This is a genomic window from Actinomycetospora flava (assembly GCF_037400335.1).
Taxonomy (GTDB): Bacteria; Actinomycetota; Actinomycetes; order Mycobacteriales; family Pseudonocardiaceae; genus Actinomycetospora; species Actinomycetospora flava.
In genome coordinates, this window is record NZ_JBBEGM010000017.1 from 56,240 (window position 1) to 112,881 (window position 56,642).

A 56,642-nucleotide genomic window follows, 5' to 3' on the forward strand; every position below is an offset into this window, starting at 1 on the left:
CGCGCCGCGCCGCGCGGCGCCGGCGGGCGGCTGGCGCCGTCGCCGACTTCGACGGTGACCGGCTGAGCCTGGCCCGCCGTCTTGGTCGGACCACCCGCGCCGAGCTGGCGAGGCGCGTCGAGCTCACCCCGCGGCCATCTCCCAGTTCGAACGTAGCCAGTCCCGCCCGACCGCGCCTGTGGCCGCCCAGCTTGGGCTGGCCCTCGGAGTGTCGGGAGAGTTCTTCCGCCGAAACCACCCGGTGCCGACGCTTCCCGGGCATGCCGCGCACTTCCGGTCCCTGCGTTCGACCCCGGCGCTCTCGAGGGATCAGGCTCTTGCGTTCGGTGAGCTCGCGCTCGCGGTTACGGAGGTCCTTGAGACCTACGTCGAGCTCCCGGCCGTCGACCTGCCCTCGGTGGCCCTGCTCGACGACCCCGATCCCTCCGACGTGGCCGCGGCCGCCAGAGATACACGCGAAGCCCTCGGAGTCGAGGCGGGCCCGGTCGCGCACGTCGCTCGGCTGCTCGAGGCCCGGGGGGTGCTGGTGCTCCGCCTACCCGAGGACTACGTCGACCCTCACGTCGACGCCTTTTCCACTCATGCCGGGTACAGGCCGCTGGTGCTGTTGTCGCCAGTAAAGAACGACCTGGTCCGCAGCCGCTTCGACGCCGCCCACGAGCTGGGGCACTTGGTCATGCACCACGACGTTGAGCCCGGCTCCAAGATCGTGGAAGGTCAGGCTCAGGGATTCGCCGCCGAGTTCATGATGCCAGCTGAGCAAGTCGCCCCCGACCTGCCGGCGCGCTATGACCTCGAACGCCTCATCGAGGCCAAGCGCAAGTGGGGCACGAGCGTGCGCGCCCTGGTCTACCGGGCCCACGCCCTCGGGATCATGTCGCCGACGGCCTATCGCCGCGCCAACCAAGACCTCGCCCAGCGAGGGAACCCCGAGGTCGCTCCGCTCGGCCCACCCGAGGCTCCGACCCTGCTTGGGGCCGCCGCCGACCTCCTCGAGCGCAACGGAGTCGGCCTGGACTCCGTTGCAGAGGAAAACAACGTCCCAATCGAGCAGCTACGAGCCGTCATCACAGCCGGCTCCGACACCCGCCCCTCCCTCGTGCCACACCACCAATGATCGATCGAGGATCGAGGCCCGCGCCGCGGGAGACCTGCCCACATCAGTCGGTCCCGCCCGGACCCGGATATCGCCCGTCGGGTTTCCCTCTCGACGGCGTGGCGGCGGCGGGCCGACGCCCCACCGGTAGCGCCCGGGACGATCTTGTCGGCGAGATCGAGTTGATCTCGATCCACGATCTGATCCACGAACTGTTTCCCTCTATCGCGTGTGATGCCCAGTGGATCACTTGTGGCGCCCTCTGTTCACCAGCAAACCGGGCATGCTCGCGGTAGGCACGCAGCTATGGATTCAGATGCCTTCCCACCTGCGGCGTCGAGAGCGCCGATTCGGCGGGGCGAAACACCGTGGTACTGCCCGCCTGGCGGACAGGGTGAGGGCCTCGGCGTGCCCACCCCGGTCGACTTCTCGGGTGGGAGCGAGCGAGGCGTACACCAGCACGTTGGACAGGTAGGAGTTGGCTGCCTGATTCAGGTCGCCGCCGAAGGTGATCAACCGCAACCCGGCCGGCTGTGTCGCTGTTAGACCGCTGAGGTCAGGAAGCGGCCAGCGGCCACCGACTCTTCTTCAGGCGTAGCGAAGAGTTTCTCCCACCTGGGCGAAACTCCGAGCCCGTAGGGCGAGAGGCTGCCCCAAGCCGAGGCGCGGGAGCTGCCTACTTGTGAGCGGCGTCGTATGCCTCGACGACGTTGTTCGGAAGGCGGCCACGGTCGCTGACCGCCCAGCCCTCGGTCTGCGCCCAGTCCCGGATCGCCTTCAGCGCTTCTCGGCTGCGGCCCACGACGCCCTTACTCGAGCTCCTCGAGGAGCTGGAGCGGGAGCGCCCACCACCCGTCGAGCGTCGCCCACCGGTGCGACGGGCGGCTGCGACGTAAGGAGCAAAGACGTCGCGCAGCTGCTCCGCGTTCTTATCGTTTAGATCGATCTCGTAGGTAACGCCGTCAAGAGCGTACTCAACGGTCTCATTTGCCTCGGTGCCGTCGAGGTCGTCGACCAGGGAGACAACCGTCCTCTGTGCCATGGTCCTGGATTGTCCGGGCGGCGGTCAGGAAGTCAACTGGAAACGACCATTAACTCGTTCGTGAAGCAATGGACCTTACCGGGACGAGGTCGGGACTCGGTTGTGGTGAGCTCAATAGTTGCAGGTCTCGGCGACGGCGCCACCGGCTTCGGTGATCGCCTCGTCGGTGGAGAGACCGTCTGACTCGTACCGGCGTACCCCCTCGACGGCGTTGGTCAAGGCCGAGGGCGGCACCTCGGGCGGAAGGGCGGCTCGCGCCTCTGGGAAGGTCAGCTCGCCCCGAGCAAATTGCCCGAACACGTCGAAGGCCCGACGCGAGCAGTCCGCGGCGCGGGCGTCCGCAGAGGAATCGTTACGAGTTGGCTCCGGAACAGGGTAGGTGGTCGTCGACGTGGTGGGCGCCCGCGGCCGGAGCTTTCCGGGTAGCGCGGAGCCCGGCGTGGTGATCGCGTTCCAGTCGGCCTGAGTCAGCTCCGCGCGCGCTGGCCGGCGCGGCGGGCCGCCGGCCGGAATCGTGCAACTGAAGGAGACGCGGAAGGAGATGCCGGCGCGGGGCTGGTAGATGAACTGGGCGCGGAAGGGGAAAGGCCCGTAGTACTGCTGCACCCAGTTCCCCTCGCGGCCGCCCGGCTCCCCCCGCCGCAACGACAGAGGTTCGAGGTCGCACACGAGGCCGATGAGGGCGCGTTCGATGCACTCGAGCTCTGCGCTCGTGCTCAACAGCGGCTCCGCGGACGCCGGCGGTGGGCACCCCAGAGGGGTCTCGGTCGACGCAGTGCCACCACTGACGTCTAGCCCGCCACCGCCAGCCGTGCCGACCGCAATTGCTACGACGAGCAGCACCGCGGCTCCGGCTCCGAGGACCGCCCACTGCCCGACTCGGCGACGCGACGGTGTCCGCGGGGGCGCAACGGGACGAAGCCGGTCGGTAGGCGCGTCGCGGAAGCCCGTCTCGTATGTAGGCGCTTCGGAGCGTGCGGAGGACGGGTCGTGACGCCCCGTTACGCCGCTTCCAGGGTCACCGGCCATGTCTGATCAACGCGGTTCGAGGACCCTTGATGGCGCTAACCGAAGCTCCTCAGGGGTGCTAAATCATCTTCCCCAGGCGCGGGGAGAGGTTAGCGTCCTGGCTGGCTGGCTGGGGTGGAAGTGGCAGTGGTCGGCGACGATGGCGGTTGTGATCGTCGCTGTGGAGGGTCCGAGCGCGGCGGGCAAGACGAGCTGGTGCGCGCAGCAGAGCTGGCCGGTAGTCGCGGAGTATGCGCCGACCGGTGAGGAACCCGACGGGTCAAATCCGGAGGTTCAGGTTCGCTTCTGGACAGCAGTGAATTCACGGCGCTGGCGTCAGGCTCTGGAGTTGGAGCACTCGAGCGCGGTGGTGCTGTGCGACAGCGACCCGGTCAAGTTGCACTACTCCTGGTGTCTTGCGCGGGTCGGCGCCGACTCGTGGTCCCGCTTCGACAGCGAGTCGCAGCTCGTCCGAGCGGCCGTGACTCGCGGGGAACTCGGGTTCGCCGACCTGGTCGTGGTCTCGCTGCCTGAGTTGGACGTTCTGCGTGCTCGGCGGGAGGGCGACCCGACTCGGCGGCGGCGGTCGTTCGATCTTCACGCGACTCTGGCTGGGCCGTTGCGCGAGTGGTATCGGGCCGTGGAAGAAGCTGGCGCGGCTCGTGTGCGGTGGGAGTTCCCGCGGTGGGTCGAGCCCGCGGCCGCGGCGTGGACTGGCGTCGTCCGGGACCGCTGTGACTCTGCGGCGTTCGAGCGGCTGCTCCAGCACCTGCCCGCTGTCGAGGGTTGACCCGCGGGCAGGTGCCAGGAGCTTGGGCTCAGGCGCGTCGCAGTGGGACCACCGCCGGGTCAGGGACAGGAGGTCGGGCCGCCTCGGGAGTGGTGAGCAGCGCGACCACGCTGACGTCGTGGCCGCAGTGCGGGCAGGCCCGGACCGCGACCGGCGTAGGGGTCGGGCGCTGCTGGTGAGCGTCGTGATGGCCTGGCTCGGCGTGACGGCGGATGTGGCCGGTCTTGCGGCAGCGGTCCGAGCAGTAGCGGTGTCGCGGACCGGCAGGGCTGAAGGTGGTCCAGCAGATCGGGCAGCTGCGCTCGGCCCGCCAGGTGCTCTCAGCTGGCATGGCTGTCTCCCTGCCCGGTGACGGAGCCTGCGCGGTAGCCGGCGGCGGCGCGCAGGGTGTCGGCGGTGTGTTGGTGGGCGCGTAGCCGGTAGGAGGGTCCGTCGATGCCGACGACGGTGGCGCGGTGCAGCAGCCGGTCGAGCATGGCCGCGGCGACGGTGGCGTCGCCGAACGCGCCGGCCCAGTCGGCAATGCCGACGTTGGTGGTCAGGATCGTGCTCGACTTGAGGTAGCGCTGGTTGATGACCTGGAACAGCGCCGAGGCGCCGTCGCCGGGCAGCGGCAGGTAGCCAAGCTCGTCGATCACCAGTAGCCGCGGTCCGGCGAAGAAGCGCATGCAGGTGTTCCACCGGCCTTCCAGGGCGGCCTTGTGGCACTTCGCGGCGAGGTCGGCGGCGGTGGTGAAGTAGACCCGTGCGCCGGCCTCGGCCGCCCCGCGGGCCAGCGCGACGGCGAGCATGGTCTTGCCGACCCCGGGCGGGCCGACGAACAGCACGTTGGCAGCGTCGTCGAGGAAGCGCAGGGTGGCGAGGTCGCCGACGAGTTTCTCGTCGACGCCGGGTTGGGCGGCGAAGTCGAAGTCCGAGATCGTCCAGGGCGCGGGCAAGCAGGCGAACCGCAGCCGGGAGGCCAGCCGGCGGGCTTCGGTGGCCTCGACCTCGATCTCGAGGAGCCGCTCGAGGGCTGCGGTCAGCGAGAGCCGCTCGGTGCGCGCGGCGTCCAGAACGATGTTCAGGTGCTCGGCGGCGTCGTTGAGCTTGAGGTAACCCAGGTGCGCGCGCAGGTTCTGGTAGCGGCGAGCTTCGCTGGTGGTCACCGGTCCTCACCTCCGACCCCGGTGGAGGCGCGCTGGGGCCCGGTCGCCCGGGCCGCTGCGGGGACCAGCGCCGCGTAGGTCGACAGATCGACGACCACGCGCTCGGCTGAGCTCGCCGCCGAGTTCGTCCCCGAGCCCGTCGTCGTCGCGGGTGCACCGCGCAGCCGCGCGGCCTCGTCCCGCGCGGCCTGGCCAGCGGGCCGTCGAGTCTTGGTTCGACACCGCGGAGAGTCGGTGAACGCCTGCAGCACCTTGGCCTCCAGGGCGCGGACGTGGCCCTCGTCCCGGACCACGGCCCCGCAGCCGTTGGGCGCCCGCTCGTGGACCGCGACGGTCGCACCGGACGCGGTAGCGATCCTGATCTGGCCGGCGCCGAGGCGATGACGGACCACGACCTGCGCGCCGGGCATCCCCGGCGGCACCGAATAGCGGTTGCCGCGGAACGCCACCAACGCCTGCGCCGACACGGTGCGCGCGACCGCCAGCTCGGCGGGATAGGCCAGCGCTGGGGCCGCCCGCAGCCCCTCACCGGCGGCGAGCTCGCCGACGGTGCTCTTCTGGCCGTTCCGGCGACGGGCCCGGCCGTCGAGACGGATGCAGAGGGCGTCCAAGCCTCGTTGGGCGTCGGCGACCGTCGCCTCGTCGGCCAGGGTGCGCCACCAGCGCTGCGCGGCAGAGTGGTTGGCCTTCTCCACCACGCCCTTGCGGTTGCCGTGCCGAGCCGGGCAGAGATCAACCGCGACGCCGTAGTGCTTGGCGACCTGGGCGAACGTCGCCGACACGCCCCCACTGGTGCGTGAGTAGACCGTGGCCATGCGGTCGAAGCGCCAGCAACGCGTCAGCCCGCCGAGCTTGCGCGTGACCCGGTCGAGGGCCTCCACCAGGTGCGCGAAGTCCTCGGACTCGGCCAGTACCGCGCGCCACTGCCCGGAGTGCGCCAGCGAACCGACCAGCAGATGCGCCTCTCGTCCGAGCCCCCAACTCCTCGGCGGGTTCGGCAGCTCGACCCAGTCCCACTGGGTCTCCTCGCCGGGCGGGTGGGTGATCAGCGTGGTGTCCCGGCCCTTCGAGGCCGAGCAGGGCTCGCAGTGCGGGCGCAACCGATGGGTCCGCAACGCACGGGTCAGCAACGGGTACGACCCGCTGAACCCCAACCCGACCAGCTCGTCGTGCAGCGTCGAGGCCCACGAGTGTGGATCCTCGGCCAGCCGCAGCCGGCAGTACTCGACGAAGGGCTCAGTCAGCGTCGGCTCCTGCCGGACCCGCTGCTCGGGCACCCTTCGGCCCTCGAGATAGGCGCGGACGGTCTTGCGGTCATGGCCCAAATGCCGGGCGATCGCCGAGATCGTCCAGCCCTTGCTCGCGCAAGGCGTGCGCTTCCACATCAGCCTCCCAGGACAGCACCCGGGCCTCCCACCAGTGCGCCGGTGATCAGTCACCGGCAGCCCAGCGGCAGACCCTCGCCCGATCCCGACACCACGCCGAGACCACCGAACTACCTGGGGAAGTTGATGTAGCAGGAGTGGGGAACTTCGGTTAGCGCCGTCACCCTCGGATGCGTCGTTGAGTCAGACCGAGAAGGTCAGCCGATAACCCCCAGGACCGTCAGGGTTCCTCGTGGTCCCCGCGGCTTTCGGGGCCCCGGCGCACCGCCGACTTGCGCGACGGTGTGGTGATGTGTCCGTGGGTGATCAACGTGCAATCGTGCGGTTCGGCGATTGAGTCGCGGCTGGATGGGGTGCGCCCTGCCCCGTTCGGTGGCCCATGGGGGTTGGCGTGGTGTTCGATTTCGCGACGTAGCTGGGCGAGTGTCCGGGTGAGCAGGCGCGATACGTGCATTTGGGAGATGAAGAGCTCGGCGCCGATCTCGCTCTGGGTCTTCTCCTGCACGAACCGCAGTACGAGCAGGTGGCGTTCCCGGTGGGGCAGCGCTGACACCAACTCCCGGATCAGGGCGCGGATCTCGACGTGTTCGAGGTCGGCGTCGATCGTCCCGAGGATGTCGATCAGGGCGGTGTCGTGTCGGCGAGTGCCTTGTCGAGTGATCCGGACTGGAATGAGCTGCGGGCGGCGATCGCTTCGAGGACCTGTTCGCGGGAGAGTTCGAGGTGGGTGGCGAGTTCGCTCGCGGTGGGGGCGCGGCCGAGGTCCTGGGCCAGGGCCGTGGTGGCGGCGTTGACGGCGAGGAAGCGGTCCTTGATCGAGCGTGGAGTCTTCACCGACCATGCCGAGTCCCGAAAGTGGCGCCGGACCTCGCCCATGATCGTGGGGGACGGCGTAGGCCACGAAGTCTCGGCCTTGGGTGGGCTGGTAGCGGTCCAGGGCGTGCAAGAGCCCGATGGTCGCGACCTGTTCGAGGTCGTCGAGGGGCTCCCCGCGCCCGGCGTAGCGCCGCGCGATGTTCTCGGCCACCGGAAGGAAAGCGACGGCCAGTTCGCCGCGTAGTTCCTGTCGGCGTTCGTCGTCGGGGGGTAGGGCCCCGTACTGGTCCAGCAACGAGTCGAGATGGGCGTACTCCTGGCTGCGTTCAGCCACCCGCGGTCTCCCAGGCTCGCGCCGCGGGAACCGTCCAGACTCAAGGTCTGAGGACTCTCAGGCGCGCTCGTGTGTTATGCGGGAACCGCCCGGGCTGTGACCTCAACCAGGACCACAGCCCATCCAACCCTGCTCGTCAACGGTTCAAGAACCGGGGCCACCGGCAGCCTCGAGGCCGTGCTCGGCGCCGTAGGAGAGCACCCAGTGGCCAGGGCCAGCTGCTGCTCGACCCCGTCGCCGACCCCGTAACCCGCCCAAGGCCGACGCCGAGCGTGGCGCGGTCCCGATGACGACGTGGTCGGGCTTGAAGGCGCCGGGCGGCTCCTCGGCGCCCACGTCGGCGCTCGGGTGTTGCCGTGGCGAGGTCACCCGCGATCCTCGCGTCCGCCAACGTGGCTCGCAAGCTTTCGATCGACTTCCTCCGTGACGCCCTGACTGCGGGCTGATGGCGCGCTCGTCCTTGTGGTGGCGGCCTCATGGGGCGGTGGACGGTGGGGTGGCCCAGCACAGTCGCACAGCGTTGCCGCGTTCTGTGGTCTCGATACTGCTGCGATCGGAGAGCTCGCTCATGAGCGCGGTCCCGTGCCCGCCATAGCCGGGATCGCGGACGTCCTGCCACAAGTCGGTATCGGGCACGAGCACGGCGATCCCGCCTCGCGCACGTGCGAGCCCGGCGACGACGGTGACGTGGCACTCGGTGACGTGGCACTCGGTGTCGGGGCAGGCGTGCTCGACGGCGTTGGTGACCGCCTCATCAACGATGAGTACCAGCGACTCGGCGAGGTCAGCGTCGAGGCATCTTGCAACCTCAGGGGAGGCTCTGTTGCTTTGTGGACTGAAGCCGCGCGGAGTGGCGGAAGCGCTCGAGCGGGCGCACGCCGTTGTCGACGCGCCCGAGCCGCGAAGGACCGCAGCGCGGAGATACTGCTGCACCGCCAGCTCACGCGGACGAGGCGCGAATTGGTCGAGATCGACCCGTCGACCGAGGCCGTCCTGCGAGACCGGCTCACCATGTAGCCGTGCGTTGGAGGCCGAGGCCTATTGGCTCGCCTGGTCCGCGTTCCGTCGTGAGGTAGACACTCCACGCATAGCTTGTACGGTCGGTAGCGGGTCGACCAGGCGGCCCGTCCGCTGGCCGCGAGCCTAAGACGGCTCGGTCGGTTCCTTCCACGTGCTGAGGGAGGACGACAGCATGTATGACCCGGATGGCGAGCAGCTGGTCAAGTCTCTGCGTAGCGCGGCCGAGCAGCTCACGGAGAACCGCAGCATCCGTGACCTCGAGACGACGGTTACCAAGCTGATGCATGCCGCGGTGGCCACCATTCCCGGCGTGGCCGGGGGCGGTATCTCGCGCACCGAGCAGGGCACAGTCCGCTCTACCCACGCCACCGATGGGCGCATCTACGAGCTCGACCAGCTTCAGTCCGAGCTCGGGCAGGGCCCGTGCATCACCGCCGCCGACGACCCGCCCGTGGCCGGGGTCGTCGTCGCCAACGACCTGGCCGGCGCCGACGCGGACCGCTGGCCGGTGTTCGCCCCACGGTGCGTGCAGGCCGGATACCGATCGTTGATGTCGGTACAGCTGTCCCTGCACGGCAAGCGGCGCTCGGCGCTGAACCTCTACAGCCACGAGGTCGACGTGTTCGACGCCTCCGCCGAGCTCACCGGTGGCCTGTTCGGTATCCAGGCGGCGACGCTGCTGCACGGCGCCGACCACGCCGCCGACCTCGGCAAGGCGCTCGAGAGCCGCGACACGATCGGGCAGGCCAAGGGCATCCTCATGGAGCGGTTCACCGTCGACGACGACGAGGCATTCCAGATGCTGATCAGCTCCTCGCAGGACACCAACATGAAACTCGTCGACGTCGCCCACTGGCTCGTCGAGGAAGCGCGCGCCCGTCGGCTTGAAGCTGGACCCAGGACTGACAGGAGGCAGTAGACGCGGCCGCGGCCTGAGCACGTCGACTAGCGGTCGTGCCCATGACCGTGGTCGGCAGCATGGTGGATCGGCGATTGCGCTCGGCGGGCAGGACCACTGGTGAGTTAGGTACTCCCTCGAGGGCCTCCAGTGAGCGCCTCATCGAGGTCATCGAGGATCTCGAAGACCTCCCCGAGGCGCAGAAGCGCAACCACCCGGGCTGCCACCCCCGTGGGGTCGATCACGAGCCGGGCGGCGCGCAGTGTCGGCGCGCGCTGGGCCTGGTCGAGGAGGGCGGAGACCACCGACGCTTCGAGGTAGGTCGCGCGGCTCAGGTCGGCGACGAGCACCGAGGGCGCCACGAACGTCGCAGGACTCGCGTCGCAGGCGCTGCGTAGCGCGTGCTCGGCGGTCTTGCGGACCTCGTCCCGTGTTGCGAGGTCCAGGTCGCCGACGCCGCGCAAGACAAGAACGTTGTCGTCGGCAGCCTGGATGAGTTCCGCCCGGAAGCCACGCTCCCCGCCGACAGGCCCCGGACCCGGAGAAGTCCCCTCGAGGTCTCGCAGCGCCCTGTCGATCACGTCCTCCTCGACGGTTCCCCGCGGGTGGACCCGGAGCCACCCGCGAGCGGGCGTGGGGGACATGCTCGCGTCGGGGTGGCCCCGGGCAGCGGGGCGAGCCACGCGGCTGGACCCACCTGCCGAAACGGCCGCGCGGTGCGCGGTTGGTCCGGCACCTCGCTGCGGAGCGCGTCCACATGGTCGAGGCCGCTGTCGCGAACCGTACGCACGATCTCGGATTGTGGATAGTCGGTCGGCGGCGCAGGGTGATGAGCCCGGTGTGGCTGGCGCGGCGCGCGACTCGCGAGCCGGCGCCCCGCAAGCCGGCGACCGCGAGCGGGGGTGCGTCGGCTCGATAGAACTGCGCCCTGCGGCCGGGCAGCTGTGTGGTCGGTCGGCGGCGCGGACCTCTTGCTGCTCGACCAGCACGGGAGGACCAGCACGGGACCCGGTGCGGCACCCGGACCAACTCTCCGTGGCTTACGGCGCCAATTCGGTGCCGGACGTGACGTTGGCACGCGAGCGGGTACGACCGCTGTGGGTCCACCAACGCTGCAGCAGGGCACGCGCCACGTGACTGGCTGCGGTGGGTCACTGATGAAATGGGGGGACAAGTTTGATGACGATTGACGACCATGAGATGCGTGTGGCGCCGGGCCCGCGATCGGCGATCGAGCCGATGGTCGAGGTCTCGCATTCAGATCTCGAGGTTGGTGCGAGCGAACACGATGACTTGCGATCGCTGGGCGCACGAGCACACATCAGGGTGCGACCGGTCGCTGCCGCGCACGGCGTGATCGTCACCATCACCGGCGTCGTGGCGGACGAAGATGCGGTCGAGCTGCGCCGGCGCCTCCACGCCGAGCTTGATCGGCGGCCGACCGTCGCTGTGGTGAATTTGTCTGGTGTCCTCACGTGTGGCGTCATCGGGGTCAAGGTGCTGTCGACGATCCGGGACCGCGCGGTCAGGGAGGGGATAGCGCTACATCTGGTTCACCTGGGCGCCCCCCTCGCTCGTCGGTGGCTCAACGCGGCCAACCTGATCTGAGGTCCCACCGGCGGGCGAGGGCACGACGGCATGATCGGTCGGTCAAGAAGTTGGCGTCTTCCTTGTACCCGCCGTACGGGCGGAGGCGAGACAGGGCTCGACCGCGGCGCGCACCTCGCCTTCACGCTGACGCACGACGCGATGCTGCAGGTGCTGACCGCAGCGTGTCGAGCTCGACGTGGACGAACGCCTCGGTCTGTCGACGCCATTCTCGTTCTGCGGCCGCCGGGGGGTGGCACATCCTCGGCGAGGAGGGGCGATGGCCGAGGACGGCCGGGAGCTCGCGGCAGCTGTGGGGCTACTCGGGCTGTGGACGGCACAGTTCGGGGGGCAGCCGTCGAGACCAGGTGCGGTCGAGCATCGCCGGCCTGGACAGCCAGGGGTGGCCCGCGGTGTGGCTCATCGAAGCCCTCGGCCGGGAGGCTCTGGGCGCAGGCGGTGCTGGTGCTCGACGCCCGCGCACGCATGGTCGTAGCCACGGGGATCGCCAACGTGCGGGCCTGCGCCGCGATGTCCCTCGCTGCGGCACGAAGCATGTTGGCCGGGCGCACCCGAAAAATTTGGTCCTCGGGCTCGGCGCGAGCCATGGACCGGTCGCGGTGGACGTTGCCCATCAGGCGCCAGCAACCCCGCCCGTATAGCGCGGAGCGCCGGGGCTCGACGACCGCGCGATGGGGACGCCTCGGTGGGTGTCACGGCTCGACGAGCCCGGCTCGGATGGCGAATCTGGTGAGTTCGAGCCGGTCGCGCATGCCGAGTTTCTGCAGGATGTTGGCCCGGTGTCGATCGACGGTCTTGATGCTGATGAACAAGGTCTCGGCGATGTTGCGGGAGGAGTGGCCTTCGGCGACGAGCTTGACGATCTCTTCTTCGCGGGCGGTGAGGATGGCGCCTGCCACGGCTCCGTCGTCCTGGTGGCGTTGGAGGTAGTCCCGGATGAGGGCGGTGATGGCGCCCGCGTAGAGGAATGGCTCGTCGCACATCGCGGCGCGGCACGCCGCGACGAGGTCGCGGTCGGCGACCGACTTGAGGACATATCCCGACGCTCCGGCTCTGAGCGCCTCGAAGAAGTACTGCTCGTTGTCGTACATCGACAGCATCAGAATGCGCACCGCAAGTGATCGACGCGACATCTCCCGGGCCGCCTGCAACCCCGTCATCCGAGGCATCGCGATGTCGAAGATCGCCAGGTCGACGTCACCGGCCATGCACCGCTCGACGGCCTCGGCGCCATCTCCGGCCTCGGCCACCACGACGAGGTCCGGCTCCCCGTCGAGGATGAGGCGCAGGCCGCGCCGGACCAGGGCATGGTCGTCGGCCAGCAGGATGCGCGTCCTGTCCGGTGGCCGGTGAGCCGTCATCGTGCGTCCGTACCGGTCGGCAAGAACAGCCGGATCTCCGTGCCCTCGGTCGCGGCCGAGCCGACGGTGAGCGTGGCGTTGACGAGGATGGCGCGCTCGCGCATTCCGCGTATGCCGGCTCCCTCCAGAGTCCCGCGCAGCCCCTGTCCGTCGTCGGCGATCCGCAGCACGACCCCACCCCCTTGGTTGTTCAGCGAGAGCTCCACGCGCCCGGCGTTGGCGTGCCGCGCGATGTTGGTCAGTCCCTCCTGGGCGACCCGGTAGAGCACCAGTTCGGCCTCCCTGGTCAAGGCCGGCAACCCCTGGTCCAGCCGTCGGGTCACCGAGAGGCCGGTGGCCTCGGTGAAGTCGGTGGCCAGGGCGTTCATGGCGCTGACCAGGCCCAAGTCGTCGAGAACTCCTGGGCGGAGGCGTCGGGCTACGTGCCGGACCTCGTCCAGGCTGGCGCGAATCAGCTCCTGCACAGTCCGGAGCTCGTCGCGCAGGTCGCCCGGGGCGCGGTCCACCGTGCGCTTCAGGCCCAGCAGTACTGCGGTGAGGCTCTGGCCGATCTCGTCGTGGAGTTCTTGCGCGATCCGTTGGCGCTCGCCCTCCTGGGCGGCGAGTGCTTGCGCACTGCTCTCACCGCGCTCGGCCTCGAGGCGATCGAGCATCTCGTTGAACGTATGGAGGAGATGACCGACGTCGCCGTTGGGGCTGACCTCGAGGCGTTCTCCTGGGCGCAGGAGGTCCACGCGCTCCATCAGTGCGGTGAGCCCGTCCAGAGGTCGCAAGGTGACGCGGAGCATCAACGCGTTCACGCCGAGCATGAGGCCCGCCCCCACGGTGAGGACACTGGCTTCAGTGATGGCGACCGGTGTCGAGACGGTGGCCGGTGACAGAGCGAGCACGACCACGCCAGCCGCGAACACCAGCGCGTTCATCAGCAACAGACGCCGGAACAGCGCCCCAGCCGGCGTTCTCCTGCCAGAGAGGTGATCACGGCGGGCGGACGGCGAGGCGGAGCCGACGATCGCGGCGGGCATGACCACAGCGTTGTTTGAGCGCACTGGGCTGTCCATGGAGCCTGGGCCCCAACTTTTCACGGGAGCCGTGTCGAGGCCGGGCCTGCAGATCGCGGAGGCCGAGAAATGGGTGCTGGACCCGATAGTTGCCGCGCTCAAGGCGGTGGAAGGTGCCATCGAGCCGTGATCTGAAGTCCGAGTGGTGCGACTGCGCGCGCGGCGCCGCTGCCAGGACCTGCTGGCTCGGGCTGCAGGTCGAACGTGAGCAGGCGAGAGAGGGCCGACACATGGCCGCGTGGGTTGTATGGCTGATTGTCTCGGCGGCGCTCGGTGTTGCCGAAGCCTTGACGCTGACTGCCGCGGCCGGGCTGCTCGGCGGGTCGGCGTTGGTTGCGGCCGGAGCGGCGGCCATCGGACTACCGCTGGTCGCGCAGCTGCTGGTATTCGCGATGGCTGCCGTTCTCGGCCTGGTGCTCCTGAGGCCCGTCGCTGCCCGACACCTGCTCGGCGCGCAAACCGAACGGTTCGGGGTCGACGCGCTGCTCGGCCGTCCGGCCCTCGTCATCGACGAGGTGACCGGTCACGGCGGAACGGTACGGATCAGCGGCGAGACGTGGACGGCTCGCGCCGTCGACGAGAGCGTCCCCATCCCCGCGGGAGCGACCGTCGACGTCGTTCGCATCGACGGCGTCACCGCCATCGTCTATCGATCGGAGTGATCGTGGAGTTCTCGCCCGCCCTCGTCGCCGCGCTGGCGGTCGCCTTCGTGGTGGTCGTCTCGGTCGTGCGTGCGGTGCGGATCGTGCCGCAGGCCCGGGCACGCAACGTCGAGCGCCTCGGTCGCTATCACCGCACCCTGCGACCCGGCCTGAACTTCGTCATCCCGTTCGTCGACCGCGTCTATCCCGCACTCGACCTTCGCGAGCAAGTGGTGTCCTTCGCGCCACAGCCGGTGATCACCGAGGACAACCTGGTCGTCGAGATCGACACGGTGCTCTACTTCCAGGTCACCGATCCGCGTTCGGCCGCCTACGAGATCGCCAGCTACCTCCAGGCGGTCGAGCAGCTCACCGTCACCACGCTGCGCAACGTCGTCGGCTCGATGGATCTGGAGCGCACACTCACCTCCCGCGACAACATCAACAGCCAGTTGCGCCACGTCCTCGACGAGGCGACCGGCAAGTGGGGCCTGCGGGTGAACCGCGTGGAGATCAAGGCCATCGACCCTCCCACGAGCATCAAGGACGCGATGGAGAAGCAGATGCGCGCCGAGCGGGACAAGCGCGCCGCGATCCTCTCCGCTGAGGGCAGCCGGCAAGCCCAGGTCCTGACGGCCGAGGGCGACAAGCAGGGGGCCATCTTGCGGGCCGAGGGCGAGCGCACTGCACTGATCCTCAAGGCCGAGGGGCGGGCGCGTGAGATCGACGAGGTGTTTCAGGCCGTTCACCGCAACGACCCGGATCCCAAGTTGCTCGCTTACCAGTACCTGCAGGTACTCCCGCAGCTGGCCGGTGGTGAGGGCAACACGTTCTGGGTGATCCCCGGCGAGGTCACCTCAGCGCTCCACCATGTCTCGCGCGCCTTCACCGACTCCCTTCCCCCGGTGGCCGGCCGAGCCCGTGACGGTGAGTCCACCGAGGATCTGGCAGCCCGTGCCACCGAAGCCGCCACCGAAGCGGTGGCGGACGCCGTTCTCGCGGCACAGGTGGCCACCGACACCGCCGCGGGAAGGGCCGCGGGAAGGGGGAGCGACGCCGCGGCCGAGACCATCGACCCCAGTGAATTCATCGCAGACCGGCTGCCCTCGACGTAGCGCCGCAGCCCGGGCTGCCCCGCGCGAGAACGGGAGGCCGGCATGCCCTACACCCCACCCCCCGACCCTGGGTCGCGAGGCGGGCGACCCCTGTCTGACCGGGAGAGGGATGTCCTCGCCCACCTCGAAGCCTCCCTGGATGCCGACGACCCGGGTCTGAGCGCCCGCATGAGCTGGGGGGGCCCGCAGCTGTTTCGGGGTGTGTCGCCGCAGGTCCTCAACCGCACCGTCCAGGCGAGCGTCGTGCTGATCATCGCCTTGGTGGCGCTCCCCACAGAGTGGCGGGCCGGCCTCGTCGTGCTGCTGGTCATGCTGGTGCCGGTCGCTGTCGGGATGTGGGCCGTTCGCGCCGGCGAGAGACCCGTGCCCCCTCCGAGCGAGAACAGGCCGCCACCATGATCCTCGAGGGTCTCTTCTGGTCGATGGTTTGGCCCGGCACCGTATGGCTATGTGCCCCAGGCCTTCAGGCGAAGTAGCGCAGCGCGATGTAGATCCAAGCCATGGTGGTACTCAGGACGGTCACGACGATGCCGTACTTCGTGAACTGCCAGAAGGTAATCCGGTGTCCGGTCCGTGCGGCCACCCCGATCGCGACGACGTTCGCGCTGGCAGCGACCGCGGTCCCGTTCCCGCCGAAGTCGGCTCCGAGCGCGAAGGCCCACCACAGGGCCTGTCCTGTTTCCGGGTCGGGGACGTCGGCGACCAGTTCCTCCACGATCGGCGCCATGGTCGCCGCATAGGGGATATTGTCGAAGAACGCGCCGAGTACCGCCGAGCCGAAGATCAGCGCACTCGCAGCAGCCAGATAGTTGTCCCCCACCACCCGGATCGACCACGCGCCGATCGTGTCGATCACTCCGGTGTTACCCAGACCGGCTACCATCACGAACAGTCCCATGAAGAAGACCAGAGTCGGCCACTCGACCTCGTCCATTGATTCTTTGAGGTCGGCGCGAGCGACGAACAACATCAGGCCAGCACCGAGCAGGGCCACGATCGACGGCTCCAGGTGCAGCACGGAGTGCAGTGCGAAGCCAGCGATGACCAGCACGAGAACGCACAGGCAGCGCGCCAGTAGCCCCCGATCCGTGATGGCTCGCTGTTCGTTGAGTGTCATCACTTCGGCAGCTCGATCCGGATTGAAGACGAACTCCTTACGGAACAGGAACCGGGCGAACAGGACGAACGCTATGAAGGTGGCGGCGGAGATCGGCGCCATGTGGACGAGGAAGTCGTTGAACGTGAGCCCGGCGCGGCTGCCGATGATGATGTTCGGAGGGTCGCCGATCAGTGTGGCCGCGCCGCCGATGTTCGATGCGAGGACCTCGGCGATGATGTAGGGCTGGGCAGGCACCCGCAGCCGATCGCACACCACGACAGTGACGGGGACGACCAACATGATGATCGTGACGTTGTCCAGGAACGGCGAGGCGACGGCAGTGATCGCCATCAGCATCACCATGAGCCGGTAGGGCCTGCCCTGGGCGCGCTTCGCCGCCCAGATCGCCAGATAGTCGAACACGCCGGTCTGCTTGATGACACCGACGATCACCATCATGCCGAACAGCAGGAAGATGACGTTCCAGTCGATCCCGTCCCGCTCGGAGAAGAACACCTGCGCGCCCGGAGCCAGCCCGAGCGCGGTCATCACTGCGGCCGCGACCAGAACCGTCTTGACCTTGTCCACCTTCTCGGTGGCGATGAAGAAGAACGCCACCGAGAAGATGCCCAGCGCGAGCAGCGCGCTCATCTCTGCGCCCCGACACTGGTGACCGGCGCGGCACAGCTCAGCCAGAAGGATCGGCGCGCGCCAGCGCGGCGAGCAAGCCTTCGAGGGTGACGCCGCCCATGAGGCGCCCCCGGCCGTCGACCACAGCAAGCAACGGGCTGCGCAGTCGCGCCATGAGCGCCGCCGCCTCGAGCAACGTCGCGTCGAGACCGACCGTCGCCATCCGGTCTCGGCGCTCGGGCAAGCACTCGCTCACGGTCCGTTCGCCGAGCTCCTGCCAGAACAGGTCCGCATGCACCTCGTCGATGGTCCGCGCCAGCGCCGGGTCCTCCTGATGCGCCCGCGGAACCGTCAGCCGCAAGACCTGAGTACCCGGCAAGACGGCGCTCGGTCTCCCTTGTCCGTCGACCACGATCAGACCCGGTAACCGGGCACCGGCCATCAGTCGCACCGCGGTCGAGACGCGGTCGGCGCCGGTCACCGTCGGCACCGCCTCGAGGATCTCGCTGGCTCTCACGAGCGCGCTCCTTCCCACACCCCGCGTGGCTCACCGGAAGTCGGGCGACCCGCCAGCGGAATGCCCACCAACGACAAGCAACACCCCCCATGGTCACCCCCGGGCATGGCAGATCGTCGAAGCAGAGCGCAAGCCTTCGACACTGCATGCCTGCCGAACGACGCTCTATCGGGTCCACCACTGAGATCTGGCTAGGAGAGACATGTAGGAGCAGTGGCGGAACAGGTGCGAGCTGCCCGTCGGAGAGCGCTCATGGCGGGAACCGGCCGCCGCGATCATTCCCGGCCCGGGTCGTAGACAAGCGCCAAGATCCATGCGCGGGGAATTTGTTTCTCAACAATCTCGCCACCTAACGGCTCAGGACGAGATGCTCACGTCCGGGGCGTACGTAGCGTCGGCGCCCGCTCGTCCGCGCCGGCGACGAGCTCGAGGCGCATTCGGGCGCCGCCGACGTCTACCCCATCCGCTGGCCGTGCCCGGCGAACCCGCAGTCTGTGACCACCCGCTCGGGGATCACCGAGGTCCGCAGCCGCGGTTCGTTGTGCAGCCGGGAATCCATTACCTCGACAAACGGTCCGCCAACCGCGGCCGCGTCCCGGCCCGCGACGGACGTCCGCGGGCGCATTTCGGGACAGGTACTCGAGGTCGCTGCCGCGGGTGTCGGCGGCGAGGGCTCGAGAGGCGAGCGACACAGGGGGTGAGTGAGCTCCTCTTGCCGGTCTTTGCCGCGAGCCAGGCCTGCGGCCCTACCGCCGTCGGCGCAGCAGCACCTCGACCGGCACCATCAAGGTCTTGGTGATCTCGCTGGAGAGCCGCAGCCACCAGCGCAGTGGGCCCGGGACGACCAAGAAGTCGCCGGAGGCCGCCGAGCGCAGAACCCGGCCTACGCCGCCGCCGTCGAGCGCCTGGTTGTCATGCCCGGTGGTGTTGACCTCCAGGATGGAGACACCACCGCCCTGCTCCGCGGAGTCGACCTCCCCGACGTGCTCGACGAGACGGCGCACGCCATTGTTGTCGGTGAGCACCTCGGCGGTGAACCGCTCGACGCCCTCCTCAGCAGCACGACGCGCCAGGTCGTGGGCCAGCGCGGTGCCCAAGCCTCGCTGCTGCCAGTCATCGGCCACGGTGATGGCCATCTCGGCGACGGTACGGTCGTCCTCGTCCCGAATCCATCGGGCTTCGCCGACCACCTTGCCGCCGTCGCCGACTACCGCGACGAGCGCCTCGTGATCGCGGTGGTCGACGTCGGCCAGTCGCCGCAGTGCCCTGTCCGACACGGTGGGCTTGCCGCCCAGGAAGCGCTGGTAGCGGGAGGTGTTGCTCAGCTCCTCGAACATGGCGCCCAGCTCGTGCTGGTCCTCGGGGCGCAGCGTGCGCACGAGCACCTTGTCACCGGAGCGGAGCCGGACGCCATGGTGCACCGTCGGCGCCTCGAGACCTTCGGAGGACATGCCCCCGAGGAAACCGGAATCTTGCCGGCATGCCAACCGCCGCACTCAGCTCGGTTGCCCGTCCACCATGCGAGTAATAGGCCGACCTGGGGCGTCGTCGGGGCATGCGCTACAGGCGCACCGCCCGCTCGCGCAACTCGTCGGAGTACTTCTTCGGTGCAGCCATCGGAGACTCCCCTCACAGCCCACGGCCATGATCGCCGGTCTCCGAGCTAGCGGGGAACCTCACTCGGGTAACGAGTATCCGGGATGGCGAGCGCTGCACGAGCGGTACCGGCGACGCACCGTACGACTGTTCGCCCGCGTCGCGAGCGCGCCCGGGTGGTCCCCGGCCGACGCCGGGGCTTTCGGAACCCGGGTTCACCCGGAGCTTCGACCGCGAGCGGAGGGGTGTGCCGGCGTAGAGCTTGGGGCACCTTCTCAGTCGCCACCGCCGAGCTACGGGAGGGAAGGATCGGTGCCTGCTGTGACCGCAACCCGTCCGTTGGCCACCTGCACGGAGGCGACCTCGTCGAACGTGGGCCGTCTGCGCCATGCACTGCATCGATGGCTCGGTGAAGCGCTCGGCGACGATCCCGACGTCGTGGACGATCTGACCCTGGCCGCCAGTGAAGCTCTGGAGAACGCCGCCGATCACGCCTTCGTCGAGAGCGCCGCGGTCGGGACCATGTGGCTGCGGGCTGTCGACGACGGGGACCGCATCACCATCGTGGTCACCGACGACGGTTGCTGGCAGCCGCCGGCGGCGGCCGATGCGGGTCACCGCGGGCGGGGGATCGACCTGATGAACCGGCTGGTCGACATCAGCAGGGTCCAGCCGGGTGCCGGTGGGACCTCGGTGACCCTTGTACACCACCGCGTACCTGCTCCTCGCCACCGTCGCGACTGACCGCTTGACCGAACGCTCGACCGAGGCCGTCAGCGGCCGGAGCCGCCCTAGCTGTCCGGTCAGTACACCTAGCACCCGAGGTCTCGGTCTGCCGCTTGGTCTGTCGCGGAGCGGAGCCGGTGGCCGGGCGGGACGCCTGGGGTGCTGGTGGGGGTCCAGTCGAGCATGAGCAGGGTGGCGACGTCCTGGAGTCGCCCGTTCTGGTGGGCGAGAATGGCGGCGGCGAGTCGGCGCAGCGCCTCAGGAGCAGAGAGGCGGGACTGTTCGGTGCGTTCGACGAGGTCGATCTGGCGCTGTTCGCCGAAGAACTCTCCGCGGTCGTCGCGGGCCTCGACGATGCCGTCGGTGTAGATCAGCAGCCGGTCGCCGGGCTCGAGCTGTTCGTGGGCTGCCGGCGAGCGCAGGGCGGGGGAGGGGACTGCGGAGGGCACGACCCCGAGAGGCGGGCGCAGGGGCGCGTCGAGGGGGCGGATCATGCGGCCGTTGCGCAACAGCAACGGCGGCGGGTGCCCGGCCACGAGGTAGTCCACCACGCCGGTGGTGGTGTCGAGGCGGACCAGCGCGGCGGTGACGAACCGGCTTGGTCCTCCGTGGCGGATGAGGTGGTCGTCGGCTGTGTCGGCCAGCACGGTCAGGTCGCTCACGCCCTGGCGGCGGGCGTTGCGGATGATGTTGACTGCCAGCGAGGTCGTCACGCCGGCATGCAGGTCGTGGCCTACGCCATCGAACACCCCGAGGTAGACGTTGTCGTGGTCCACGGCGTAGTCGTAGGCGTCGCCGGCCACTCGATCGTGGGGTTCGAGTAGCGCGGCGAGGGCCACGTCGGCGGTGGCGACCGTCCGCGGGGGAACCAGGTGCCAGAGCAGCTCGGAGGCCACCGCGAGCCCGGTGTGGGCCCGCAGTCGCCGGAGGTGGTCGGAGTAGACCAGCTTGCTCATCACGATGTGGCCCACCAGCCCGGCCACGGTTTCGGCGCGAACGCGCAGCACGGCGTCGACGCGCACGTCGGGATCGAGGGCCAGGCGCAGAACACCGACACGTTCGGTGCCGTCGAGGATGGGCACCCACAGCATCCGACCGTCGCCGAGCCCGGCCACGGTCTCACCGTGCTGGAACGCCCGCCCGGCCAGGGTGCCTTCGACCGCCACCAGCCCGACCTGCTCCGTAGCTGGTCTCGGTGCCGCCGAGGTGAGGGTCTGCTGTCCGAGGTCGACCAGCAGAATCTCGGCGCGGAGTCCGAGGGGGCGCAAGACCTCATCGAGCATCGAGGACAGGTCCTCACCGGCGACCAGATGCGAGCGGTGCACCAGCTCAGCGACCACCCGCGCGAACAGCACATCGGTCACCTCACGGGTGCTGTCGAGCGAGACCTCGCCGGTCGGGCCCGGTGGCAGGCCAGCAGCGGCCGCGTGGGTGGCACGCTCAGGGCGCGGCGGCTCGGATCGGGAGTCGCAGGGCTGGCCCCCGCTGCTGTTCACCGGTCGAGCCTAGAGTCGAGGAGGCCGCCGCCAGACGCCGGCAACGTCCTCGTCGGGCTCGCCACCTCCGCGATCTCGCGCCCTCTGTCATGCCGCCCCTCCCGAACCCGGTAGGGCAGGCTGCTACGGACTTCGGCGGGAACAGCCGTCCGCCGCGTCGCTCGGGCTTCGATGATCGGCTCAGCCCCCGGCGGTGCTGTCAGCCCCCGGGCGGTCGCCTACCGGGCGGCCTCGCTCGCCGAACCCCCCAAAGCTGTCAGCATGGAACTGCCGGCCCCGCAGGTCGTCCATCCCCCCGGACGACCTTCGGGGTCGGCCCTGCCGCGAGCTCAGCCTTGAGCAAGCCCGGGGCCGGAGTCACTCGTTCGCGGTGCTGGTGCCAGAGGACCGTGTCGGGGGCACCTCTCCACTCGTTGCTCATCGTGACTGGTTCAGTCGCCCTCGGTGACAGCGATGCGGCGAGCCGGTCATCGGTGCAGTGACGCGTGGCCCAGACCCACGCCGCGGTCGCGAGGTGCCCCGGAGTCGCCGATGAGCCGGCAGGCACCGGTGGCCGCCGTGCGTGGCGACCCGACCCACGCGTGCCGCGTTTCCGGAAGGTTCGGCGCCGGGTCCGGATCGGTGATCGTTCCGACGCCCGTCGCGCGCCGGGCGGAGCCGACGACGGATGGGGTCGTGGAACGTCAGGTGTGACCGGCGCCCTCAGCACAGGGTGCCGGTCCGATCGGTGGGCGACGCCCCTCCTTGGCGGGCGGTGAAGGGAACGGTGCGGAGATGAGCTGGCGGTCGAGAGCGAAATGCCGTGACGAGGACCCGGAGTTGTTCTTCCCGGTCGGTCATCACCGTCCTGCCCGGGTGCGGCTCGCCGCGGCGAAGTCGGTGTGCGGGCAGTGCCCGGTCAGCGCCGACTGCTTGGAGTGGGCGCTGGCCAACGGCGAGGTCGACGGAGTATGGGGCGGCACCAGCGAGGATGAGCGTCGCGACCTCGGGCGCCGCGCCGAGCGGGCCGCGCAGTCGTGACGTCGGCAGGCCGCTGGGCGAGCACCCCGGAGGGCCCACCGCTGTCCGCCTCGCCCCGCGCGCGGAACCACTCCCGTCGGGCCCGCCCCAGCGCCGCCGAGCGTGGGCGGGCTCGTCTCACCGAGACACTCGATGCGCCGGCCGGGCGCGGCCCCGCCGACCTGCACATCGTGCGGGACCCATCGACTGGCGCTCATCACGAGTCGCAGGACCGGAACGAGAAGAAGCCCGGGCGGCCGCCCCGAACGGCCTACCCGGGCTCGGCGAGTGCCACGGCGCTCCCCAGCTCCGCGTTCTCGCATCAACTTCTGCACAAGAAGTGGCCCGTCAGCGTGGTGGAGAAACGTCGAGAAGACGCCATGCCGACGATGTCAACGAGTCGGATCAACGAGCAGCGTCCGATCGTCGACCCTCGGTGATTGAACGGTCGGCCGCAGCGGAATCTCGCCGGCCGGCCCGCACGCTGCGTCATCGAACGCTGCGTCCGTGCCCCTCGAGGGATCGGGTCACAACAGGCTAGCTTGCTGACACCGTGATCCCGACCGTGGAGGGGGCCGCGGGGCGTTCCTCGGTCCGCGACCGGCTCGCTGACATCGGGGACGTCGCCGCCTCGGGGCCTGATGAAGCGGGACCATGCCGGACGCTTGGTCAAAGGATGGGCATGCGACGCCGCGATTCCTCTCGACCAGGCCACGTCGCGACGACTGCGTGTCTCCCGGCGATCTCGACATAGGTGGGCCAGGACGTCGGACGCGAGTACGTCATCGAGCTCGACGACCGTGTACCGGATCGAGAGGGGCGCAGACCTGGTGCATGCGGGCCTGGAAGACACGGTGTCGGGGCGCTGGGCACCGGCGACGACCGCGGCTCGGTTGGTGCGCAGCCGGTCGGGGGTTGCGGTGCCCGCGGTGGCGATGGCGTCGTGCATGTTGTCGAGCAGTTCGGCGAGGAACATCTATTGGGCCACGGTGGCCATGAGGTTCTCGACGGTCTGCTCGTGGACGTCTGTCAGTCCGGCGGCGGTGAGGTGGGCCACGAGGGCGGGGTCCGATGGTCGGGTCGCCGCCGTGGAAGCGGACCGTCGCGCAGTAGAGGTCGATCAGGTCGTCCAACGCCGGCACGGGCGGCTCGGAGCGCAGGGTCGGGGTGAAGATGTCCTCGACCGCGGCGATCCCGCCGGGACGCACCGCCGCGGCCATCGCCCGAACCACGCCCATCGGGTCCACCAAGTGGCTGAGCACCAGCCGGGCGAACCCCAGGTCGGCGCCGGTGTCGGGGAGGCCGTCGCGTCCGGCGTCGGCGTGGAGGAAGGACGTCGGAACGCCGGCGGCGTCCGCTGCTCGGCGCGCGATGTCCAGGGCGCCGTTGTCGAGGTCGACACCGGTGACCCGGCCCGTGGCCCCGACAGCGCGGGCCATCTCGATGGTGGTCTGTCCTTCGCCGCATCCGACATCGAGGCAGGAGGCGCCCCTGCGTAGCCCTGCTCGCTGGAGGAAACGCAGGGTGGAGGAGGCCATGACCGTCGCCTGCCGGGCGAGCCGATCGGAGTCAGTCCCCGCCGGCGATCGTGTACGTCGCTCGCTGCACTCAGCCCTCCTCCTGCCTGGCGGCCGTGCAAGGAGTCCCACGCTCGCCTCGACCTCGAGTGGTCTCCGAGCAACCAGGACTCATCGGGGCGACGTGGCCTCGGGGGCGCCGTGCGCGCGCGCGTCGTGGTCGGCCTTCGCGGCGGCCTGCGTCTTGTGGGTGAAGGCGATGGCGGCCCAGATCAGGAGCCCCGGGACGACCCAGTTGAACACGAGGTCGGTCGGGCGGAACCCGGCACCGGCCCCGGGTGCGTCGAACGTCCCCGCGACGGTGTGGCTCACCGCCATCCCAACGATCACCGCGCCCCACACCGCGCTGATTCGGCGGTTGATCGACCGGAAGCGCTCGGTGTGCCAGAACTCGCGGGGCACGCTCTCGCGGGCGTACTGCTCGGTGAACGGCATCACCGGCAGGGTCGCGAAGATGATCGCGGCCAGGGCCGCCGCGGCGAGCGCGCGGCCGTAGCCGGCGAGGAAGGCGTCCACGCCGGGCACCGCGAACGCCACGATCCCCAGGGCCAGGAAGACGACCGCTGCACTGACCTCGAGCAGCTTGGGCGACTCGCCCTTGATCATCTCGCGGGCGATCAGGCCCACGGCGACGGCCAGCGCCAGCAGACACGCCACCCCGACCGCGCCCGGTCCGAGCCGGCTCGCCGTCAGGGTGAACACGATCCAGGGCGCGAACCCGGACAGCGTCTTGAGGAATGACATAGAGTGATGCTCAGCCCCACCTAGGATGCCCGCGTAGTCCGTTAGAGTGAAGATGGTCACAGTCTGCTCGCGGCTCGGTTGCTCGATCCGGAAATAGCCGACGAAGCGCTGCAGTGTGGAGCCGACGGAGTGGAGCGCACGGTTCGAGCGGCTGGCGACGTCGGGGCCCCGGGTCTACGAGGGCCGCGGCACGGGGCCATGCGCTCAAACAATGACCCCGGCCCGCATCGCCAACGCCACCATGTGCGCACGGTCGCCGCTGTCGAGCTTTTTCCCAATCCGGTACAAGTGAGCCTTGATCGTCAGCGGCGACAGACCGAGGGCGGTGCCGATCTGGCGGTTCGACCGGCCCTCGGCCACCAGGGCGAGCACCTGTAGCTCCCGGTGCGACAGCCACGGCGGACCCGATGGCGGCAGGACGGGTCCCGCCATCGGTTCTCCGGGTGACTCGGCGCTCATACGGAAGATCTGGCATCCACCGGTGAGGCGAACAGGATCAGCATGCTCGGGAAGGTACGTGTAATTAACGAACTGAATCTCCCATACAGGTGAAGTTCACCCGGAGGGTTTCGCGCTCTCCGGCGACCACGCGGAGTGACAGAGAACAGTCGAAGCTGTTGTGCTGCGTAGACACGCCAACACCTCGCTTGGTCCACCCTGCTCCGGCAACTCGACGGCGCCGCTTGACGCCCCCAATGCCCCGCGGTGACGCCGCCTGCCCCGGCCCGGCCCCGTTACCTTCTTGATCAAGCCCGAGTGAGGCTTGATCAAGAAGTAACGGGGCCAACGATGACGAACCACGGATCGCGCCACCAACCCCGGCAAGCGCCGCCCAAGCAGCCCCTCGGCCGCTCGCTGCGCAACATCTTCTGGAGACGGTCGGCGTCCTCGTCGTCCTCGTCGTCCTCGTCGTCCTGGTCATCGCAGGCAAGATGGCCGTCCCCGCCACACCGCCTGCTCCCGCGCGGCCGGCCACCCTGGGAGAGGTGTGGGCGCAAGAGGCGGCGGCCGATCCGCTGCCGCGACCCCAACGCTGCCTCCCGGCGCGGAGCAGGTCACCGCGACGCGGGTCGTCGACGGCGACACCTCGAGGTGGGACCGCGGCGCATCCGAGTGCTCGGCATCGACAGCTGTAGAGCCGATACAGCCGGCGGACGGGACGCCACCGCTGCAGCAGAGAGCTCGTTGGTAAACCCGGCACGGATCGTCGCCTTGACCCGCGGGCCCGGAGTCGACAAGGACCGCTACGGCCGGGAGCTTCGCTACGTGTCTCTCAGCTACCGCTCGACGTCCTCCCTGGCCCCGCAGGACCTCGACAAGTCCATGGTCGGCGCTTACCGCACCGGCATCTACCAGGGCCGAAACGACGCATCCGACGCCGTCATGGCCGAGCTGGCGAGCAGGACCAGTTCAGCGGGCGGAACTGCTCGTCGACCCCTGGACCCACCGGCGACACCGAGGTGGACGTCGACAACGACGACCGCGACCGCAATCTCCCCGATGGCGCGCTGACCGGCGGGTACTGCGCTCGCAAGTGGTGGTGCTGACGCGGCCCGCACGGTCGGGCACTGACACCCGCTCAGCCCCAATTTCCGACACTGCGTAATAGATGTACCCGTACTACCGACCCTAAGGTTGAACGCACACCGACCATCCGGGACGGACGGTGACGGACATGCTACTTGTGGTGACACTGAGCATCTCGCACGCGATCCTTGGTGCGGCGCTCTACGTAATCGGCCGCCGTCACGGTGCTCGCCGGCGACCCCCTCAGCGTGTGCAGCTTCAGTTGCCCCACCACCAGCCCTCACGGACCCCCGCGCACCAGCACAGCCCTCGCCTCGCGCACCACCCGAAATGACCGAGGCCGTCTCGCGCGGGTGGCTTCCGAGCGGGTGTCCAACCGAGCTCGCGAGCATCGAGCCACCCGGTCACGGCGGTGACGCCGTCGGTCTCCCACGGGTCGAGCAGCTCTATCTCGTGCCGGCCGCGGACGATCTGCTTCCACGCGTCGCCCTCGAACGCGATCCCGTCCTCGGTGCCGACGTCTTCGGCGGCGATCTCCCTCGTCGGATTCCTCCGCACACCGGCCATCGCCCGCAGGTCCCGGCCTCCCTGCGGCCAGGTCAACTGCCGGCGGCCATGCGACGCTCCCGATTCCCACCACAGCTCGAGGTCGTCGGCGTTGTAGTCTCGACGGCGTCGCGCAGGATCGCGAACGGCGAGCGGCCCGCACGGGAGTCCTTCGCGTCAGACGCGGTCACCTCGCAGGCGATCTTGGTGAAGTAGCCGCCGAACGCGTCGTCGACCCCCTCGGCGGTGAACTAGACCCGGCGGGCGTCCACCCCGCGGACCGGCGTCGAGTCGAACCCCTTGCGGCGCAGAGCGCGATCCCAGCGGCCCCAGGTGCGCAGCCGCAACCAGTACGAGCTCGGCGAACCCGAAGCTGTGTCAGTCGAGTTCGAACGTTCGAAGCAGTCCGCGATGCTGCCCACTTCATCACCGGCACTCTGACGTCCGTGCTCGCGGTCGAATCTGAGCCCAGGACATCCGGCAGCGGGGGACGAGATGCTGCGGTAGGGGACCGTGTGGTACTCGATCTTGCGGCCAGTCATGCCCTGCTTGTCGACCAGGATGCCTGCTCAGCACCTGCGCCGCGCGCTGAGACAGCTGTACTAGCTCGTTTCCGGGTCGACGAGCCCGTCCGGCACGCTCTTCGCAACGATCCCCTCCGCGCTCGCGCCGACCGTGCAACGACCCCGTACGACCGCATCATGACCCAAGGCGGCTGAGCAACTCGGGGCAGGCCCAAGAAACTCCGACCCGAGTTGTGGTCGACTATCTAACGTTCGATCTATGCCGCAAGTCTTCGTGACCTTCACGCACCCCAACCTGCAGGCCCAGTGGCTGCATGTCGCACCCGAACACGAGCCGTCTCTTGAGCGAGTCCGTCGCGAGGTCGATCAGGAGCCGATCCCAGCCCGACGGCTACCGACGACCCGAGTGCTCGCGACCTGGGCGAACGGGCACCACGGGCCGCTCCTGGCGAGCGCGATCAAGACTATCTCGACGTAGGCCGCCATCACCGTCCCGGGCGAGTTCGTTGGTTCGGCCGCGAGCGGTTCAAGGGCATCCGTACGAACTTCGCCAACATTGAGAACACGAACTGCGCGAAACCCGAACTACAGGTGGACGGCCCGGGCCCCGGGGGGATGGGGCCGGGCCGTCCATCTACGACCTTACGTCGTATCGGGGTCCTCGAGCCCGTTCGCGCGCATCTTCGCGATGAGCTCCTCGGCGTTGGGCGGCGCCGGCTGCCCCGGTTCAGCCCGCGAGCTCCGGCTCTGGGAACCGGTCGGCCAGACATCGCGCAGCGCCTCGAACGTGGCCGGCTCGAGGGCCTCATCGACCGCGGCGGCCAGGCCGTCGAGCTTGTCGTCGGTCACGACCAGCCCCGGGCCACCGCGAGCAGGACAGGCGCCGGCCGTCACTACGCACGCGCGAGCTCGGGATCGGGCTGGTGACGATCTCCCGCCGGCCGAGGACGCCCACGAAGAGCAGATGCGACTCATCGAACGCTGAGCGCTCCGACATCGCAGAGAACGCGGGTCGCCGCTCGGGTGCCCTGAGCCAGCCACCCCGTTAATGGTTGGTCCAGCAGGGTGCCAGCCGTCGCCATGGCACGCCTCGTGGCACGAACCAGGGTCAAGCGGCGATGCTACGGAGCATCGAGTGACGCCTCACAGCAAAGGTTGTTGCTGGTAGAGGCCCTGGTCAACGGGATCGTCCATCTTTGCGAGGCGGGGGTTGACGGTTCGATTCCCTTCGTCTCCACCGCTGTGACCTGCGTGAACTCCTGCTAAGTACAGGGTGAGGACGATCGTCCGGACACGGACGTGGCGGGAGACGTAACCGCTCTTACGTTCATCTCGGCCAGCTCTCGACTGCCCGGAGCCCAGGAATCGGCCGGCGGGGGCTCAGGGCAGCGCCGCGAGGCCATCTCCGACCAGCTTGAGCCCGATGACCACGAGGAGCACGGCCATGATCGCCGAGTTGTGGGTGGTCATCCATCGCCGGAGTCCGTCGAGGAGGTCGGCGCTGCGGTTGCCGAGCACGTAGTAGGCACCGAGGGGAAGTCCTGGTCCGAGGGTGCCGAGGACGACGAAGACGGCGAGCGCAACGGCCTGGCCGCCGACGCTGACGCCGGTCTGAGCGATAGCGGTCGCAGCGGCGACGACGAGCAGGAGGTTCTTCGGGTTCACCGCCGACAGCGCCACGGCGAGCCCGATGGCCTTGCCCGGGCCGAAGGAGTCGATCGAGCTCATCCAGCCCGGTAGCGCCGCTTCGTCGTCGCGGCGAGGGCGGCGGCGCCACTGACGCACCGCCAGCACAACGAGTGCGATCCCGAGCACAAGCTTCAGGACCGAGACCCAAGGCGCGGGTCGGTCCTGCTCGTCAGAGGCGCCGACGCTGGCCGAGATCGCGAGCACGACGGTGCCGGCGACGGCGAGCCCGAGGACCCACCCGATGACGTAGGCAGGTCCGTTGATCCGCCCTCGAGGGGTGGCCAACATGAGCACGACCGCGATGATCGGTATCGGGCTCAGGGCCACCCCAATGCCCAGTGGCAGGACCGCCCCGACGGCAGGGCCCATCCCGGCTCCTCGAGCCTCAGGGAGTGACCATGGCAAAGTCGGGGTCGGGGGGATCGAGGACTCCGAGCAGGGTGGTCAGGACGTCGTCGGACCCGTTGATGGTGAGCCGGCCCGACGAGGAGAGGCCCTCGGGGCTCGTGGCACCGGCGAGCAGGCTCAACAGGTCGGATCGACCGATCGTGACTCGCGCGTCCGCGCCGTCGCGTGCGGTGCCCTCGCCGTGGGTGAGGACGCCGTTGGCGAGGCGGGACCAGTAGGCGGTGTCGTCGATGGTCCAGTCGACGGCGGAGGTGAGGTGCCAGGCCTTCGGGCCGTCGACTTGGATGGCGACGCTATCGAAGAGCTGGCCGAGGGTGAGCTGGGCGATCATGTCCGGCGAGGCGGCGACGGTGGGGGTGCCGACCGAGGTGCCGCGGAGCTCGAGGGCGCCGGTGAGGTAGAAGTTGCGCCAGGGGCCGTTCTCGGCGCCGAACCCGAGCTGTTCGAGCGCGTCCGCCTCGAGCTCGCGGGCGGCGGTGTTGTCGGGGTCGGCGAACACGAGGTGGCTGACGAGCTCGGCGGTCCAGCGGAAGTCGCCGTCGTCGTAAGCGCGTCGCCCAGCGGCAAGGACGGCCTCGGGCCCACCGATCGCGTCGACGTAGCGCTGTCCGGCGATCTCGGGCGGGTGGCGCCAGAGGTTGGCGGGGTTGCCGTCGAACCAGCCCATGTAGCGCTGGTACACGGCCTTGACGTTGTGGCTGATCGAGCCGTAGTAGCCGTGTGTGTTCCAGGCGGCTTCGAGGGCGGGCGGCATCTCCAGCATCTCGGCGATCTCGGCGCCGACGTAGCCCTTGTTGAGCAGCCGCAGGGTCTGGTCGTGCTGGTAGGCGTAGAGGTCGCGCTGCTGGGACAGCAGCGCCACGATCCGCTCGCCACCCCAGGTCGGCCAGTGGTGGGAGGCGAACTCGACGTCGGTGCCGTCGGCGAACAGCTCGATGGCCTCGGTGAGGTAGTGCGCCCAAGCGCGGGGGTCGCGCACGACCGCGCCGCGCAGGGTCAGCAGGTTGTGCAGGGTGTGGGTCGCGTTCTCGGCCATGCACAGGGCGCGGCGGTCGGGGAAGTGGAAGTTCATCTCCGCCGGAGCCTCGGTGCCGGGGGTGACCTGGAAGACGATCCGGACTCCGTCGAGGGTCTCCTCCTGGCCGGTGTGGGTGATGTCGGTGGTCGGCGGGATGAGGGTGACGGTGCCGGTCGAGGTGGTCATGCCCAGCCCGGCGCCCATCTGACCGGCCGGTCCGGCCGGCAGGGCGGCGCCGTACATGTACGCCGCGCGGCGGCCCATGGCGGTGCCGGCGTAGACGTTCTCGGCGACGGCGTGCTCGAGGAAGCCCCGCGGGGCCAGCACCGGGACGCGGCCGGCGGCGACGTCGTCGCCCGACACGACGCCGCGCGCGCCGCCGAAGTGGTCGACGTGGCTGTGGGTGTAGATCATGGCCGTGACGGGGCGGTCGCCGCGGTGCTCGCGGTAGAGCGCGAGGCCGGCGGCGGCGGTCTCGGTCGAGATCAGCGGGTCGATGATGATGACGCCCCGCTCACCCTCGACGATCGTCATGTTCGACAGGTCGAGCCCGCGGACCTGGTAGATGCCCTCGGTGACCTCGTAAAGACCGTGCATCGCGACCAGCTGCGCCTGACGCCAGAGGCTGGGGTTGACGGTGTCGGGACGCGAACCGCCCAGGGCGGGGGTCCAGGTCTCGGCGTTCCAGACGACCCGGCCGTCCTCGGCGTGGACCAGGCCGTCGGGGACCGTGCCGAGGTAGCCGCGCCGAGCATCGTCGAACGCCGCGTCGTCGGCGAACGGGAAGCGGGACTCCAGTGCGGTCGCCGCCGCGACGATCTCGGGCCGGGCGGTGGGGGCGGTGTCGTCGGCCACGGTGACCTCGTCCTCTCACGGGTGCTGCCTCGCAGAGTGAGTCGAGGCGGTGTCGTGCTGTCACGCTGGCGAGGGACCCGCGCTCGTGGCGTCACCCGGAGTGGGTGGATCGAGGGAAGCGCCGTTGAGACCTCCTCCCCGTCGGGGTCAGGGCGGCGTGCTCGCGGGCAGGTCGCGTGAGCCGCCGAGGACCTCGGACAGTCGAACGGAGACGTCGGCGAGCCCTGCTCCGTCGAGTGCGGCGCGCAGGGCGCCGGGGTCGGCCCCCGGCGGTGGCCCGCCGGCCACGATCTGCAGCACGCCCTGCTGCATCGTCACGTCGACGACCTGCCATGACCGCGACCGCGCCCAGTCGTCGGCCACCGGCTGCGCCGCGGTCACGATGCTCTGGGCGCGGAAGACCTGGTAGCTGCCGACCCCGAGCGGGACCGCCACCACGATCAGCGAGGCGCCCACGACCGCCACCGTCCGGCCCGCAGGGTGCCCACCGGCCAGCCGGCCGCGTCGGCGCTCGCCCGGACCCGGTAGGCCAGCAGCACCGTGGTGCCCGTGGCGATGATGGCCGACACGTTGGTCGCGAACAGGAGCAGGGCGCCGGCCGCCTGGTCGGGCGCGCCCGACTCGAGGGTGAGGCCGACGACGGCGAGCGGCGGCACTAGGGAGATGGCGATCGCCACGCCGGGCAGGGTGTCGGAGACGTCCGCCCGGACCAGCGCGAAGGCGCCCACCGCTCCGGTCGCGAGCGCCGCGACCAGGTCGATGAGCTTCGGGTCGACCCGCCCGGCCACTTGCGAATTCGTCGCCGCCACGACCGGCTCGGGGGTGAGCAGACCCAGCAGACACTCGAGGACGACGACCACGACGCCCCCGCCGACGACGAGGGCGACGCTCGCGAGCAGGCGTCGGCGGTCCGCCAGGATCAGCGCGAGTGCCGAACCGAGGATCGGGGTCATGAGCGGCGCGACGATCATCGCGCCGATGACGGTGGCGTCCGAGTCGGCCACCGCCCCGGCGCTCGCGATGATCGCGGCGAGGGCCAGGAGGACCCAGAAGGCCGACCGCGCGTCCCGGATGCTCAGGAACAGCTTGCCGGTCATCCGCTCCACATCGGTCGCGGTCACTTCGCGGAGCGGCAGCACCGAGGAACCTCCCGTTCGACGTCCCTGACCTCCGAGACACCGTCGAGCGGACGGTGGTGCCTGGGCTGAGCCTTGCCCTGGAGGCGAGCTCGACGTCTCACCCGTTCGGGGTGGGCCGGGGCCCGGGACGGGTGGTGTGGCTGCTCACTCTGGCGGCGCTCGGTCCGAGCGAGATCCTTCCTCGAGGCGACGCAGTGCTCTTTCGATGCGGGCCAGTCGCTCGTCGAGCTCGTCGAGGCGCGTGTCGAGGTCACCATCAGCGGTCGGCAGTCCGTCGGCGAGGTCCTCGCGGCGAGCACGGTTGACCAGGGCGGACGTGATCCCGGCGGTGACGATGGCGATGAACGCCGTGGACTCGACCATGAGCACGGCGCCGACGACCCGGCCCAGGACGGTGTGGGGGACGATGTCGCCGTAGCCGATCGTGGTGGCGGTCTGCAGGGCCCACCACCACGCCAGGCCGAGGGTCGGGAAGTCCCGGCGGTCGGTGAGCCACACCGCGGGGCCGGCGACGAGGACGACCGACACCGTCGCGAGCACGATCATCTGCACCGCGCGGCGGGGTGTCAGCCTGTCGCCCTTTGGCCAGAACCACATGGATCGACCGCCTCACTTGCGGCGGCGCGACACCAGCATCCCGACGATGAAGCCGATGACGAGGGTCAGTGTCAGTGCGGCCCATTGCGGCATGATCACGAGCGGGATGAGCAGCCGGATACCGACCGGGTCGCGGTTCTCAAGGATGAAGATCACGGCCAGGACGAGCAGGACGCCCCCGACGATCCAGCGTGCGTTCGCGCCGGGGCCGGTCGAGGCCTGCTTGGGCCGTGGTGCGTCAGGCATGCTCGTCCTCTTTCTCGGACTGGTCGGAGCGTGCCGGCTGGTCGCCGAGGGCATCGGCGTCGGTGGTTCGTCCGGCCCGCTCGGAGAGGACGTGACCGATGACGACCTTGCCGGCGGCCGTGAGCGGAAGGGCCGTCATCGCGCCGAGCAACCCGGCGGCGGCGCCGCCGATGAGGATGGCGACGAAGGCGCCGACGGGGGAGAGCTCGATGGCCTTGGAGAACACCCGCGGCGCGACGAGGTAGTTCTCGACACCCTGGTAGATCATGAAGTAGACGAGCGTCACGATGGCCAGGGGAAGGCTCACGGTCAGGGCCGCGACGACCGCGACGAACGACGCCAAGGTCGCACCGATCTGGGGGATGGCGTCGAGGACGGCGACCACGAGCGCCAGCAGCGCGGGGTAGGGAACGCCCGCGAGCAGGAAGAAGACGAACGCGGCCAGGCCGGCGATCCCGGACACGACCAGCTGGCCCGAGACGTAGCCACCGATGCGCCCGAGGGCGGCCTCGGCGGCGGCGATGCGCTCCTCCCGCGCCAGCAGACGGTCCATGCCGGCGCGGATGCGGGGCATGGCCAGCGAGAAGTAGACCAGCAGCGCCAGCACGGTGACGGTCGCGAACACTCCGCCGAACAGGGCACCGAGGACGGTGAACACCGCGGCGGCCCCGGCGGCGACGACCGTGCCGAGCCCGGAGAGGGATTGTTGCAGCCCTTGGTGCTGGGTGGGGTCGGACAGCGCGCCCCCGACGCTGCTGCCAGGCCCGCCGAGCCGATCGCCGAGGGCGGCGAGCCTGTCCGGGAGCTCGGCGACCAGATAGCTGATCTCGTTGACGGCCGGGACGATCAGCACGGCGGCGAGACCCACGAGGACCACGAGGACGAGCAGCACGACGACGGCCACGGCCAGGCCCCGGCGCAGGCCCCGGGCCACGAACCACCGGATCGCCGGTTCGATCCCGGTGGCGAGGAAGAAGCCCACGAACACCAGCACGAGCGCGCCCCTCGCGACGATGATCGCCCCCGCCAGCGCGAGGACGACGAGCACGGTCGCGGTGATCGCCGCGTAGTCCTCCAGGGGCAGGCGGCGACGGCGGTCCGGCCGGGCGGCCGGGATGTCGGTCATACGTTGCTCCTCGACGAGCCGTCGGTTCGGTGGAGACGTGTGCCGATGGTGTGATCGCTCGTGCGCGGAGCGCTCCCCCCGAACCGGGTGAGGTGACCTCGTCAGCTGTCGGCGGCGGGCGGGCCGGCCCGCAGTGCGGCGACCGCGTCGTCGAGGGAGCTGTGGACGGGCAGGACGCTGCCTCCGCTGATCTGTAGGACGTCGCGGACCTGGCCGATGTCGCGGGCGAGCGCGAGCGCCGAGCCCGCGCCCCGCAGGGTCTGGTCGAGGGCGGCGAGCATGCGCGCCGCGGTCACGTCGACGAACGGCACGGTGCGGGCGTCGAGCACGATGCCTCGAGGCCGGCGCCCCTGCTCGTCGGGACGGGTCAGGGCGAGCAGCTGGTCGCGGACGTGGTCGGCGTCGGCGAAGAAGAGCCCGCCTTCGACCCGAGCGACGACGATGTCGTCGGGCACGTCGAGGTCAGGGTGGCGGTCGCGGTCGAGCCAGAGGTCGTGGTCGCCCGGTACACGGCCCAGGAGGGCGATGTTCGGGCGTGACGAGCGGTAGAGCAGCAGGACCAGCGAGAGCGCGACTCCGATGACGAGCCCGGGCAGGGTGTCGAAGATCAGCACTCCGAGTACGGCCGCGACCGCGGCGACGAAGTCGGCTCTGGCCGCCGGCCCGTAGATCGCTCCGAGGCGACGGGTCCACATCCGGTAGAGCCCGGCGAGGGCGCCGATGTCGATCAGTTCGATGACCGCGGCGATGACGATCGCGGCCAGGGCCGGCTCGGGCAGTGCTGTGAACAGCCCGGTGAGGAACAGCAGGGTGAGCACGGTGAGGACCGCAGCGGTGAGGCCGGAGACCTGGCTGCGGGCGCCGGCGCCGCCGTTGACCGCGGTCTTCGACAGGCTCCCGTTGACGACCATGCCCGCGGCGAGCCCGGCGCCGAGGTTCGCGGTGCCGAGGCCGAGCAGCTCCCGGTCGGCGTCGACGGTCTGGCCCTGTCGTTCGGCGTAGGTCTTGGCCGCCCCGAGGCCTTCGACGAACCCGACCAGCGCCACACCGACCGCCCCGCCGGCCAGGTCGAGGTAGCCCGACCACGGGATGTCGGGCAGGCCGAGCGGTGGGAGGCCGGACGGGATCGCGCCGACCACGTCCACCCCGCGGGTGTCGAGGCCGAACAGCCAGACCGCGGCGATGGCCAGCGCCACGGCCACGAGTGATCCGGGGACGACCGGCAGCCTGCGGCGCAGCCCGAGCACGACGGCGAGGGCACCGACCCCGACGACCAGGGCGAGGAGGTTGGTCTCGTCGAGGTGGGTGAGCAGGTGGGCGAGCTGGGCGAAGAAGTCGCCCTCGCCCTTCTCGATCCCGAGCAGCTTGGGCAGCTGGCCGATCGCGATGGTCAGCGCGAGCCCGACGATGAAGCCCTTGAGGACGGGCTCGGAGATGAACGAGGCCAGGAATCCGAGCCGGAACGCCCCGGCGACGAGGGCGACGAGCCCGACCGTGATCGCCAGGCCGGTGGTCGCGGCGGTCGGGTCGAGGCCGGGCCCGAGGTCGGCGATCACGCCGGCCGACAGGGCGGCCGTCGCGGCCATCGGCCCGACCACCAGCTGGCGCGAGCTGCCGACCAGCGTGTAGAGCACTAGGGCCGGGGCCGCCGCATACAGCCCGACCACCGGTGGGACGCCGGCGATGGTCGCGTACGCGAGCGACTCGGGCACCAGGACCGCCCACACCGTCGCCCCGGCCACGACGTCCCGGCGCAGCCATCCCGACCGGTACCCCGCCAGCGTCGGGGCCAGCACCCTCACCACGGGCCGCTCCGCACCCGGGTCGTCACGCGAACGCGTGGCGCAGGGCGTCCTCTTGATCGTTGGACAGGTTCGTGCGGACGAGCTCGGGGTGCTGGCCGGCGAAGGCGTCGTGCACCTTGTCGAGCACCGCGTCCGAGGTCATCACGAAGAGCGCCGACGTGCCCGGCGTGACCTTCTCGCGGGTCTCCTTGATGAAGTCGTCGTCGATCCCGACGTCGGACAGGGCACCGCCGAGGGCGCCGGACGCGGCGCCGACCGCGGCGCCCAGCAGCGGGACGAAGAAGATGAGCCCGAGCAGCAGCCCCCAGAACATCCCACCCAGTGCGCCGCTACCCACCATGTCGTGCAGCTGGCGCGTCTGCGGCTTCCGGGCGTCCTGTGGCCACGAGACCGTGGCCGCGTCGTGCACGGTGATCAGCTCCTGCTTCTCCAGCGACTGCAACGTCTCGACCGCGGTGTCCGCGCCCTCGGGCGAGTCGAACTTCCATACCGTCAACGTGGCCATCTGGTCCCTTCCTCCGTACGTCGGGGACGACGTGTTCCGGTGCCAGACCGTGGTCGGTGCTCCCGCGACGAGCGCCACCCGTCGTGGGTGAGCTGTGGTCGCGCAACAAAGAGCGAGTCCGTTCGGTGCAGTCGGTGCCGCTGTGTTGGGGACTGTCCCGGCAAGAGGATCTCGCTCACACTGAATCCGTGCTCAAGTCCGTGGGCGCCAGGCCGCGGGTGACGCGCGCCAAGATCTCGATTCCCCGCCTGCCCGCGGCCGGACTCGAGCGCACGCGGCTGCTGCGCAGCCTGCCCGGCCCGACGGACACGAGTGGCGGGCCGGATCGGGGTCACGTCATCGAGGTGTGCGCCCCCGCCGGCTACGGCAAGTCGACGCTGCTCGCGCAGTACGCCAGGGCTCTCCAGGACGCGGGACAGATCGTGGCGTGGGTGGCCTGCGACCGCCATGACGCCGACCCTGCGCGCTGGTGGACAGCCGTCCTCAGCGCGCTCAGTGCTGCCGCGAGCAACGCGGGCCTCACGGAGCCGACGAGCGTCTTCGACGGCCTCGAGCCGCCGCGGACCTGCGAGCCGGCGTTCATGGCCGAGTTCGTCGAGGCGGTCGAGGAGCTCGCGACCGGGGTCACCCTCGTCGTGGACGACCTGCACGAGCTCCCCGACGGCGAGGTCCGGGAGACGCTGGCCGATCTCCTCGGCGGTCTGCCGCCCAACCTCCAGCTCGTCCTGGGCACGCGCCGTGACCTCGGCCTGCCCCTGCACCGCCTCAAACTCGACGGGCGGCTGATCGGCGTGCGCGCCGAGGCGTTGCGGTTCGACCTCGACGAGGTGACGTCGGCCGTCGAGCTCCAGGGCATCGCCCTGCCCCGCGACGTCCTCCACACGTTGTGGCAGCGCACCGAGGGCTGGCCCGCCGCCACGCGCCTGGCCATCCTCGCGCTGGTCGAGCAGGACGCCCCAGCGGAGTTCGTCGCCCGGTTCGCCGGCGACGAACGCGGGGTCGCCGAGTACCTCGTGGCCGAGATCCTGCACCGGCTCCCGGACGACATCGTCCGCTTCCTGCTCGACGTGTGCGTAGCCGAGGAACTCTCGGGCGAGCTCGCCGGGCGCCTGTCCGGCCGAGCCGACGCCGGCGCCATCCTCGAGCGGCTCGAGCAGGCCAACGCCCTCGTCCAACGCCTCGGCGGCGGCGGGGACTGGTACCGCTTCCACTCGCTCCTGCGCAGCTACCTCCAGGCCGAGTTACGGCGCCGCGACCTGGTGGCCGCGCGGGCCCAGCACCGCCGCGCGGCCCGGTGGTTCATCGACGCCGACGACCCGGACGCCGCGCTCGAGCACGCCGTCGCCGCGGCCGACGACGACCTGGTCGTCTCCCTGCTCACCGGGCACGGCCTGCGGCTCCTGCTCGCCGGGGGCGGCCGGCGGCTCCGGGAGCTGCTCGCCAGCTGCTCGCCCGGCGTGCTCGCCGATCCCGAGGTCACGCTCGTTGTCGCGCTCGTCGCGCTGGAGGACGGTGACCTCGTGGGCGGCGACGAGGCCCTGTCCCGCTTCCGCAAGGCAAGCCCCGAACCGCCCGCCCGTCTGTGTCGCTTCGTCGAGCTCGTCGAGACCAGCCGCGCGCGCCTGCACGGCGACATCCCGAGGGCGATCGCGATGTCGTCCGCGGTCGGGTCGGCCGAGTGGTCCGCCGGACCCGAAGGCGTCCATCTCGAGCTGCTCATGCGCGCCAACCGCGCCGCCGTGCGCATCGCCGCCGGCGACTACCGCGACGCCCGCGACGACCTGGAGGCAGCGCTGGGCCTGGCCCGCCACCAGGGTCTCGATCACCTCGTCCTGGACTGCCTCAACCAGCTGGCGGGTTCGGCGGCGGGGCTCAGCGAGGTCGCCGACTCCCGACGCTGGGCCGAACAGGCCATCGCGTTCGCTCGCGAGCGGGGGTGGGGTTCGTCCCCGCGCCTCGCCTACGCGCACATGCTCGCCGCCTGGTCCGCCCACCTCATGCTCGACGTCGAAGACGCGGCGAAGCAGGCAGCGGTGTCCCTGGCGCTGCTCCAGGGCGGCAGGGTCTCGCCCGAGGTCGACGCCGTCGCCCGCTCCGGGGAGGCCGTCATCGCCTTCGACCGGCTGCCCGAGCGCCCGCAGGCCCTCCGCCGACTGCGCTGGCTCTGGGACGCCATGCCGCCTGACGAGCGACCCTCACCCGGCCTCGTGGCCTTCGCGGCACTCGGAGAGGTCCGCATGTCCCTCGAGCTCGGCGAGCGGGACCACGCCATGGCCGTCGTGCGGCGGGTCGTCGAAGCCCTGCCCGACCACGGCGACAGCACGGTCATGGCCGCGCTCACCGTGGTCGAGAGCCGTCCGCAACGAGCCGCTGCCGCCGTCGCCCCCGTGCTCGCCGGGGAGCGCCCCGCGCTGGTCGTCACGACCCGCATTACGGCCTGGTTGGTGCTGGCCCTCGCCGACGCGCACGCACAGCGGCCCGAGGCGACACACCGGGCCCTGCTCGCCGCACTCGACGAGGGCGAGCGGACGGGCGTGAAACGGGCGTTCTACGACATGGGCGCACCCGTGCGGGACCTGCTCGTCGCGCTCGTCGGCCGAGCCGGCCGGCGGGAACAGTTCCTCGGCGAGGTGCTCACCGCGTGGACCGCCGCGCGGGCCTGGCAACAGCGCACGGCCGAGAACACCTCGGTGGAGCGCGCCGTGGAGCGCCCGGCGGAGCTCGCCGCGCCACTCACCGGGCGGGAGATCGAGCTGCTCCGCGACCTGCCGTCGATGCTGACCACCGAGGGCATCGCCACGGAACACACCCTCAGCGTCAACACGGTGAAGAGCCATCTCCGGTCGCTCTACCGCAAGCTCGGCGTCAACACCCGGCGCGACGCCGTCCTGACCGCGCGTCGGATGAGCCTGCTCTGAGCCGCCTCACCCGACATGGGCGACGTGCACCGTCCCTCCTCCCGGACAGACTGACCCTCGATGACCAGCTCACGGGAGGGGAGCTCAATGCGCTACGAGTTCACCGTCGCCCAGCGGATGTCGGACACCGCGCTCGCCGCCTTCCCCGAGCTCGAACGATCAACGGCCCCGAGCCTCGGGACCACCCTCTTCGGACCCGTGATCGACCGCTCCCACATCGACGGGCTCCTCGCGCGCTTCAGCGACCTCGGGCTCGAGATCGTCGACATGCACCGCCTACCCGACTGAGGGCGCGACCGGTCGCGCGGCGTCGATGGCCGCCGGCGCGCTGCACACAGCCATCGAGTGCCGAAGCGTCCGTGACGCGGCTCGTGACAAGAAACGAGGTTCAACGACGAGGTCCACGCGCACCTAGTGACTCCCGGCGCGACCGTTGTTGCTGGTAGAGGCCTTGGGCTACGTGATCGTCCATCTTTGCAAGGCGGGGGTTGAGGGTTCGATTCCCTTCGTCTCCACCCATCCTGACCTGAGACAACGCCCGCTCAGGTGATCTTCCGTGTCCGGACGTGGCACGAGATCCCGGCGGTACTCGTCGTTGACTCGTGCCTCACGCGGCGAGACCCACCCACCATGGGGATCAACCGATGAACGCCGTTCGATCCATCGTGAGGTCGTCGAGCTTTGCCTGCATGAGGGTCTCCACGCGGCGGGCGAGGTCGCTGGATGTCTCCCCGGACCGCCGTCGAACGGCCGGCAGGACGGCCGTGGCCAGTTTCGTGGGTAACGGGAGGTAGGGCAGCAGGCCGACCGCGCCGACGTTGAGGCCCCACGGCACCGACAGCGAGATCGGTGCCGCTTCGAGCCGGAACATGCGGCCGAGCCGGAGCGCCTGCGCGAGGCGACGTCCGTCGGAGAGGACGAGCAGCGACTCGCCGGCGCCGGCGGTGACGAGGGGGACGATGGGGACCTCGTGCTGGATCGCGAGGCGCGCGAAGCCTTCGCGTCCGTCAAAGGAGATGCGGTTGCGGTCGGGGAAGGCCTTGAAAGCGTCGATGTCGCCGCCGGGCAGTACGAGCAGGTGCCGGCCCGCGCAGAGGGCCTCGTCGGCGGCGGCGCGGCTCGCGGGATGGCAGCCGAGTTCCTCGAGGACGGGGCCGCCCCCGAGGGTCCAGGCCACCTGGTGGACGAGGATGTCGAGGTCCCCGCCGACTCCGGGGTCGCGCAGCGCAGCGAAGGCGGCGAAGACGTTGAGGTCGAAGATGCCGCCGAAGCCATGGTTGCTCACGATGAGCGCGGGGGCCGCGGGCAGTGGCTCGTCGATGGTGACGTCGAGGCGGTGGTAGCGCCGCAGAACGGCGACGACGGCGTCGCGGGCGAGCGCGACGGTGTGGCCGGCGGCGGCGACCGCCGGGCCCCGTCGCGGTCTGGTGCCGGTCATTGCCGGGTGGGGTCGACGAGCTTAACGGCGGCGCGGACGATGCGGTCACGCAGAGCACCGCGGGCGGTGGTCAGGCGGCCCGTTGTCGGCGCGGCGGCGTTCGTGCGGGCGAGGCGGGGGAACAGGGCGGCAGCGTTGTCGTGGTCGATGGCGGCGCTGATGTTCTGCCCGAACGGGGCGTGGGCGAGGTGGTCGTCGAGGCCGGCGGTGAAGTAGCTGACGGCGCTGGTGGGGGCGAAGGGCCAGTCGCTGCCGTAGAGGATGTGGTCGGGCTGGGCAAAGGCGAGCAGCGAGGGCAGCGCCGAGGGGCTGCCGGACAGGGCGGTGTCGTAGTAGAAGCGCCGGAAGTCGGTGAGGGTGTCGCGGGGGCTGCGGCCGATGTCGCCGGCGATGCCGAGGGCCATGCGGTGGGCGGCGTAGGGGACGAAGCCGCCGGCGTGGGAGAGGATCATTCGCAGGTCGGGGTGGCGGGCGACGACGCCGTTCCGTACGAGCATGTAGGCGGCGCGGGTGGTGTCGAGTAGGAAGTCCGCGGCGAAGGGTGGGATGCCCTCGACGGCGGGGGCGGGCAGCTCGGCGGGGTGGATGAACACCACGAGGCCGCGGCGGTCGAGCTCGGCCATCACGGGGTCGAAGGCGGGTTCGCCGAGGTAGGTGCCGCGGTGGTTGGCGAGCAGGACGACCCCGTCGGCGTGCAGGTCGTCGTCCGCGTGCGCGATGGCCTCGAGGGCGGCGTCGACGTCGGGCAATGGGACGGCGGCGAACATGCCGAACCGGTCGGGGTGGTCCTTGACCAGTTCGGCGTGGGTGTCGTTGAGCCGGGCGGTGAGGTCGCGGGCCTCGGCGGGGTCGCCGAGGTGGGTGCCCGGGGTGGACAGCGACAGGATCCCCGTGGCGATGTGGTGGGCGTCCATCATCGCCAGCGCCGTCTCGGGGCTCCAGGCGGGCAGGGCGCGGCCGCCGGCCTCGGCAATGCCGTGGCGTTCGAGGGCGGCGACGTAGTCGCGGGGCAGCAGGTGCTGGTGGACGTCGATGCGTCCGGATCCGGTCACCGATCGGCCTCCTCGTCGAGGCGGGGTCTGTAGTGAGTCAGCCGAGGCCGGTGGCCATGGGGCGGGTCGAGGGGGCGCGGCGGGCCGGTGCGGGTTCGCGCGTGTAGTCCTCGATGCCGGGGCCGGCGAGGGCGGGGACGACGTCCTCGGTGTGGCGCAGGGAGCGGGCGGCCTGCCGGAACTGGGCGAGTTTGTCGATCACGGTCTGCCCGACCGGGGTGTGTCCCCACACGCTGATGCCTTGATAGGTGGCGGGTTCCCAGGTCGTTTCGTCGACGTAGATCGGGTTCCAGCCGACCTCCCACTCGAACCCCGACGGGGTCTGGGCGTAGAAGGACAGCTCGCGGTCGTTGGTGTGCTGCCCGACCGCGAGCGCCATGGCGAACCCGAGGTTCTGGACACGCTGGTAGGCCTCGACCATGTCGTCGAGGTCGGCGACCTCGACGTTGAGGTGCTGGACCCGGGTGCGGATCGGGTCGAGACGCAGTCCCTGGGTGGAGGCGACGGCGATGGAGTGGTGGCGTTCGTTGACCCGCAGGAACCGGATCTTGAGCTTGAGACCGCTGATGGTCTCGTCGATGTAGTCGGTGAGGCGGGCGTCGAAGACGGTGTCGTAGTAGCCGCGCAGCTGACCGGGCTTGGTGGAGGTCAGGGCGATGTGGCCCATGCCGCCCTCGGCGGTGACGAATCGTCGCTGGTGCATCTGCAGCGGCGCGGGGTCGAGGACGGGGCGGGTGAAGATCTCCTGGGTCAGGCCCTTGGGACCGGGGAAGCGCAGCAGGCGCTCGACGCCGCGCAGCGCGGCCTCGTCGGCGGTGCCTTCGACGACGGGGACGCCGTGGCGGCGGACGCGGTCGATGACGTCGTCGAAGGTGGCGTGGTCGTCGAACTGCCAGCCGATGGTGGTGACGTCCTCGGCGGGGCCGCGCTGGAGCAGGAAGCGGCACTGGTGGTCGTCCATGCGGAAGCGCATCGCCTGGGCGCCGAGCTCGTCGGCGTGGAGGCCGATGGCGTCGACGCCGAATCGGTGCCAGTCGGCGAAGTGTTCGGTCTCGATGACCAGGTAGCCCAGGTGGACCTTGCCGAAGATCGACGTGGCCGGTGCGGTGTCGGACGCGGTGTGGGTGGTGGTCACGGGGTGCTCCTCTCGCGGGGTCATCGCAGGAAGGCGCCGACGACGTGGTTGAACAGCTCGGAGCGCTCGAACTGGACCCAGTGCCCGGTGCGGGCGAGCTGGAGCAGGGAGGCGTCGGGCATGGTCGTGGCGAGGGTGTGGCCGCCGCAGGGGCGGTTGACGCGGTCCTCGCGGCCCCAGATCACCAGGGTGGGGGTGGGCAGGCGGCGCAGCCGGCGGTCGCGGGCGAGGTCCATGCGCCACAGCGTGCGCAGCGCTCCGGGGCCGGAGGGTCGGCGCAGCGGCGGGTCGGCGACGACCTCGGGGTCGATGCTGGCCTGGTAGCGGGCCTCGATGGCCTCGTCGGGGATGGCGGTGTCGTCGAAGACGAGGTGGGTGCGGATGAAGGTCTCTACCTTCTCCCGGGACGGCCCGTCGCCGGTGTAGTAGTTCAGCAGCGCCGTCAGCCCGGGGGTGGGCAGCGCGCGAGTGGTGTTGATCCCGCCGGGTCCCAGCAGCACGAGTCGATCGACCCGGTCGGGCGTGTCCAGGGCCAGGCGCAGCGCGGCGGAGCCGCCGTAGGAGTTGCCGACGAGGTGGGCGCGGGCCAGGCCGAGCTCGTCGAGCAGGCCGCGGACGGTGTCGGCGAGGTAGCCGAACGGGTCGGACTGGTCGATGCCCTTGCCCGAGCGGCCGTAGCCGGGCAGGTCCGGGACGATGACGCGGTACCCGGCGGCGGCGAGGGCGTCGATGTTGCGGTGGTAGTTCGGCACCCCCGACGCGCCGGGCCCGCCGCCGTGCAGCAGCAGCACCGGTGGGCCGTCGCCGGTCTCGGCGACGAAGACGTCCTTGCTGCCCTGCTGGCCGTGCGGGCCCTGGACGGTGACGCGGACGGTCTTCTCCGACAGCGGCGAGGTCGGTGAGCTCATGCGGGCTCCTCCTGACGGTGCGGGCGGGTGAGCATCGGGGACTGCGGCAGCAGGTTCGGGGCGGGCGCGGCGGCGAAGACGAAGCCGTCGGGACGCAGGACCAGCACGCCGGCGTCGCGCTCGCGCATCCAGGCGACCAGGGCGTCGTCGACGTCGACCAGCGTGTCCGGCCCCGGGGCGCTGCCCGCGGGCGCGAGCCGCAGCGTGCGCACCCCGGCGTGGGACCAGGCGCGGTCGGGGGTCTGGGGGCTGGCGGGGACGTCGGCGCGGTCGAGGGTCAGGAGGGTCCATTCCGGGCCGCGAGCGTCGTCGAAGCGGAGCCGCTCGCCGTGCTCGTCGAGCACCCAGGGCTGCGGCGGGAGCCAGCCGGTGGCGGCGCGCTCGCCGACGCGCAGGCCCTGGGGGTAGTACGGGTCGGGGAACCAGTCGCCCGCGCGCAGGTAGTTGCTGACGACCGGAATGCGCATGACGTTGCGGAAGACGGTGTTGCGGATCGCGGCGACCGGGCGACGGCGTTCGGTGATGACGCGGCCGACGATGGCCGCATCACGGGTCATCTCCCGGACGTGGGGCTGGCGCTCGGTGGCGTAGGAGTCCAGGGCGGAGTCGGGCAGCTCACCGCGCAGGACCGCGGCGAGCTTCCAGCACAGGTTGGCGGCGTCGCGGATGCCCGAGGCCATGCCCTCCCCGATCCACGGGGGCATGACGTGGGCGGCGTCGCCGGCCAGGAACACTCGCCCGGTCCGCCAGCGGGAGGCGAAGCGCACGTGGTGGCTGTAGACCACCGCGCGCAGGACCTTGACGTGCTCGTTGGTGATGCCCTGGTTGTCCAGCAGCCGCCACACCGACTCCTCGGTGGCCAGCTGTTTCTCGTCCTCGCCGGGCAGGACCGGGAACTCCCAGCGATGGTGCCCCAACGGGGTCGGACAGTCCACGGCCGGCCGCGCGGGATCACAGTGGAAGCGCAATCGGTCGTGCTCGGGCCACTCCGAGAGCACCTCGGTGTCGATGACCAGCCAGCGGTCCTCGTAGGTACTGCCCTCGAAACCGACACCGAGCTGCGCGCGGGTCGGGCTGGAGCCGCCGTCGGCCGCGATCACGTAGGTGGCCCGCAGGTGGCGCACCCCATCGCGCTCGAGGTCGGCGACCAGCAGCTCGACCGCGTCGTCGTCCTGGACGATCCGGTAGCTCTCGTGGCCGAGCCACACCTCGACGTTCGGGTAGCGCTCGACCCCGCGGCGCAGCGTGTCCTCCAGCGCAGGCTGATAGATGAACAACTGGCTGGGGTGGCCGTTGCCGCGTGGGACGGGCTTGAAATCCAGGAACGACTCGCCGTCGGCATCGACGAAGTCGATGCGTTTGTCGGAGAGCATGTCGGCCTTGAGTTCCTCGGCCAGGCCGATCCGCTGCCAGATGCGCATGACCTCCTCGTCGGTCGAGATCGCCCGGGCCCGCGCATAGATCTCGGGCTCGCGCTCGATCACCACCACCGACAACCCCGCCGCCCCGAGCAGATTCGCTGCGGTCACCCCCACCGGCCCGTAGCCCACGATGGCCACGTCGACGTGCCGGAGCGCACCACGGTGAGCGGCGGATCGATCCTCGCGTGCCTCGGTCACAGCGGTCTCCTCCTCGAGCTCCCTTGCTGGAGTGAACGCTACAGGACATCCTGTAGTGGCTGCTACAGTAAGCTGGATCGCACCTGACCGGTGGGTTACGGAGAGGAGCTGGGACGACGGTGGCGAGCGAACGGAGCGCCCGGCAGCGCCGGGCCAACGGCGAGGAGTCGCGGCGGCGCATCCTCGACGCCACGGTGGAGATCGCCGGCGAGCGCGGTTACGAGGGCACCAGCATCAAGCTGGTCAGCGCGCGCGCCGGGCTGCCGGCCAGCTCGATCTACTGGCACTTCAAGGACAAGGACGAGCTGATCGCCGCGGTCATCGAGCGCAGCTTCGGTGCCTGGCTCGAGGCGATGACCCTGCCCGAGGTCGAGCCGGCTGCGGTGGAGGCGCTCGAACCGGTCGAGCTCGCCCGCCGGCGCGCGCGGACGCTTGCCGCGCAGATGGCCAAGGCACTGCTGGACTCCCCGGACTTCCTGCGCCTCGGGCTGATGCTCGCCCTCGAGCGGCGCCCCGAGGAACCCAGCGCGCGCACGATGTTCCTGCAGGTCCGCCACGTCGCCCACGAGCGGGTCGTCCATGCGATCGGTGAGCTCGCCCCCGACCTCGCGCCCACCACGGCACGGCGCCTGGCCACCTACGCCCTCGCCGCCGCTGACGGCCTGTTCATCGCCCACGAGATCGGCGGCGACGACGTCGACCTGCTCGACCTGTTCGACATGCACGCCCACGCCCTGAGCGACACCGTCGCCCGGCTGCGGGAGGCCCAGTGAGCCCCACCGAGCACACCGCCGCAGCACCGCCCGCAGCGTTGTCGGCGGCGCAGATCGACCAGGCCCTCGAGCACGCCCGCCGCCACCAGGCTCCCATCGAACCGCTGACCACCACCTACCCCGGGCTCGACGTCGCCGGCGCCTACGCGATCCAGCGGGTGGGACTGCGCCGGCGCCTCGACGCCCACGGCGTGGTCGTCGGGCACAAGATCGGCCTGACCTCGGCCGCCATGCAGCGCCAGCTTGGCGTTGAGGAACCCGACTACGGCTACCTGCTCGCCGACATGATCCTGCACGACCCCGGCGAGACCCCGCCCTCGACGTCGGCCGCACAGTTCTGCCAACCCCGCATCGAGCCCGAGGTCGCCTTCCGTCTCGCCGCGCCCCTGGGTGGCCCCGGTATCACCCCCGGCGACGTCCTCGCCGCCTGCGACCCGATCGCGCCCGCCCTGGAGATCGTCGACATCCAGGACTGGCGCATCGCCCTGGCCGACACCATCGCCGACAACGCCAGCTCCGCCGCGGTCGTCCTCGGCCCCTGGATTCCCCTCGACCAAGTCACCGCGCCACGCGAGCTCACCGCCGAACTCATCTGACCCCACCCGCCCCGAAGGAGGCCGCGCGCGTGGAGCTCTCCGGCTGCTGGCCCTCGCTGCTCACCCCGCTCGACGACACCGGGAAGATCGGGCAGTCCAGGCCGGCGCCGCGAGCTGCGGGGCTCCCCGGCGCCAAGGGGTCTGTCGCGGTGGCGCCTGTGCTGCCAGTCCCTCTTGTCGCGGAGATCGGGGTACGAGGGATGGTCGCGCTCGCTCCGCGACGACGTCGGGGTCCGGTCGCTCGAAGGGTAGGGGTAACTGTCGCAGACCCGGCCGTCGTGGTCAGCGTCGAGGTGACGTTGTTGGTGGCCGAGCCGCCGTTGGCGGTGAAGTACGCCTGCGCTTAGGGCTGCGAGGTGAAGTCGTCGCAGTTCTTGTCCGCGGCCGCTGCGACACCGGCACCGAGCGCGAGACCGGAAGCGACGAGGGCCGACAGAGACCGAGCGCGATACGGCCACCAGCGTTGAGCAAACTCAACTCTCTGAGCTGCGCGCGATGTTCGCCCGGGCTCCGCCCCCGTCAGTCTCCGCACTGACCTCGTTGTGGCTTGCGTCGATCTCGTCGCCCGCAGTCCGACAGACGAAGTCGATGGGCAGCGAGGCGACGCCGGCTCTGGTGCAAAGTCGGCCTATCGCGGCCCACGGCCTTGATCGTCGGTCTGCAGGCTAACGGGGGGACCTCGGGGCCGGCCTGCTCTCGGCGATGCCAATGTGCTTCAACCTCGTGGGCTACCTCTCGTGCCGACCCTCTCGCTGACCGTTTGATGGACCGATGGTTCCTGCATATCGGGGGCACGGCGCGGGCGCCTATCTCCTCGCCTTCACCGGGATCGCGGTGGCCGACCGCTCCTGGTGGACACGTCTTGTAGCGGTCGCAAAGCGTGAGGCGACATGTCCGAGCGGCTAGCTGTTGTCGTCAAGCTGCAGCACTTCCGGTTGCGGGGGAGCGTTGTCAGCGAGTTCCGCAGACCGCTACCGTGCTCGAAGCTGGCTAATGGGCGTTGGCCGAAGCGACACCGAGCGCCGTTGCCGTCTCGAGGGAGAGCTAATGACCGCTTCGTACGAGCTGGCGAGCACTTTCGATCTCAAACCGGTCTACCTATCGCTGGCGCTGCCGCCGAGCGCTTTTACGAACCCGGGCGCGGGGCGGCCAGCGTTCTCGGCATCGATCAATGCTGATCGTATAGATCCGGGACTGGTCTACTTGTTCAAAGGTGCCGACTGGTATACCTTCGATCCGCATTCCGGAGGTCTCGAACGATCACCGATTCCTATTAGTCGGAAGTGGCGCCTTCCGGCAGATTTTGATACCGGGATTGACGCCGCCACGTGGGGTGGCCCAGCATTTCCCGACCTCTGGTACTTCTTCAAGGGCGGGTCCTATCACAAGATTCACCGGGCTCCTGGTGGGATACCGCACCTGCGGATTAGAACTCCGCCCGTGGCCAAACCCATGGCAAACGGCGATTGGGGTGCAGTCGACGGTACTTGGTTGGCGGCGAGCCTCGACACTGCGCTGCATGGAATCCGAGACCACTTCGGCAAGATTCACTTCTTTAGAGACACAGAGTACATGCGACACGATCTATTCGCGGGAACGATCGATCTCGGGCCATGTCCGATCACAGAGGTTTTCGATCTTCCTGATCCCTTCTCGCGAGGTATCGATTTCGCGTTCTACGGAACTGGCGCCGACTCCGAGATCATTCATTTCTTGCGGGGCGACCAGGTCGCACTCTACGACACCGAATCGAAGCGAACCCTTCAGGTGATCGCGATCGACTCGCGCTACCCGGCGTTCTTGGAGCACGTCTTCAGGCCACAGCTCTTCATGGTGGAGCAGTACACGCTGAACACCTACATCGGCACCCCGACCGGGGGCCGCCTCGTCCAAGCGCTCGACATTCCGGCTCGCACCAGGCGAACGACGCTCATGGTCACAGAGACGACAGAAACGCGTGCGGCAAAGATTACGCAGAGTCTCCTGGAATCGCAGGACGCCGCGGTCGTCAAGGACTTCTACGACGAATTGAATACTCGCAACGAACAAGATAAGTCGAGCGATACTGACCGCTTCAACCTCGACGCGAGCTTCCATGGAGATGCCTCGGCTACCAGCCCTTGGGGCGGCGAGGTCAATGCTTCCCTCAACGTCAAGGAAGGGTCCGATAGTCTCCGTCAGCATTTCGCTAGTTCGGCATTTGGCACGATATCCAGTCAGGTCAACGCAACCTCGCGGACACTGAGTCAGAAGGTGTTCGGATCGAGCAACGAATACGTGAGAACCGAACGGACGCTGCGGGCCGAGGAACTTGTCATCGACAACACCGACAGTGACGATCTCTTGCGCTACCAATACTTCCAGCAGATGCAGCCCTACCTGACATTGCTCGTGCTGAAATCTTCACGCTTGGCTGCAGCTGACGGACACGGCGGATTACGCTTCGGCGCACTTCGCGATCTCGACGGCATACTGGCTGCCAACTTGAGCGACCCGGGCATGCGCAAGCGAGTGCGAGATGCGGTTACAACGACCGGCTCCGCTATTGAGGACTGGGAGGGTATCGATCGCGCGATCGTTGACGTCGCCGCCGACGGCGTGGTCGGCAATGCGCGAAGCACGACGTCGGAATACAAAATCACAGAGCCCGACGGCACTAGGACGACAGTCAGCGCTGACGGCGTGATCGTCGCCGGCCGCCCGTGGGCGGCCTCGACACAAATCATGCTCGCTCGCGAGGCTTGACGCGTCGCTTCTGGGACCTCTTGCTGGTCGGCGATAGGCGGCAAGCGGTCCCACCGCTGCTCATTCCGACCTGCGCGTCGGATGCAGCGCTTATGCGAGAGGCTCAACAACCTGCGCGGGGCGATCCAGGGCCGCACCTGGCGCGCCGCGTCGCAAACCGAGGCCTACCGATAACCGGTTCTATGACGAGGACTCCGCCCCTGAGCCGATCCCGATCCGTTCCCGCCAATAGGTCAGACCCCACCGAGTTTTCTGGGTTGCGGGGTGGTCGGGGCCGAGCAGCCTCAAGTAGTCGGTGAGCAGGGCGGCGAAGGCGGTGGCGGCCCCGGCGGGGTCTCCGGCCTCCCCGCGCCAGTAAGCGAGGTCTCCGCGAGTGTTCAGGGTTTCGGGGTGATCGGGGCCGAGCCCTCGCAGGTAGTCGGAGAGCAGCTCGTTCAAGGCAGCTACGGCGCCAGCAGGGTCGCCGGCCTCGCCACGCCAATGGGCGAACTCGTGGCGGGTCGCCAAGGTCTCGGGGTGGTCGGGGCCGAGCACTCGCCGGCGGTCGGTGAGCAGCTCAGCGAGCGCATCGTCGGCGCTGCCGGGATCGCCGGCGCGACGGTGCAAGCGGGCGAGGCTTCCGCGGACGATCAGGGTGTGAGGGTGGTCGGAGCCGAGCACGCGCACGTAGTCGCCGAGGAGGCCAGCCATGGCGGTCACAGCGTCGGCGGGGTCGCGGGCCTGCCCGCGTAGAGACACAAGGCCGTGGCGGGCAGCCAGGGTGTGCGGGTGGTCCGGGCCGAGCACTCGTACGCGATCTTCGACGAGTTCGTTGTAGGCGCTGGCGGCGCCGTCGGGATCGCCGGCGCGTGCGCGCGAACTGGCCAGGTTGTGGCGGGTGGTTTGGGTGTCGGGGTGGTCGGCGCCGAGCACGCGGAGGTAATCGGTGAGCAGTTTGTCATAGGCGGTGGCGGCCCCGGCGGGGTCTCCGGCCTCTCCCCGCCAGTAGGCGAGCTCGTGGCGGTTGCTTAGGGTGTCGGGGTGATCGGCGCCCAGGATTCCTAAACGATCGTCGAGCAGTTCACCGCAGGCGGTGGCGGCCCCAGCGGGGTCTCCGGCCTCTCCCCGCCAGTAGGCGAGCTCGTGGCGGGCGATGAGCGTGTCGGGGTGATCGGCGCCGAGATGCCGGTCCGCGACGGACTTCATGTACACCCAGTACTCACGGGCCGCGCTGACCTGCCCGACCTCCCCAAGGCTTCTGCCCGCGCGGTAGAGCACATGGTGTCCACCTCCGCTCCAGAGGTACTCGCCCGCGTTCTCACGGAGAACGGTGGCGTTGTCGCGCAGCGCTTGCCCGATCTCGAGACGATGCGGGTCCTCCGTCCACTCATCACGGAGTGCGCGGCCGGCAGCAACCGCCACACGTGCGTGGTCGGCGGTGTGGTCGCGCGCTGCCCGCTGCACCAAACTATGGGCTCGGACCCCTCGGGGGTCGCCGCTCTCGGGTGAATCGATGGTGATGAGGGACAGTCGAGCGAGGTTGAAGACAGCGTCACGGACGTCTTGCACGGTCAGTGTGGACGCCGGTCTCGCGCTCGCAGGCTCTGGCGTCGGGGTACCGGTCATCTGAAGCTGTGCTCTGGCATAAGCCGCGGCTGTTGTGAGTACGGCGAGGGAGAAACCGTTCGGGTCGAGCACCGCGGCGATCTCGAACACTTCTCGAGCTACGCCTACGGGGGCGAGGGCGTTGGCGGCGTCGATCGACAGCGACCAGGCTGCGGCGACGGTGTGCTGGTAGTCGTCGGCGAGAGCGTCGGCGGGGAAGAGATCAGCGAGCCGCCGGCGCCGGTCCTTGAGACGGGTGCAATAGCCAGCGCAGGTCTCTCCACGGTCAACGATGAAGGCCGCAGCCTGCGCTAGGGCCAGCGGAAGGTGCTGCAATGCGTCCGCGAGCTCGGCGATCCCATCCACCGTCGGGGGCTGAACTTTATCTGTGAGGTAGGTGCGCGACTGCTCGGCATTGAACAGCCCGACTGGTATCAGGGTGCGGCCCGCAGCCCCTAGGGCTGCGTCGGCGCGTCGTGTGGTGACTACGACCGAACCCGGTCCAAGGGGCCAAAGTCCGCGCAAGTCGGCTGGGTCTGCGAGGTCGTCAAGAACCACCAACCATGCCTGGCTAGTCCCCGAGAGCCAGGTCAGCAGCCACTCGGCCGCCGCCTCGCCGCCTTGAGGCACGGCGGGGTCTTCGGCCCCGGTGACCGCGGCGGCGGCCTGAGAGTAGGCAGCGACGATTCCAGCCCGAGTGCTGGCGGTGACCCACAGCGCCAACCCTCCCCGTTTCGCTCCTGCGGCCCACCTCCGGTAGTGCTGCGCGGCGAGTTGAGACTTTCCGACCCCTCCGGGCCCTGTGAGCACTGCTGTCGACTCATCGGTCTGGGCAGAGTCGGGGCTGGCTCCCGCGACTTGCTCAAGGCGGAAGGTTTCGTCGGGCCGTTGCTGCAAATGGTCTGCCGTCGCCGGCGGCCGGCCAACCCTCAGTAGGTCTGACTTTGTGGTCGCAACCGCTCCCGTGACGAGACGGAAGGCGTTGATCCAGTCCACAAGCTCGGGACCGGGGACCTCGCAGAGGTGTAGATAGCGCAGCACCCAGGCCTCCTCGAGGCGCTGGCCTCGTTCCGCACGTCCAACCTTGTCACGTTTCACTGCGCCACCGGAGCGCTCCTCGAGAGCACGCAGGGATAGGCCGGCATGCTCACGCGCCCTCTTGAGCGCTGCGCCGAACTCAGCGGCGTGAGTCAGGGTGCTCAGCTGCCCGCGCGATGGGCGAGATGGCCGAGTGCTCGGTCCCGACATGGCTTCTTGTCCCTTGTCAGATGTCCGCACGGCGGCGTCGTGTCCGTTCTCGGTCGGACACCCGCTTCTTGACCTGCAGCGTGGCACCCATCGCGTCCGCCCGATACCGGACGCGCAGGCCAATGGAGTGCGCTTAGTGCCGACCGCGCACCGTGCTCCTTATACGGAGGGCTTGATGCCTGACTGGCTCCACGACCTCGCCGGCCTCGACGGACCTCTGAGGCTGGCCGCTGCCTTGATCAACTTCGTCGCTGCCGTCCTCGCCCGACGGCGCGATCGCAGCCGACGCGACTCCGGCGCCGTGGTGGCGAGCGCATCGAGACGGCGTGAGCGGCAGACCGGAGCTGACGCGGGCGCAAAGGCTCAGGCCCCGGACACTCAGCAGCGAACTTCCGCCCGCGACAAGACCGTCGACGCCCCGTCGGACCCGCTCGAACTCGCGTGACTGCAGCTCACCGCCGACCCTAGAGGTGCACTAGTTGGGCGAAGCCGGGCTCGGTGATCTTCAGTTGATCTCGGTCCACCAACTGCTCCACGAACTGCTTTCCGCCGATGCCTCTGGTGCTCAGCGGATCACCTGCGAAGCCAACGGAAATCCGACAGGACCTGGCATGCACGCGGCGGGCACGCAACTACGGATCAGGAGACTAAGACCGAGACCGACGACGGAACGACTACCTACCGCGCCTCGCTCACTTCCGCTACCGGAACCGCGCGTGACCTCTGAGTGAATGCTGCTTCGGCGGCCTTCCTCGGCTCAATGGCGTACGCCAGCAGCGGCCTAGAACCCGGCGCGGGGCGGTGAGCCCCAGACGCCCCGGAGGCACGCGAGGGCCTGAGGCCATCGCGCCCCTTAATTTATCGAGCAGAGGTGTCGCCACCGCCCCGCGAGTTTCCTCATGGCTGTGCGGGAGGCGAGAAGGGTCGCTACAGGGCGTCTGGAGGTCCCGGAATACCTTCAGTCCGCTCTATTGGATCACGCCGAGGCGGGATTGGGCGCGGCCATCAAACGACGAGTACGTTACTCCAGACCGACCTCAAACAGACCGCAGAGCTTCAAAATGCCGGAGAAGATAGCGCTCCTCAGCATACGTTAGCTCATAATTCTCATCAACGATTCCGGATCCATCGTACAAACCTCGAGGCAGGTTGGCGAAGACGACCTTCAAATCGACGAACAGAGACCTGGCTACTTCTCCCATCTTTCTGGGCCGCCGCACTGTAATGGTCTTGTCATAACCCGCTTCCCGCAAGGTCGAGTCAAGCGACCGCAGCGCCGGAGAGCCAGAGGGCGAGATAACGCGGATGCTGAAGACATCACCCGGATTTCGTGCTTCCGACTTAAAGATCTCAAGGATATACTGATGAGTCCTGCGTCGAGTCGACTGTATGGTCAAGCTTGATGACTGCCGCTCCTTCTCAAGCGAGCGTGTCGCATCAGTATTCCCGGTGACCAGATTGGCAAAGTTTTCCAGCTGCCCGTCAAGAGTGCTCTCGGAGACCTCAAGAATCGAGCTCTCCCCGGCTTCCGTGCTCAGTTCGAGACTGTGACGACCCGCGTGGTAGCCAATTTCGAGGTTGAATCCTCTACCGGCCCATGATCCTGCCAGTATCCTCTTGGTCTTACTGCGGCCTACCTGCGCTTGATTATCTACGGCAGGTTCTTCCGTGTTAGTCCCGTCTCTGTCCGGAGAGCCTAGTCCTTTCTTGATTTCGTCTAGCTGATTGAGCCACCACCTTTTCTCTGCGTCCTCAACTTCGAGCTTTCCCAGGATAGCGTTCAGGACGGGCTTCGAAGGCACCGAGCTTCCGCGGAAGATTCTATAGAGAGTCGCCCTAGAAATCCCGTACTTGATGCTGGCCGACGATACAGCTTTCGCGAGATCCTTGGCACTGACAGGACTGAGCCTTCTGAGTTCGTCCAATGCTGGGGCGAGCTCTAGCCAGGTCGGACCGTCAAGGGACTGAGGCACAAGGTTGCCCTTCTCGCTTGAGCAGTTATGACTGCTAGCTGTGCACGCCAAAGAAGCGTCTCAAGCTTTCTGTCGCAGTCTACACGATGTGTCTCAAGTCGTCTCGCCGGTCTCATCGCGGGAGACACAGTCGCACTGCTGATCAAGGTGTAGCGGGACCTTGCTGCGGCTCGGGATTTCCGCAACCTTGTGATGTATCGGCCGCCGAGCGAGCCCCGAAATCACCTGAGGAGGGATACCGCAATGAGCACGGCTCTCATCGTGGCACTTGCTACAGTCTTGATGGGCACTTTGAGCGTGTTAGGCGCGATCGTCTATCTGCGCCGCGCGCATCTCGCATTCGCTAAGCATGTATACGACAAGGGAGGAAGGAAGGATCTTGCAGCGGTCTTAGGCGCTTCTCGCCATCTTGCGGAACTTCCGTTCCGCGTTCGATCTAAGAAGCGATGCGTCGAGGTCGACCGTCCTGGCTCCGCCTAGGTGGTAGCCGCCCGCCGAGCCGATGAGTCAACTCAGTTGAAGATAATTCCTCGGAGGGGAGGATGCCGCGACGCTCTCCAGTAGATCGCGGAGTCCAATCCTCCTGCACCCAGTCTCTGATTATACCGAGCATCGAACACTTGGCCGCGACGCTAAGGCAGGCGTAGTGCCGCTGCTGGCACGCGACTGCTCGAGAAACCGCGACCACAAGCTTCCCTGCGCAAGGGCTCCGCGGCGATTCTGTGCGGTAGGGGCCGGCCCCCTGGGATGGAGCGATGTCCGCGGCCGACCTGACTCTGGGCGTGCTCGCCTTGCCGGCGCCAATCTCGACACGGCCAACCTGATAGGCGCCAACCTTGAGATCGACCTTCTCCGCAACGCCAGCCTCCACAATGCTCGCCTTGAAGGGGCCGTACTTGAGAGCGCGATCCTTGTTGGCGCCGAATGACGATGCGGTCCGGCAGGGCGCCGACCTCAGTGGCGGCGGTCCGGATGGCGCGGGCTTGGTCGGTGCGAACGGGTCTGCCCAGACTTCGGTTGACCCGGGTTCGGTCAGTGGGTCAGGCCGCGTGAGCGGTGTTGAGCAGTGTCTCGAACTCGACCGGGGTCAGTCGAGCGAGGGCGGCCTGGCGTGGGCGGCGGTGGTAGGTGGTTTCGATCCAGGTCACGATCGCCAGCCGGAGCTCGGCTCGGGTGGCCCAGCGGCGGCGGTTGAGGACGTCTTCTGCGTGGAGTAGGTCCGAGAGGTCCGCAGCATGACCAGAGTCGCTGGTAGAGGCTGTGTGAGGCGGAGCACGGGAATCTCTTAATCCGTAGCCGGAGCGTTCGAGGGACCTGGCAAGTTCACCGGCGGGCATGGACGGATCGATAGTTGCCAATCAGGTTCTTGCTGAGCCGGCCTCGGGTCTTGACCTCGATGCCTTCCTCGACGGCCCAGGCCCGGATGCGCTCGCGCTCCTCGCCGGTGAGTCCGTCTGGGCCCAGACGTGACGCGGACGAGTCACTGATGGCCGCCGCGGGGGCGTCGGTCTGCTCGTCGACGGCAGGCGCCGGCACGTCGGGTGTTGTCGTGCTGCTGGGGGCGCCGGTGTTGGGCAGGGCTGCGGGGTCACCGCGGTGGAACGCGTCGCTAACGGCGCTCGGGATGCGACCGCGGGTGGAGAGCTGGTATCCGTGACGGGCGGCCCAGTTTTGGATGGCTTGGTTCTGCTCGCGTCCGCCGGCGGCGCTCGACGACGATTTCGTGGATGTCGCGGTGGCGCGGCGGCGGGCCGGGGTCGCGGGACCGCGGCCTCGCCCGGTGCGTCGGGCGTGATCGATGTAGGAGGCGAGCTCGTCGCGCAGGGCCGCAGCGTGGGTGTGGCTAAGGTCGATCTCGTAGAGGATGCCGTCGAGGCCGAACTCGAGGTTTTCGTCGGCGTCGGAGCCGTCGAGGTCATCGACCAACATCACCGTCGTTCGCTGTGCCACCCGCGTACTCC

General features: G+C 69.5%; 53 protein-coding genes and 4 pseudogenes. 16 read left to right on the plus strand and 41 right to left on the minus strand.

The features are described 5' to 3' along the window. Nucleotides 1-178 precede the first annotated feature (178 nt). Nucleotides 179-1,117 carry an ImmA/IrrE family metallo-endopeptidase gene (locus WCD58_RS29655; protein WP_337706730.1) on the plus strand — a complete coding sequence of 313 codons (939 nt, stop codon included), beginning with the start codon at nt 179-181 and terminating at the stop codon, nt 1,115-1,117. 655 nt (nt 1,118-1,772) lie between these two features. Here WCD58_RS29655 and WCD58_RS29660 read toward each other — a convergent pair. Further along, on the minus strand, nt 1,773-2,138 hold the full coding sequence (locus tag WCD58_RS29660) for a histone-like nucleoid-structuring protein Lsr2 (RefSeq protein ID WP_337706731.1): 366 nt from the start codon (nt 2,136-2,138) through the stop codon (nt 1,773-1,775). 111 nt (nt 2,139-2,249) lie between these two features. After that, nucleotides 2,250-2,858, minus strand: a complete 609-nt coding sequence (locus WCD58_RS29665; protein ID WP_337706732.1) for a hypothetical protein — start codon at nt 2,856-2,858, stop codon at nt 2,250-2,252. A 448-nt stretch (nt 2,859-3,306) separates the two neighbouring features. Between WCD58_RS29665 and WCD58_RS29670 the strand changes: the two genes are divergently transcribed. Further along, nucleotides 3,307-3,936 (plus strand): hypothetical protein, encoded by a 630-nt coding sequence (locus tag WCD58_RS29670; protein ID WP_337706733.1) that lies wholly within the window; start codon nt 3,307-3,309, stop codon nt 3,934-3,936. Nucleotides 3,937-4,256: 320 nt separating this feature from the next. Here WCD58_RS29670 and istB read toward each other — a convergent pair whose 3' ends face one another. The 6 genes and pseudogenes from istB to WCD58_RS29700 form a co-directional block, all read right to left on the minus strand. Continuing rightward, complete coding sequence (gene istB, locus WCD58_RS29675; protein WP_337706734.1) at nt 4,257-5,084, minus strand: IS21-like element helper ATPase IstB; 828 nt, start codon at nt 5,082-5,084, stop codon at nt 4,257-4,259. After that, nucleotides 5,081-6,469, minus strand: a complete 1,389-nt coding sequence (locus tag WCD58_RS29680; protein WP_337706735.1) for a Mu transposase domain-containing protein — start codon at nt 6,467-6,469, stop codon at nt 5,081-5,083. The genes istB and WCD58_RS29680 overlap by 4 nt, the downstream gene beginning before the upstream one ends. 220 nt (nt 6,470-6,689) lie before the next feature. Further along, nucleotides 6,690-7,022, minus strand: coding sequence for a sigma-70 family RNA polymerase sigma factor (locus tag WCD58_RS29685; RefSeq protein ID WP_337706782.1), 333 nt, complete (start codon nt 7,020-7,022; stop codon nt 6,690-6,692). 68 nt (nt 7,023-7,090) lie between these two features. Further along, complete coding sequence (locus WCD58_RS29690; RefSeq protein ID WP_337706736.1) at nt 7,091-7,345, minus strand: sigma-70 domain-containing protein; 255 nt, start codon at nt 7,343-7,345, stop codon at nt 7,091-7,093. A gap of 70 nt (nt 7,346-7,415) precedes the next feature. Then, nucleotides 7,416-7,619 (minus strand): annotated as a pseudogene (locus tag WCD58_RS29695) (RNA polymerase sigma factor SigF); the annotation flags it as partial. Between the two features lie 474 nt (nt 7,620-8,093). Further along, the gene (locus WCD58_RS29700; protein ID WP_337706737.1) at nt 8,094-8,552 is read right to left on the minus strand and encodes an ATP-binding protein; all 459 of its coding nucleotides are present in this window, start codon (nt 8,550-8,552) and stop codon (nt 8,094-8,096) included. Between the two features lie 259 nt (nt 8,553-8,811). Between WCD58_RS29700 and WCD58_RS29705 the strand changes: the two genes are divergently transcribed. Beyond that, nucleotides 8,812-9,558, plus strand: a complete 747-nt coding sequence (locus WCD58_RS29705; RefSeq protein ID WP_337706738.1) for a GAF and ANTAR domain-containing protein — start codon at nt 8,812-8,814, stop codon at nt 9,556-9,558. 104 nt (nt 9,559-9,662) lie between these two features. Here the strand turns inward: WCD58_RS29705 and WCD58_RS29710 are convergent, their stop codons facing one another. Beyond that, on the minus strand, nt 9,663-10,118 hold the full coding sequence (locus tag WCD58_RS29710) for an STAS domain-containing protein (protein WP_337706739.1): 456 nt from the start codon (nt 10,116-10,118) through the stop codon (nt 9,663-9,665). Between the two features lie 598 nt (nt 10,119-10,716). Between WCD58_RS29710 and WCD58_RS29715 the strand changes: the two genes are divergently transcribed. Then, a complete protein-coding gene (locus WCD58_RS29715) occupies nt 10,717-11,145 on the plus strand; it encodes an STAS domain-containing protein (protein ID WP_337706740.1) in 429 nt (142 codons plus the stop codon). A gap of 692 nt (nt 11,146-11,837) precedes the next feature. Here the strand turns inward: WCD58_RS29715 and WCD58_RS29720 are convergent. Together WCD58_RS29720 and WCD58_RS29725 are read right to left on the minus strand one after the other, a co-directional pair. After that, nucleotides 11,838-12,506, minus strand: coding sequence for a response regulator (locus WCD58_RS29720; protein ID WP_337706741.1), 669 nt, complete (start codon nt 12,504-12,506; stop codon nt 11,838-11,840). Further along, nucleotides 12,503-13,531 carry a HAMP domain-containing sensor histidine kinase gene (locus WCD58_RS29725; protein WP_337706742.1) on the minus strand — a complete coding sequence of 343 codons (1,029 nt, stop codon included), beginning with the start codon at nt 13,529-13,531 and terminating at the stop codon, nt 12,503-12,505. The genes WCD58_RS29720 and WCD58_RS29725 overlap by 4 nt, the downstream gene beginning before the upstream one ends. Nucleotides 13,532-13,797: 266 nt before the next feature. Here WCD58_RS29725 and WCD58_RS29730 point away from each other — a divergent pair, with 266 nt between their 5' ends. From WCD58_RS29730 to WCD58_RS33780, 3 genes are read left to right on the plus strand one after another with little or no spacing between them, the layout of a single operon-like run. Beyond that, complete coding sequence (locus WCD58_RS29730; protein WP_337706743.1) at nt 13,798-14,229, plus strand: NfeD family protein; 432 nt, start codon at nt 13,798-13,800, stop codon at nt 14,227-14,229. A gap of 2 nt (nt 14,230-14,231) precedes the next feature. After that, nucleotides 14,232-15,323, plus strand: a complete 1,092-nt coding sequence (locus WCD58_RS29735; protein WP_337706744.1) for an SPFH domain-containing protein — start codon at nt 14,232-14,234, stop codon at nt 15,321-15,323. Between the two features lie 42 nt (nt 15,324-15,365). Beyond that, entirely contained in the window at nt 15,366-15,722 is a 357-nt protein-coding gene (locus tag WCD58_RS33780) for a DUF3040 domain-containing protein (RefSeq protein ID WP_373696302.1), read from the plus strand. A 64-nt stretch (nt 15,723-15,786) separates the two neighbouring features. Here WCD58_RS33780 and WCD58_RS29740 read toward each other — a convergent pair whose 3' ends face one another. From WCD58_RS29740 to WCD58_RS29750, 3 genes are all read right to left on the minus strand, one after another. Further along, a complete protein-coding gene (locus WCD58_RS29740; RefSeq protein ID WP_337706745.1) occupies nt 15,787-17,073 on the minus strand; it encodes an ArsB/NhaD family transporter in 1,287 nt (428 codons plus the stop codon). Between the two features lie 37 nt (nt 17,074-17,110). After that, on the minus strand, nt 17,111-17,569 hold the full coding sequence (locus tag WCD58_RS29745) for a CBS domain-containing protein (protein ID WP_337706746.1): 459 nt from the start codon (nt 17,567-17,569) through the stop codon (nt 17,111-17,113). A gap of 746 nt (nt 17,570-18,315) precedes the next feature. Beyond that, complete coding sequence (locus WCD58_RS29750) at nt 18,316-19,020, minus strand: GNAT family N-acetyltransferase (RefSeq protein WP_337706747.1); 705 nt, start codon at nt 19,018-19,020, stop codon at nt 18,316-18,318. Between the two features lie 457 nt (nt 19,021-19,477). Between WCD58_RS29750 and WCD58_RS29755 the strand changes: the two genes are divergently transcribed. Further along, complete coding sequence (locus tag WCD58_RS29755) at nt 19,478-19,909, plus strand: ATP-binding protein (protein WP_337706748.1); 432 nt, start codon at nt 19,478-19,480, stop codon at nt 19,907-19,909. Between the two features lie 68 nt (nt 19,910-19,977). Here WCD58_RS29755 and WCD58_RS29760 read toward each other — a convergent pair whose 3' ends face one another. After that, nucleotides 19,978-21,255: a PP2C family protein-serine/threonine phosphatase gene (locus WCD58_RS29760; protein ID WP_337706749.1), complete on the minus strand. Its 1,278-nt coding sequence runs from the start codon at nt 21,253-21,255 to the stop codon at nt 19,978-19,980. Nucleotides 21,256-22,161: 906 nt separating this feature from the next. On the opposite strand from WCD58_RS29760, the gene WCD58_RS29765 reads away from it, so the two are divergent. After that, nucleotides 22,162-22,407 (plus strand): WhiB family transcriptional regulator, encoded by a 246-nt coding sequence (locus WCD58_RS29765; RefSeq protein WP_337706750.1) that lies wholly within the window; start codon nt 22,162-22,164, stop codon nt 22,405-22,407. 761 nt (nt 22,408-23,168) lie between these two features. On the opposite strand, the gene WCD58_RS33785 is transcribed toward WCD58_RS29765, so the two are convergent. The 15 genes from WCD58_RS33785 to WCD58_RS29835 form a co-directional block, all read right to left on the minus strand. Continuing rightward, nucleotides 23,169-23,924: a class I SAM-dependent methyltransferase gene (locus WCD58_RS33785; protein WP_373696303.1), complete on the minus strand. Its 756-nt coding sequence runs from the start codon at nt 23,922-23,924 to the stop codon at nt 23,169-23,171. Between the two features lie 150 nt (nt 23,925-24,074). Further along, nucleotides 24,075-24,707, minus strand: a complete 633-nt coding sequence (locus tag WCD58_RS29775; protein ID WP_337706752.1) for a hypothetical protein — start codon at nt 24,705-24,707, stop codon at nt 24,075-24,077. Between the two features lie 204 nt (nt 24,708-24,911). After that, complete coding sequence (locus WCD58_RS29780; RefSeq protein WP_373696304.1) at nt 24,912-25,166, minus strand: response regulator transcription factor; 255 nt, start codon at nt 25,164-25,166, stop codon at nt 24,912-24,914. Between the two features lie 1,326 nt (nt 25,167-26,492). Then, complete coding sequence (locus WCD58_RS29785; RefSeq protein WP_337706753.1) at nt 26,493-26,801, minus strand: hypothetical protein; 309 nt, start codon at nt 26,799-26,801, stop codon at nt 26,493-26,495. 230 nt (nt 26,802-27,031) lie between these two features. Next, nucleotides 27,032-27,343 carry a hypothetical protein gene (locus WCD58_RS33790; RefSeq protein ID WP_373696308.1) on the minus strand — a complete coding sequence of 104 codons (312 nt, stop codon included), beginning with the start codon at nt 27,341-27,343 and terminating at the stop codon, nt 27,032-27,034. 603 nt (nt 27,344-27,946) lie between these two features. Continuing rightward, nucleotides 27,947-28,153 carry a hypothetical protein gene (locus WCD58_RS29790; protein WP_337706754.1) on the minus strand — a complete coding sequence of 69 codons (207 nt, stop codon included), beginning with the start codon at nt 28,151-28,153 and terminating at the stop codon, nt 27,947-27,949. 531 nt (nt 28,154-28,684) lie between these two features. Further along, a complete protein-coding gene (locus WCD58_RS29795) occupies nt 28,685-29,362 on the minus strand; it encodes a GAP family protein (protein ID WP_337706755.1) in 678 nt (225 codons plus the stop codon). 16 nt (nt 29,363-29,378) lie between these two features. After that, nucleotides 29,379-31,274 carry an alkyl/aryl-sulfatase gene (locus tag WCD58_RS29800; RefSeq protein WP_337706756.1) on the minus strand — a complete coding sequence of 632 codons (1,896 nt, stop codon included), beginning with the start codon at nt 31,272-31,274 and terminating at the stop codon, nt 29,379-29,381. A gap of 147 nt (nt 31,275-31,421) precedes the next feature. Continuing rightward, a complete protein-coding gene (locus WCD58_RS29805; protein WP_337706757.1) occupies nt 31,422-31,730 on the minus strand; it encodes a hypothetical protein in 309 nt (102 codons plus the stop codon). After that, nucleotides 31,715-32,371, minus strand: coding sequence for a DUF389 domain-containing protein (locus tag WCD58_RS29810; protein WP_337706758.1), 657 nt, complete (start codon nt 32,369-32,371; stop codon nt 31,715-31,717). The genes WCD58_RS29805 and WCD58_RS29810 overlap by 16 nt, the downstream gene beginning before the upstream one ends. A gap of 186 nt (nt 32,372-32,557) precedes the next feature. Beyond that, nucleotides 32,558-33,010 (minus strand): potassium channel family protein, encoded by a 453-nt coding sequence (locus tag WCD58_RS29815; RefSeq protein WP_337706759.1) that lies wholly within the window; start codon nt 33,008-33,010, stop codon nt 32,558-32,560. A gap of 12 nt (nt 33,011-33,022) precedes the next feature. Further along, the gene (locus tag WCD58_RS29820; protein WP_337706760.1) at nt 33,023-33,256 is read right to left on the minus strand and encodes a LapA family protein; all 234 of its coding nucleotides are present in this window, start codon (nt 33,254-33,256) and stop codon (nt 33,023-33,025) included. Next, the gene (locus WCD58_RS29825) at nt 33,249-34,382 is read right to left on the minus strand and encodes an AI-2E family transporter (RefSeq protein ID WP_337706761.1); all 1,134 of its coding nucleotides are present in this window, start codon (nt 34,380-34,382) and stop codon (nt 33,249-33,251) included. The genes WCD58_RS29820 and WCD58_RS29825 overlap by 8 nt, the downstream gene beginning before the upstream one ends. Nucleotides 34,383-34,483: 101 nt before the next feature. Next, a complete protein-coding gene (locus tag WCD58_RS29830; RefSeq protein WP_337706762.1) occupies nt 34,484-36,187 on the minus strand; it encodes a SulP family inorganic anion transporter in 1,704 nt (567 codons plus the stop codon). Between the two features lie 22 nt (nt 36,188-36,209). Continuing rightward, nucleotides 36,210-36,692, minus strand: coding sequence for a DUF1269 domain-containing protein (locus WCD58_RS29835; RefSeq protein WP_337706763.1), 483 nt, complete (start codon nt 36,690-36,692; stop codon nt 36,210-36,212). 188 nt (nt 36,693-36,880) lie between these two features. Here WCD58_RS29835 and WCD58_RS29840 point away from each other — a divergent pair, with 188 nt between their 5' ends. Beyond that, complete coding sequence (locus WCD58_RS29840) at nt 36,881-39,610, plus strand: winged helix-turn-helix domain-containing protein (RefSeq protein ID WP_337706764.1); 2,730 nt, start codon at nt 36,881-36,883, stop codon at nt 39,608-39,610. 60 nt (nt 39,611-39,670) lie between these two features. Further along, entirely contained in the window at nt 39,671-39,898 is a 228-nt protein-coding gene (locus WCD58_RS29845; RefSeq protein ID WP_337706765.1) for a DUF8691 family protein, read from the plus strand. A gap of 349 nt (nt 39,899-40,247) precedes the next feature. On the opposite strand, the gene WCD58_RS29850 is transcribed toward WCD58_RS29845, so the two are convergent. Genes WCD58_RS29850 through mhpA form a run of 5 tightly spaced genes read right to left on the minus strand, consistent with a single transcriptional unit; the run spans nt 40,248 to nt 45,762 of the window. Further along, nucleotides 40,248-41,048, minus strand: a complete 801-nt coding sequence (locus tag WCD58_RS29850) for a 1-acyl-sn-glycerol-3-phosphate acyltransferase (protein ID WP_337706766.1) — start codon at nt 41,046-41,048, stop codon at nt 40,248-40,250. Then, entirely contained in the window at nt 41,045-42,100 is a 1,056-nt protein-coding gene (locus tag WCD58_RS29855; RefSeq protein WP_337706767.1) for an amidohydrolase family protein, read from the minus strand. The genes WCD58_RS29850 and WCD58_RS29855 overlap by 4 nt, the downstream gene beginning before the upstream one ends. A 37-nt stretch (nt 42,101-42,137) precedes the next feature. Continuing rightward, nucleotides 42,138-43,235, minus strand: coding sequence for a VOC family protein (locus WCD58_RS29860; RefSeq protein WP_337706768.1), 1,098 nt, complete (start codon nt 43,233-43,235; stop codon nt 42,138-42,140). A 20-nt stretch (nt 43,236-43,255) separates the two neighbouring features. After that, nucleotides 43,256-44,143, minus strand: coding sequence for an alpha/beta fold hydrolase (locus tag WCD58_RS29865; RefSeq protein WP_337706769.1), 888 nt, complete (start codon nt 44,141-44,143; stop codon nt 43,256-43,258). Then, the gene (gene mhpA / locus WCD58_RS29870; RefSeq protein ID WP_337706770.1) at nt 44,140-45,762 is read right to left on the minus strand and encodes a bifunctional 3-(3-hydroxy-phenyl)propionate/3-hydroxycinnamic acid hydroxylase MhpA; all 1,623 of its coding nucleotides are present in this window, start codon (nt 45,760-45,762) and stop codon (nt 44,140-44,142) included. Before mhpA ends, WCD58_RS29865 begins: the two co-directional genes overlap by 4 nt. Before the next feature lie 119 nt (nt 45,763-45,881). Here mhpA and WCD58_RS29875 point away from each other — a divergent pair, with 119 nt between their 5' ends. From WCD58_RS29875 to WCD58_RS29885, 3 genes are all read left to right on the plus strand, one after another. Next, complete coding sequence (locus WCD58_RS29875) at nt 45,882-46,535, plus strand: TetR family transcriptional regulator (protein WP_337706771.1); 654 nt, start codon at nt 45,882-45,884, stop codon at nt 46,533-46,535. Then, nucleotides 46,532-47,131 (plus strand): 2-keto-4-pentenoate hydratase, encoded by a 600-nt coding sequence (locus tag WCD58_RS29880; RefSeq protein WP_337706772.1) that lies wholly within the window; start codon nt 46,532-46,534, stop codon nt 47,129-47,131. The genes WCD58_RS29875 and WCD58_RS29880 overlap by 4 nt, the downstream gene beginning before the upstream one ends. 1,047 nt (nt 47,132-48,178) lie before the next feature. Beyond that, on the plus strand, nt 48,179-49,876 hold the full coding sequence (locus WCD58_RS29885) for a hypothetical protein (RefSeq protein WP_337706773.1): 1,698 nt from the start codon (nt 48,179-48,181) through the stop codon (nt 49,874-49,876). A gap of 180 nt (nt 49,877-50,056) precedes the next feature. Here the strand turns inward: WCD58_RS29885 and WCD58_RS29890 are convergent, their stop codons facing one another. Both WCD58_RS29890 and WCD58_RS33870 read right to left on the minus strand, forming a co-directional pair. Next, nucleotides 50,057-51,826: a tetratricopeptide repeat protein gene (locus WCD58_RS29890; protein ID WP_337706774.1), complete on the minus strand. Its 1,770-nt coding sequence runs from the start codon at nt 51,824-51,826 to the stop codon at nt 50,057-50,059. An 18-nt stretch (nt 51,827-51,844) separates the two neighbouring features. Continuing rightward, a pseudogene (locus WCD58_RS33870) lies at nt 51,845-52,708 on the minus strand (helix-turn-helix domain-containing protein); the annotation flags it as partial. Nucleotides 52,709-52,883: 175 nt separating this feature from the next. Here WCD58_RS33870 and WCD58_RS29895 point away from each other — a divergent pair. Beyond that, entirely contained in the window at nt 52,884-53,153 is a 270-nt protein-coding gene (locus WCD58_RS29895) for a hypothetical protein (protein ID WP_337706775.1), read from the plus strand. Nucleotides 53,154-53,745: 592 nt separating this feature from the next. Here the strand turns inward: WCD58_RS29895 and WCD58_RS29900 are convergent. Continuing rightward, on the minus strand, nt 53,746-54,510 hold the full coding sequence (locus WCD58_RS29900) for a hypothetical protein (protein ID WP_373696305.1): 765 nt from the start codon (nt 54,508-54,510) through the stop codon (nt 53,746-53,748). 817 nt (nt 54,511-55,327) lie between these two features. Between WCD58_RS29900 and WCD58_RS33800 the strand changes: the two genes are divergently transcribed. Next, the gene (locus WCD58_RS33800) at nt 55,328-55,609 is read left to right on the plus strand and encodes a pentapeptide repeat-containing protein (RefSeq protein WP_373696306.1); all 282 of its coding nucleotides are present in this window, start codon (nt 55,328-55,330) and stop codon (nt 55,607-55,609) included. Between the two features lie 112 nt (nt 55,610-55,721). Here WCD58_RS33800 and WCD58_RS29905 read toward each other — a convergent pair. From WCD58_RS29905 to WCD58_RS29910, 3 genes and pseudogenes are all read right to left on the minus strand, one after another. Next, nucleotides 55,722-55,883: pseudogene (locus WCD58_RS29905) on the minus strand (IS3 family transposase); the annotation flags it as partial. 121 nt (nt 55,884-56,004) lie between these two features. Further along, nucleotides 56,005-56,217 (minus strand): Lsr2 family DNA-binding protein, encoded by a 213-nt coding sequence (locus WCD58_RS33850; RefSeq protein WP_444876332.1) that lies wholly within the window; start codon nt 56,215-56,217, stop codon nt 56,005-56,007. Between the two features lie 57 nt (nt 56,218-56,274). After that, nucleotides 56,275-56,631, minus strand: a pseudogene (locus WCD58_RS29910) (histone-like nucleoid-structuring protein Lsr2); the annotation flags it as partial. Nucleotides 56,632-56,642: the final 11 nt, after the last annotated feature.

Excerpts from the sequence above, each read along its gene's own strand:
- WCD58_RS29660 (WP_337706731.1), bottom strand. The coding sequence starts at position 2,138 with ATGGCACAGAGGACGGTTGTCTCCCTGGTCGACGACCTCGACGGCACC.
- WCD58_RS29670 (WP_337706733.1), top strand. The coding sequence starts at position 3,307 with ATGGCGGTTGTGATCGTCGCTGTGGAGGGTCCGAGCGCGGCGGGCAAG.
- WCD58_RS29680 (WP_337706735.1), bottom strand. The coding sequence starts at position 6,469 with ATGTGGAAGCGCACGCCTTGCGCGAGCAAGGGCTGGACGATCTCGGCG.
- WCD58_RS29690 (WP_337706736.1), bottom strand. The coding sequence starts at position 7,345 with ATGGGCGAGGTCCGGCGCCACTTTCGGGACTCGGCATGGTCGGTGAAG.
- WCD58_RS29705 (WP_337706738.1), top strand. The coding sequence starts at position 8,812 with ATGTATGACCCGGATGGCGAGCAGCTGGTCAAGTCTCTGCGTAGCGCG.
- WCD58_RS29715 (WP_337706740.1), top strand. The coding sequence starts at position 10,717 with ATGACGATTGACGACCATGAGATGCGTGTGGCGCCGGGCCCGCGATCG.
- WCD58_RS29720 (WP_337706741.1), bottom strand. The coding sequence starts at position 12,506 with ATGACGGCTCACCGGCCACCGGACAGGACGCGCATCCTGCTGGCCGAC.
- WCD58_RS29725 (WP_337706742.1), bottom strand. The coding sequence starts at position 13,531 with ATGCCCGCCGCGATCGTCGGCTCCGCCTCGCCGTCCGCCCGCCGTGAT.
- WCD58_RS29730 (WP_337706743.1), top strand. The coding sequence starts at position 13,798 with ATGGCCGCGTGGGTTGTATGGCTGATTGTCTCGGCGGCGCTCGGTGTT.
- WCD58_RS33780 (WP_373696302.1), top strand. The coding sequence starts at position 15,366 with ATGCCCTACACCCCACCCCCCGACCCTGGGTCGCGAGGCGGGCGACCC.
- WCD58_RS29740 (WP_337706745.1), bottom strand. The coding sequence starts at position 17,073 with ATGAGCGCGCTGCTCGCGCTGGGCATCTTCTCGGTGGCGTTCTTCTTC.
- WCD58_RS29750 (WP_337706747.1), bottom strand. The coding sequence starts at position 19,020 with ATGTCCTCCGAAGGTCTCGAGGCGCCGACGGTGCACCATGGCGTCCGG.
- WCD58_RS29765 (WP_337706750.1), top strand. The coding sequence starts at position 22,162 with ATGAGCTGGCGGTCGAGAGCGAAATGCCGTGACGAGGACCCGGAGTTG.
- WCD58_RS33785 (WP_373696303.1), bottom strand. The coding sequence starts at position 23,924 with ATGGCCTCCTCCACCCTGCGTTTCCTCCAGCGAGCAGGGCTACGCAGG.
- WCD58_RS29775 (WP_337706752.1), bottom strand. The coding sequence starts at position 24,707 with ATGTCATTCCTCAAGACGCTGTCCGGGTTCGCGCCCTGGATCGTGTTC.
- WCD58_RS29780 (WP_373696304.1), bottom strand. The coding sequence starts at position 25,166 with ATGAGCGCCGAGTCACCCGGAGAACCGATGGCGGGACCCGTCCTGCCG.
- WCD58_RS29785 (WP_337706753.1), bottom strand. The coding sequence starts at position 26,801 with ATGGCCGGTGTGCGGAGGAATCCGACGAGGGAGATCGCCGCCGAAGAC.
- WCD58_RS29795 (WP_337706755.1), bottom strand. The coding sequence starts at position 29,362 with ATGGGCCCTGCCGTCGGGGCGGTCCTGCCACTGGGCATTGGGGTGGCC.
- WCD58_RS29810 (WP_337706758.1), bottom strand. The coding sequence starts at position 32,371 with ATGACCGGCAAGCTGTTCCTGAGCATCCGGGACGCGCGGTCGGCCTTC.
- WCD58_RS29815 (WP_337706759.1), bottom strand. The coding sequence starts at position 33,010 with ATGTGGTTCTGGCCAAAGGGCGACAGGCTGACACCCCGCCGCGCGGTG.
- WCD58_RS29820 (WP_337706760.1), bottom strand. The coding sequence starts at position 33,256 with ATGCCTGACGCACCACGGCCCAAGCAGGCCTCGACCGGCCCCGGCGCG.
- WCD58_RS29825 (WP_337706761.1), bottom strand. The coding sequence starts at position 34,382 with ATGACCGACATCCCGGCCGCCCGGCCGGACCGCCGTCGCCGCCTGCCC.
- WCD58_RS29835 (WP_337706763.1), bottom strand. The coding sequence starts at position 36,692 with ATGGCCACGTTGACGGTATGGAAGTTCGACTCGCCCGAGGGCGCGGAC.
- WCD58_RS29845 (WP_337706765.1), top strand. The coding sequence starts at position 39,671 with ATGACCAGCTCACGGGAGGGGAGCTCAATGCGCTACGAGTTCACCGTC.
- WCD58_RS29850 (WP_337706766.1), bottom strand. The coding sequence starts at position 41,048 with ATGACCGGCACCAGACCGCGACGGGGCCCGGCGGTCGCCGCCGCCGGC.
- WCD58_RS29865 (WP_337706769.1), bottom strand. The coding sequence starts at position 44,143 with ATGAGCTCACCGACCTCGCCGCTGTCGGAGAAGACCGTCCGCGTCACC.
- WCD58_RS29885 (WP_337706773.1), top strand. The coding sequence starts at position 48,179 with ATGACCGCTTCGTACGAGCTGGCGAGCACTTTCGATCTCAAACCGGTC.
- WCD58_RS29895 (WP_337706775.1), top strand. The coding sequence starts at position 52,884 with ATGCCTGACTGGCTCCACGACCTCGCCGGCCTCGACGGACCTCTGAGG.